The sequence below is a fragment of the Pseudomonas sp. CJQ_9 genome (assembly GCF_043106615.1).
Classification (GTDB): domain Bacteria; phylum Pseudomonadota; class Gammaproteobacteria; order Pseudomonadales; family Pseudomonadaceae; genus Aquipseudomonas; species Aquipseudomonas juntendi.
In genome coordinates this window covers 1-57,671 of record NZ_JBICMS010000082.1, presented here as the reverse complement: position 1 = coordinate 57,671, position 57,671 = coordinate 1, and the positions used below count along the sequence as shown (strand labels likewise).

Sequence of the window (57,671 nt, the reverse complement as noted above, 5' to 3'; positions counted from 1 at the left end):
GTCGATGGACCAGGACCGGTTGGTCCGCATCAGGATGCCGTGCTCGATGCCTGCGATCAGTTGTTCGAGGGAGTGCTCGCCCGGCTCGATGTTGAGGTTGGCCATGCGGTCGATCGGCGCACGGTTCCAGCCACAGGCGCGGCTGTTGGCCACACCGTCCAGGCCGGAACGGAACTGCGACAAAGCGCCACCCAGTGGGCGCAGCAGCAGGCCGTCGCGGATAAGGAACTGCTTGCTGGCCGGAGTGCCGTCATCATCGAAGCTGTAGCTGGCCAGCTCTTCGCCGATGGTCGGGTCGAAGGTCACATTCAGCAGGCTGGAACCGTACTGCAGGTAGCCGAAGTCACTGGCTTTGACGAAGCTGGTGCCCGCGTAGTTACGCTCGTCGCCGAGGATGCGGTCCATCTCCAGCGGGTGGCCGATCGATTCGTGAATCTGCAGCATCATCTGGTCGGGCATCAACAGCAGGTCGCGCGGGCCACTGGGCGTATTAGGGGCCAGCAGCAACTGCAGGGCCTCGTCGGCGACCTGGCTGGCGGCACCCACCAGGCCACAACGCTCAACGATCTCGTAACCGCCTTGCTGGCCGAAATTGTCGCGGCCCAGGCTGCGGCTCTGGCTGTCCTGGCCGTTGCTGGCAGTTACCCCCAGCCCCGGGAACAGAAAGCGCTGGGCATGGCGCAGCTCGGCGCCGGCTGAGTTCAGGTAGGTCTGCTCGACCAGGCTCAGGCCGAGACTGGCCTGCCAGTCCACCAGGCGGCTGTCCTTGGGTACGCTGGCTGATTCCGCGGCGAGCAGGCCAAGGCAGTCGGCCAGGCTGGGCACGGGCTGGTCGAGGTTGGGCGAGATGTGGTCGTGGCGGGCGCTGGTCACCGGTTGCCCGCGCAGGTCCAGCAGGCTATGCCGGGCGATCTGCCGGGCCAGGGCTTCGGCCTGCTCCAGGGCGCGCTGCAGGCCGGCCGGCGACAGATCGGCGGTGGCCGCATAGGCCTCCACGCCATTGACCCGTACGGTAAGCATCGCGCCCTCGTCCTGGCTGAACGAGGGTGGCTCGGCCACATTGCGGCGAACCGAAAGCGCCTGGTGCGACTGTTTCACATGGCGCAGGGAAAACAACTCGGCCTTGCTGCGCAGCGCGGCAAAGCGCTGGCGCAGCAGGGCGCTGGAATCGAACATGTGCAAGCCTCCGTGTACACGGTGGCTCCCCCTAGAACCACTCGTCCTGCATCGCGAGGCAAGTGTTGTCGCGCGCCTCGAGCAATGCCAGCTCATTATGGCAGCCTGGTACTTCCCAGGTCAGGAAATAACGGGCGGCCTGCAGCTTGCCGAGGTAAAAGTCGCGCTCGCCAGCGTCGGCCTTGAGCAGCCCGAGTTCGGCGTGGACTGCCTGTTCCAGCCACCGCCAGCCGATTACACAGTGGCCGAATGCTTTCAGGTACAAGGCCGAGTTGGCCAGGGCGCCGGCGACTTTACCCTGGGCCAGGTCAGCGAGCAGGGTCAGGGTGACCCCTTGCAGGCGGTTGACCAGTTGCTCCAGTGGCTGGCGCAGCGGGTCGAGGTTGGGGTGATGGCTGGCGCGCTCACCGGTGGCGGCGATTCGGCGAAGCAGTTGCTTGAGGCCGGCGCCATTGTTCTGCGCCAGCTTGCGGCCGAGCAAGTCGAGCGACTGGATGCCCTCGGTGCCTTCGTGGATCGGGTTCAGGCGGTTGTCGCGGTAGTACTGCTCCACCGGGTATTCGCGGGTATAGCCGTGGCCGCCGAGAATCTGGATCGCCAGTTCGTTGGCCTTGAGGCAGAACGCCGAGGGCCAGGACTTTACGATCGGGGTCAGCAGATCGAGCAGTTCCTGCGCCTGCTTGCGGGCGCTTTCATCGCTGGCGGTATGGGTGTCGTCGAACAGGCGCGCGGCATACAGGCCCAGGTCGAAGGCGCCTTCTACGTAGGCTTTCTGCGCCAGCAGCATGCGTTTCACATCAGTGTGCTGAATGATCGGCACGGCGCTGCTGTGCGGGTCCTTGTTGTCCGGCAGCCGGCCCTGCGGGCGCTGGCGGGCGTATTCCAGCGAATACAGGTAACCGGCATAACCCAGCATCACCGCACCCATGCCGACGCCGATACGCGCTTCGTTCATCATCTGGAACATGCAGGCCAGGCCTTGATGCGGCTGGCCGACCAGATAGCCGACGCACTGGCCGTTGTCACCGAAGTTGAGCGCCGTGGAGGTGGTGCCGCGCCAGCCCATCTTGTGGAACAGCCCGGCCAGCAGCACATCGTTGCGCGGACCGCAGCTGCCGTCGGGGTTGACGTGGTACTTGGGCACGATGAACAGCGAGATACCTTTCACCCCAGGCGGGGCGTCCGGCAGCTTGGCCAAAACCATGTGCACGATGTTTTCCGACAGCTCGTGGTCGCCGCCGGAGATGAAGATTTTGTTGCCCTTGAGCCGATAGCTGCCGTCGCCGGCAGGTTCAGCGCGGGTGCGGATGTCGGCCAGCGACGAGCCGGCGTGGGGTTCGGTCAGGGCCATGGTGCCGAAGAAGCGCCCGTCGATCATCGGCTGCAGGAACAGGCGCTTCTGCTCTTGCGTGCCGAAGCTTTCGATCAGGTTGGCCGCGCCCATTGTCAGAAACGGGTAGGCCGTGGTGCCGGCGTTGGCGGCCTGGAAGTGGGCGAAGCAGGCCTGTGAGACCAGGCTGGGCAACTGCATGCCGCCGACGTCGAAGTCGCGGTTGGCGTTGAGGAAGCCCGCTTCGAGGAAGGCATCGACGGCGGGTTTCACCTCGGGGATCAGCTCGGCGCGGCCGTCGACGTAGCGCGGCTCGTTTTCATCGGCTTTGCGGTTGTGCGGGGCGAAGAACTTCTCGGCGATGGTGCGCGCGGTGGTCAGCGCGGCGTCGAAGGTTTCGCGGCTGTGCTCGGCGAAGCGGGGGCGCTGGGTGAGGGCTTCGGCGTCGAGGACTTCGTAGAGCTCGAAGGCGAGGTTGCGGGGGCTGAGCAGGGTCTCGGGCATGGGGGCGGTCCTTGAGCGGGCTTTAGGCGAGTCTAGGATTGGCCGAATAAGGCTGGCTACCATGATCGATTCAGATGATGTTCAGTCACAGATCCTCGCATTTGGAGCGTCTGATGTTGATTGACGGGGGAAGGGGCGGGGTTGAGTGAGCGTCAACGGAACCAGATGTTCGCAGCAAGCATTCCAGCACCTGTGAGATCAAAAGGCATGCAGCTATCAGTCTTGGCGCCTTTGAAGTTCTGCTATTCCTTCGACGGCATGAACAATTTGAGGCGCTAGATGTTTCTTCGGAGAAGGCGACAGGAGAATCCCTACGTGCGTCGCAGAAATTTCCTACGTCCGAAGTGATGAAAAATGAGGTAGGTATTCAGTCTTCACTATGGAGGAATCTGGAATCTATGGACAGGATTTGTGAGTGGCGCGACGTTTGGAAAGAAGATTTAGAGAGGGTTGAAGACCCTTTTTTTGCTTGTTCGATAGTTCAGAGAGCTTTGCTGCAAAATACGATTCTGCGTGGGTTGTGTGACTTCCAGAAAGCATGTGGTTTGCCTCAAGGGCGGCCTGTGTTGCAGGATGATATTGGGCGGGCTTTGAAACTGGTGGAAGACGGCAGGTGGTTCCTTATTCGGGAGCAGCCAATTTCTCCGACTGATGTAGCGCGTTACCCTCGCTTGAGATGGGCGGAATCAAAGCTAGTTTCGCCAGGCTGTCGGTTATACATCGATATGGGGATGTACGACGGATAACGCAAAATTATGTACAGGCTGATGATGCATGGGCGATCACCGGGGTCCTGGCACTGGCGTCCTGTTGTGCCTAACGAGGAGTATGAATATAAAAGAGGTGCCTATTGATGGTGTTAAATACTAATAAGCTGCGCGCTATACATTTGCTTTGGGCGATTATGGATGCGTTTTATATTATTTTGTACATCTTGCGTAATGTCGCCCGAGGAGCAATACCTTTTTGGTCGGATTTGAATAGTGGTCTTGAAGTGGTGCGGAGTTGGGGTGGCTCAGGTCTTGTGATCTGGATCGGGCTGTTTTTACAGCTTTCAGTTATTGTTACATGCATGGGGTTTTTCAGGTGTCAAAAATTCGTGATGTTTTTGGCGCTGGTGCAGATGCCATTCAGATTTTTTTTCATTGTTCCATCAGTTTCGGTGGTTTTGCTCTTGCCCATGGTCGTTGCTGGTATCAATAACTGGATATGGGTTGGGTTGTTGCTTGCTTCAGAAGCGTTTAAGGGATGGAGTATCTGGTGGCTTTGGCGTCACTCTGAGTCGCGCATCTTGGAAAGATAGTGTGGCACCTGCTCGGTCACGGATGCCCGCTTTTGTGGCTTGACGACATTTCCCTGTCGCCGCGGCTGCCGCCCCGCATTCTTTCGGTCATGCGCCGGTGAGGCCGAGCGCCGATGTGTTCGCCTCGACACATTCAGCGCCTGTAAAACCGAGCGCCGCCCGCGCGGCGCTTCGCGGGTAAACCCGCTCCTACGTTTGTTTCCGGCCAGTATTGCCTGTGCCGGACGCGCGCGACCGCCTTGTTTGTACGACGCGATATCGTGGCGTGCGCCAATGCGTTCGCGCGCAAATCCCACAGGAATGATTGGCCCGAAACAAACGTAGGAGCGGGTTTACCCGCGAAGCGCCGCGCGGGCGGCGCTCGGTCTCACAGGCGCAGAAAATGTTGTGTCGGTCACCTGTCAGCCCACCCCCAATCTCAAGGCGGACACCCATAAAAAAGGAGAGCCAAAGCTCTCCCTTTCCCTCAACAACCCTCAGCCTCAGCCAATAGTCATCAAGCTGGCGTTACCACCGGCTGCCGCAGTATTCACACTCACCGCCCGCTCAATCACCAGTCGCTCCAGCGCAATCTGGTGATCCCCGCTGGACAACCCGTGCACACCCACGATCGCCCCGGCACGCTTGGCCACCTGCTGGCAAACGCCACGCAGCTGGTCCGAGTCGCCATGGTGGATCACGGCGTCGAACGCCACTTCATCCTTGTTCCAGTCTGCCACCAGCTTCACCTTGGCCTGCAGCTCACGCGGCAGGCGCGCGCGCAAAGCCTTGCCCGGTTCGCTGTCAGCCCACACCGCCGAGCTGCCAACAGCCAGCACCGCGGCGAGCTGCGCCAGCAGGTCGGTTTCATTGTCGGCCAGGCACAGCACATGCTCGCGCGGCAGGATGGTGTAGCTGTTGCGCTCACCGGTCGGGCCTGGCAGCAGGCGGGCGATGCCGCTCTGCGACTGGCCAGCGAATTGTTCGCACAGCGCTGCCAGGTCGGCCAGCTGATTGCTCTCGGCCCAGGCCTTGAGACCGTGCAGCGGCTTTACCAGTTGCTCATGCAGAGTACGGTCCGGCTTGCCTTCGCCATCCTGTTGCTGGAAGTGGCGGCCAATCGCGTCGGCCGGGCGGGTCGACAGCAGGCGATACAGGTACAGCGGGCCGCCGGCTTTCGGGCCGGTACCAGACAGGCCTTCACCACCGAAGGGCTGCACGCCTACCACGGCGCCAACGATATTGCGGTTGACGTACATGTTGCCGGCATTGGCGGTTTCCACCACCTTGGCAATGGTCTCGTCGATGCGGGTGTGCACGCCGAGGGTCAAGCCATAGCCGGAGTTGTTGATCTGCTCGATCAGTTGGTCGAGGTTGCGGCGGTTGTAGCGCACCACATGCAGTACCGGGCCGAAGATTTCACGCTTCAGCTCGTCGAAGCTGTCCAGCTCGATCAGGGTCGGCATGACGAAGGTGCCGCGCTTGATTTCGGCGGCATCGGCAATCGCGACCTGGTAGACCGAGCGGCCTTTCTCACGCATGCCCTGGATGTGCTTCTCGATACCGGCCTTGGCTTCGGCGTCGATCACCGGGCCAATGTCCACTGCCAGGCGGTCCGGGCAGCCCAGGCGGCTTTCAGCCATGGCCCCCTTGAGCATTTCGATCACGCGGTCGGCGGAGTCTTCCTGCAGGCATAGCACGCGCAGGGCCGAGCAACGCTGGCCGGCACTGTCGAAGGCCGACGATACCACGTCGATCACCACTTGCTCGGTGAGCGCAGAAGAGTCGACGATCATGGCGTTCTGGCCACCGGTTTCGGCGATCAGCGGGATCGGCCGCCCCTGGTTGTCCAGGCGGCCGGCGACGTTGCGCTGCAGCAGGCGGGCGACTTCGGTGGAGCCGGTGAACATCACGCCTTTGACCCGCTCGTCACTGACCAGGCCGGCACCCACGGTTTCACCGCGCCCTGGCAGCAACTGCAGTACACCTTCCGGAATGCCGGCTTCCAGTAACAGGCGCACGGCCTGCGCGGCGATCAGTGGGGTCTGTTCGGCAGGCTTGGCCAGTACCGGGTTGCCGGCAGCCAGGGCTGCGGCTACCTGGCCGGTGAAAATCGCCAGCGGGAAGTTCCAGGGGCTGATGCAGACCACCGGCCCCAGCGGGCGGTGCGCGTCATTGCTGAAGTCGTTGCGGGCCTGCACCGCGTAATAGCGCAGGAAGTCCACCGCCTCGCGTACTTCGGCGATGGCGTTGGCAAAGGTCTTGCCGGCTTCGCGAATCAGCAGCCCCATCAGCGGCTGGATTTCTGCCTCCATCAGGTCGGCGGTACGCTCCAGAATCGCGGCGCGCTCTGCCGGCGGGGTGGCCTGCCAGATCGGCGCCGCGTTGATGGCGCACTGGATGGCATTGTCCACGTCGGCGACCGTGGCTTCCTGCACATGGCCTACCACATCGCGGTGGTCTGCCGGGTTCAGCACCGCTACCGCAGCTGTCTCACTGGCGGCGCAGGCCAGCAGCGGGGCGGCTTTCCAGTCATTGTGAGCGGTGGCCAGCATGGCGCAGGACAGCGAAGCCAGGCGGTGCTCGTTGGCCATGTCGATACCGGCCGAGTTGGCCCGTTCGCTGCCATACAGGTCACGCGGCAATGGGATGCGCGGGTGCGGCAGGCCGATGCTGCCCTCTTGGGTGCCCATGCGTTCGATGCTGGCGACCGGGTCGGCGACCAGTTCCTGGATCGAGATCGAGTGGTCGGCAATGCGGTTGACGAACGAGGTGTTGGCGCCGTTTTCCAGCAACCGGCGCACCAGGTAGGCCAGTAGTGTTTCGTGGGTGCCCACCGGTGCATAGACGCGGCAGGGGCGGTTCAGCTTGCCATCGGCCAGCTTGCCGACCACCTGCTCGTACAGGGGCTCGCCCATGCCGTGCAGGCACTGGAACTCGTACTGGCCCGGGTAGTAGTTCTGCCCGGCAATGTGGTAGATGGCCGACAGGGTGTGGGCATTGTGGGTGGCGAATTGCGGGTAGATGGCCTCGGGCACGGCCAGCAACTTGCGTGCGCAGGCAACGTAGGACACGTCGGTGTACACCTTGCGCGTGTAAACGGGGTAGCCCTCCAGCCCCTCGACCTGGGCGCGCTTGATTTCGCTGTCCCAGTAGGCACCTTTGACCAGGCGGATCATCAGGCGGTGGCGGCTGCGCTTGGCCAGGTCGACAACGTAGTCGATCACGTACGGGCAGCGTTTCTGGTAGGCCTGGATGACGAAGCCGATGCCGTTCCAGCCAGCCAGCGCCGGCTCGAAGCACAGGCGCTCGAGCAGGTCCAGCGACAGCTCCAGGCGATCGGCTTCCTCGGCATCGATGTTCAGGCCGATGTCGTACTGCTTGGCCAGCAAGGTCAGCGACAGCAGGCGCGGGTACAGCTCTTCCATCACCCGCTCGTACTGGGCGCGGCTGTAGCGCGGGTGCAGCGCCGACAGCTTGATCGAGATGCCCGGGCCTTCATAGATGCCGCGGCCATGCGAAGCCTTGCCGATCGAGTGGATGGCCTGCTCGTAGGACGCCAGGTATTTCTGCGCGTCGTGCTCGGTGAGGGCGGCCTCGCCGAGCATGTCGTAGGAATAACGGAAGCCCTTGGCCTCGAAACGGCTGGCATTGGCCAGGGCTTCGGCAATGGTTTCGCCCGTGACGAACTGCTCGCCCATCAGGCGCATGGCCATGTCGACACCCTTGCGGATCATCGGCTCACCGCTCTTGCCGATGATGCGGGTGAGCGAGGAAGTGAGGCCGGATTCGTTGTGCGTGCTGACCAGCTTGCCGGTCAGCAGCAGGCCCCAGGTGGCGGCGTTGACGAACAGCGACGGGCTGTTGCCCAGGTGCGGCTGCCAGTTGCCGGTGCTGATCTTGTCGCGGATCAGTGCGTCGCGGGTGCCCTTGTCGGGGATGCGCAGCAGGGCTTCGGCCAGGCACATCAGGGCCACGCCTTCCTGCGAGGACAGCGAGAACTCCTGCAACAGGCCCTGAACGATGCCAGCGCGGCCGCCCGCGCTTTTCTGGTTGCGCAGTTTTTCGGCGATGCCGGCGGCCAGCTTGTTGGTCGCCTCGGCCAGCGGTGCGCTGAGGCGCGCCTGTTCCAGCAACATCGGTACCACTTCCTGCTCGGGGCGGCGGTAGGCGGCGGTAATGGCCGAGCGCAGTACCGACTGGGGCAGGATGCTCTCGGCGAATTCCAGGAAGCACTGATGATTGTGGTCAGGCTGGACCTCGCCGGCGTCATCGGCCAGGCTGCCGGAATCGCCGTTGAGGTCGTTCAGGGTCGCGCCACCCTCGAGCTTCTCCAGGTAGTTGAAGATCGCTTGCTTGATCAACCAGTGCGGCGTGCGGTCTATCGACTGCGCTGCTGCCTTGAGTCGCTCACGGGTAGGGTCATCGAGTTTGACCCCAAGGGTGGTCGTCGCCATTTCTTATCCTCGTTATTGCCACGGCTGTGGCCTAAGCTGGCGCCAAGATTAGCTGTAGGACAATTCGGGTGCAACCAGGTGCAACCTGAATTTTTCGAGTAAAAGGTGCAACTCGTCCGACAGCAACCTGCGCGCTCGAGGATGGGGCGTTTTTGATGCGGTTTACTATTAAAAACACCGGCAATGCTCCAAAAGGGAGCAAAAAATCGGCTTTATCGGAAAATGCGCGTTGGGTGCAACTTGTCTATGAAAAATGGTTGCACCCGCTTCGCTTTGTTGCATAGCATTCGCCGCCTGGGTGCAACCGCAATCACTGTGGTTGTGCATGAGATAAAAACAAACGCCAGGGCACACACACATGGGCAACCCACTAACGATCACCTTCGTGATCTACATCGCGGCAATGGTGCTGATCGGCCTCGCCGCCTATCGCTCCACCAACAACCTTTCCGACTACATTCTGGGCGGGCGCAGCCTGGGCAGCGTGGTAACCGCACTGTCTGCCGGGGCGTCCGACATGAGTGGCTGGCTGCTGATGGGCCTGCCGGGCGCCATCTACTTCGCCGGCCTGTCCGAGGCCTGGATCGCCATCGGCCTGACCGTGGGTGCCTACTTGAACTGGCTGTTCGTGGCTGGTCGCCTGCGCGTGCAAACCGAGCACAACGGTGACGCATTGACCCTGCCGGACTATTTCTCCAGCCGTTTCGATGACAACAGCGGCTTGCTGCGCATCATTTCCGCCATTGTCATCCTGGTGTTCTTCACCATCTACTGCGCTTCCGGCATCGTTGCCGGTGCCCGTCTGTTCGAAAGCACCTTCGGCATGTCCTACGAGACCGCCCTGTGGGCTGGTGCTGCAGCCACCATCGCCTACACCTTCATCGGTGGCTTCCTGGCGGTGAGCTGGACCGACACCGTGCAGGCTACGCTGATGATCTTCGCGCTGATCCTGACGCCCGTGATCGTGCTGATCTCCACAGGCGGCTTCGACACCACCTTCGCGGCGATCGAGGCGGTCAACCCGACCAACTTCGACATGTTCAAAGGCGCAACCTTCATTGGCATCATTTCGCTGATGGGTTGGGGCCTGGGCTACTTCGGCCAACCGCACATCCTGGCGCGCTTCATGGCGGCCGATTCGGTGAAGTCGATCGCCAAGGCGCGTCGCATCTCCATGACCTGGATGATCCTGTGCCTGGCGGGTACCTGTGCCGTTGGCTTCTTCGGAATTGCCTACTTCTCTGCACATCCGGACCTGGCGGGCCCGGTGACCGAGAATCACGAGCGTGTGTTCATCGAGCTGGCCAAGATCCTGTTCAATCCATGGATTGCCGGCGTGCTGCTGTCGGCGATTCTGGCGGCAGTGATGAGCACCCTGAGCTGCCAGCTGCTGGTGTGCTCCAGCGCCCTGACCGAGGACTTCTACAAAGCCTTCCTGCGCAAGCATGCGTCGCAGCGTGAGCTGGTGTGGGTCGGCCGCCTGATGGTGCTGGCCGTGGCCCTGATCGCCATCGCCATGGCGGCCAACCCGGAAAACCGTGTGTTGGGCCTGGTGGCGTATGCCTGGGCCGGCTTCGGTGCCGCCTTTGGGCCCGTGGTGCTGATCTCTGTGCTGTGGAAAGGCATGACCCGTAATGGCGCGCTGGCCGGTATCGTGGTGGGTGCTTTGACAGTGATCCTGTGGAAGAACTTCGACACCCTCGGGCTGTACGAAATCATCCCTGGCTTCCTGTTTGCCAGCATCGCCATCTTTGTGGTGAGCAAGCTGGGCAGCCCGTCGCAGGCCATGGTGCAGCGCTTCCAAGCCGCCGATGCTGCGTATCACGCTGACAAGTAACACCCGTTGAACCGGCGGCGCCTGCCAAGCGGGCGCCGCCGATCAGCAGCCAGGCCTGACTCCGCCTGCAAGGCAAGGTAAACTTGCCGCCTTCGCAGGAGTTGCCATGAACTATCGTCACGCCTTCCACGCCGGCAACCACGCCGACGTCCTCAAACACATCGTGCTGACCCGCCTCATCGCCCTGATGTCGCGCAAGGAGCAGCCATTCGCCTACATCGATACCCACGCAGGGCTTGGCCTCTACGACTTGCAGGGCGACCAGGCAAGCCGCACCGGCGAGTATCAGCAAGGCGTGGCCCGCCTGTGGCACCGCGATGACCTGCCGCCCATGGCCGCTGACTACCTGCGCGTGATCAAGCGTTTGAACGCCGACGGCGAGCTTCGCTACTACCCTGGTTCGCCTGAGCTGGCCCGGCGTTTGATGCGCCAGCAGGACCGTGCCCTGCTCAACGAGAAGCACCCGGAAGACGGGCCGCTGCTCAAGGAGAACATGAAGAAAGACCCGCGCGTTACCGTGCACCTAGGTGAAGGCTGGCACGTGCCGCGGGCTTTGCTGCCCGTGCAGGAAAAGCGCGCGATCATGCTGATCGACCCGCCGTTCGAGCAGGCCGATGAGCTCAAGCGCTGCACCACGGCCATGAAAGAGGCCATTGGGCGCATGCGCCAGACGGTTGCAGCCATCTGGTACCCGATCAAGGACCAGCGTTCGTTGACACGCTATTACCAGGACCTGACCAGCACCGGCGCGCCCAAACTGCTGCGGGTGGAGCTGTATGTGCACCATCAGGACAGCCCGCAGGGGCTCAATGGTTCGGGCCTGGCCATTGCCAACCCGCCGTGGGGGCTGGAAGACGAGCTCAAGGAGTTGCTGCCGTGGCTGGCCAAGGAGCTGGCGCAGACTGCCGGTAGCTACCGCATGGACTGGCTGATCGCCGAGTAGTCCTGGTTGGCTGTACCGGCCTCATCGCCGGCAAGCCAGCTCCCACAGGGACAGCGCAGGCCTCAAGGGCGATGCTCTACCTGTGGGAGCTGGCTTGCCGGCGATGAGGCCGGTACAGGTTGCCGCGTTGCGCACATGTTTGCGTTATAATCCCGCCTTTTAGTCGCCACCCGCCCAAGCGGCCGCTGGCGCATCTCTACCGAATGAAGAGGCTAATCCCTTGGCATTGACGATTCTTGGCCTGTCCGGCGCCCTTAGCCATGACCCTTCCGCGGCCCTGTACATTGATGGCAAGCTGATTGCCGCCGCCGAAGAAGAGCGCTTCGTGCGTGACAAGCATGCGAAGAACCGCATGCCCTACGAGTCGGCGAAGTTCTGCCTGGAGCAGGCAGGCATCAAGCCATCCGACGTCGACGTGGTTGCCATCCCGTTCGCGCCCATCAGCCTGTTCGGCAAGGCGCGCTGGCACTATGCCAAGCGCTACTGGTACGCCCCGGATCGCGCCCTCGATGCAATCCTGATGGGCAACCGCCGCTACAAGCGTTACCGCAAGAAGATCGTCTGGTGCCTGGAGCAACTGGGCTTCGACCCGAAAAAGATCAAGATCGAGCCGGTCGAGCACCACCTGGCCCATGCTTCCAGTGCCTATCACTGCTCGGGCTTCAAGGAAAAAACGGCCATCCTTGGCATTGACGGTAAAGGCGAGTACGCCACCACCTTCTTCGGCTACGGCGAAAACGGCAAGATCCACAAGATCAAGGAATTCTTCGACCCGGACTCGTTGGGTGGCCTGTACGGTGCCATTACCGAGTTCCTCGGTTTCGAGATGCTCGATGGCGAGTTCAAGGTCATGGGCATGGCGCCGTATGGCGATGCCAGCAAATACGACTTTTCGCGCCTGGCCAGCTTCGAGAACGGTGAACTGGTGATCAACACCGAATACGCCAACGTCATCGGCCTGCGCCGCCATAAAGAAAAGGGCAAGGGCTTCTACTTCTCGCCCAAGCTGATCGAATGGCTGGGGCCCAAGCGCGAAGGCGATATCGCCGACGAGCCGTACATCCATTACGCGGCCAGCATGCAGGCGTTGTTCGAGAAGATCGCCCTGCAGATGATCGACCACTACCTGGGCGACACCCTGCGCGAAACCGGCAAGCTGGCGTTTGCCGGCGGCTGCGCGCTGAACGTCAAGCTCAACCAGAAGATCATCGCCCGCCCGGATGTCAAAGAGCTGTTCGTGCAGCCGGCTTCCGGCGACGCCGGTACTGCGGTTGGCGCTGCGGCCTACGTGTCCCACTCCCGTGGCGTACCGGTCGAGAAGATGGAGCACGTCTACCTCGGCCCGTCCTATTCCAACGAAGACGTGATCGCTGCCTGCGCTCGGCACCCGAATGCACCGACGTGGCGCAAGCTCGACGACATGCCGCAGCGTATCGCCAAGATCATGGTCGATGGCAACCCAGTGGCCTGGTTCCAAGGCCGCATGGAGTTCGGCCCGCGCGCCCTGGGTGGCCGTTCGATCATTGGTTGCCCGAGCGTGCCTGGCGTCGCCAACCGTATCAACGAGCAGATCAAGTTCCGCGAGCGCTGGAGACCTTTCTGCCCGTCGATGCTCGACACCGTCGCCCCGCAGATGATCAAGGTCGATCACCCGGCGCCGTTCATGACTTTCACCTTCGAAGTGGCTGAAGAGTGGAAAACCCGTGTGCCGGAGGTGGTCCACGAGGACGGTACCTCGCGTGCCCAGGTGCTCAAGCGCGAGTACAACCCGCGCTACTACGACATGATGAAGGCGCTCGAAGACCTGACCGGCAACGGCGTGTCGCTGAACACCTCGCTGAACCGCCGTGGCGAGCCGATGATCTGCTCGCCAACCGACGCCCTGAACATGTTCTTCGGCTCGGACCTGCAATACCTGATCATGGAAGACATCCTGGTTGTGAAGGACGGCGCTGCCGCCTATGACCAGCCGCTCTGAACCGCGCATCCTGCAGTTCTGCCATGGCTATGACGGGCCGTTCCTGGACTGTGCCCGTCAGTACGCCAGCCTGTTTCAGGGGCGTGGCTACCGGGTCACCACGGTGTTCCTCACGGGAGCAGCCGACCCGCAAGTAGCGGCGGGTTGCGCCTCGGACGAGGTGCTGTTCCTGGGTTTCAGCTCCAAGGCCGTGCGTGGTCTCAAGCTCGGCGCGATCCGCGCCCTGCGGCGGATTGCGGCCGAGCGCAATTTTGCGTTCTGCATCGCCCACCGCTTCAAGCCGATCTATGTGGCGTTGCTGGCTACTGGTTTGCCGGTGATCGGCGTGCACCATGCCTTTGGTGACTACCAGCGCAAGGGGCGGCGCATTTTCGCCAACCTGTTCGGCAAGCGCCTGAGCCTGCTCGGGGTGTCGGACGCCGTACGCGACGACATGCGCCGTTGCTTGCCGCAGTGGCCGGCCGACCGCATCCAGACGCTGTACAACCGTATCGACATCGATGCCCTGCAGGCGGCCCAGGTGCCGCGCGCTGAGGCGCGGCATGCGCTGGGGCTGGATGCGCAGGCATGGATCGTCGGCAATGTCGGCCGGCTGCACCCGGACAAGGACCAGGCCACGCTGTTGCGCGGCTTTGCCCAGGCATTGCCTGGGCTGCCGGCCGGCGCCCGGCTGGCGATCCTTGGCAAGGGGCGCCTGGAAGGCAAGCTCAAGGCCCTGGCTGGCGAACTGGGCATTGCCGGGCAGGTCGACTTCCTTGGCCAGGTACCGGATGCACGGCGTTATTTCCGAGCCTTCGACGTGTTCGCCCTGAGCTCCGACCATGAGCCGTTCGGCATGGTCCTGCTCGAGGCCATGGTGGCCGGGGTGCCCGTGTTAGCCACCGCCTGTGGCGGTGCCCGCGAGGTGGTCGAGGGTGTTGGCGTGCTGTTCCCGCTGGGCGACCCCGGGCAGTTAGCCCAGGGCCTGGAACATATGGCCTTGCTCGACGGGCAGCAGCGCCAGGCCTGTGCCGAACACATGCTGCAACGCCTGCGTGAGCGCTTTTCCGACCAGGCCGTGCGCGGGGCTTTCTGGCAACTGCCGCAGGTGCGTGCGTTGGTGGGGCAGGCGTGATGCTCAATCGCATTCAGGCTTGGCGCGAACGCGGCTGGCAAGTGATCGACGCCCACGCCTATGCCCAGGCGTGGGCCCGCTTTGGCGGCAGCGTCGCGACTCACCCGCTGGTGGTCGAGCAACTGGCTGACCTGGCGCAGATACCCGTGCGCTACCTTGGCTGGCACCAGAATGGCGAGCTGAAAGCCGCCATTGCGACCTGGGGGCGCCACCTGGCGCTGTCCAAGGACGTGCTCAAACGCGCCGGCAAGAAAGCCCTGTTCGACCTCGGCAACGCCGAAATCATCCTGCCGGCCGCACCCGATGCCGGCGCACCGCTGCGTCACAGCGTGCGCTACCTGTCCGAACTGAACCAGGGCCGCTTCAGCGGGCTCAAGGTGCAGAAGGAGCAGCTGGCCATGGCCCGCGCGCACGAAGACCTGTCGAAGAAGTTCCGCTACAACCAGCGCCGCGAGCTGCGCCTGCTGGAAGAGGCGGGCGGGGTGGTGCGCCCGATCAGCGCGTTCAGCGCACAGGAAATCGCCAGCATGTACTGCGACCTGTTCCAGCGCCGCTGGGGCTTCCCGGCCACCGGTGCCGAGCGCATGGCCGATGTGCTGGAGCGTCTGCGTGAGCTGCTGATCGGCTCGGTACTGCTGCTGGACGGCAAGCCGATCGCGATCCAGTTGGTTTACCGCGTCGAGGCACCGCAGTGGGTCAGCGTGGAGTACATCAACGGCGGTGTCGACCCCGAAACCAAGGCCTTCAGCCCAGGTAGCGTGTTGAGCTTCCTCAACACCCAGGCGGCCTGGGACGACGCCCGAGCGCGCAACAAGCCGCTGCGGTTCTCGTTCGGTCGTGCCGACCGCGAGTACAAGGAGCGCTGGTGCAACCCTGTGCCGGTGTACCAGGCGTGAGTCGCAAGCAGCAGTTGCTCAAGCGCCACCGGCGCAACAAACGCCTGGCGCTGCTGGCAGGGCTGGCCGGGCTGTTCGCTTTGGGCCTGGCCACTTGGTGGTGGCTGCCGCTTTTGCTGTTGCCGCTGCTGTGGGCTGCGCATGAGGCGTGGTTTGCCGATCATCTGTTCTACACCCCGGGCGAAGATTACGCCTACGACTTCGGGGAGTACACCCAGCCCGTGGCCGCGCGCTTGCAGGCCGGTCTGCTCAAGGCCGACTGCGTGCTGCAGGGTGGGGAAACCCTGGTGCTCGAACTGCACATAAAAAGCAGTTGGCTGGGGCGTTTTCTCGATCCGCGGGTCGAACTGCTGGGGGGCGAGCAGGCCGACCAGCAAACCTTCGAGCGCGGTGCGGCCGGCTTGCGTTATCTGAACCTCACCGGCCTGGCCGCGCCCCTGCAGGCCGGCACACTGCGCTTGCGTGGCCGGCATTGCCGGCTGCTAGGCCAGCCGCGCTTGTGGATAACCCCGGCGTTCGAACTGCAACGGCGGCGGGTAATGGTGATTGCACCCCATGCCGATGACGCCGAGTTGGCCGCCTACGGGCTGTACAGCCAAGCGCAGGAAGCCTGGGTGGTCACGCTGACCGCCGGTGAAATCGAGGCCGAGCATTATCAGCAGATGGGTCTGGGCAAGGCCGAAGCCGCCCGCCTGAAAGGTCGCCTGCGCGCCTGGGACAGCATTGCCGTGCCGCGCTGGGCCGGGGTGCCGGAGTCTCGTTGTGTGCAGTTGGGCTACTTCTGCCTGCAATTGCCTGCCATGCAGGCGGCGCCCGATCGGCCTGCGGTGTCTCGTGAAGCCGACATGGCCGATATCCGCCCGTTCCGCCAGTTCAACCCGTTCCCGCTGCCCGCCGATCAGGACGGTGCCCCTACCTGGCGCAACCTGTTGGCCGACTTGCGGGCTGTAATCGAGTTGGCCAGGCCCGAAGTGCTGGTGCTGCCGCACCCTCAGCTGGACCCGCACCCCGATCACGTCTGCGCCCAGGCCGCCGTGCTCGAAGCCTTGCAGGGGCTGGCCTGGAAGCCACAGACCCTGCTCTGCTACGCCAACCACCTGCATGACAACGATCGCTGGCCAATGGGCGATAGCGGCGACGGCGTGGCGTTGCCGCCGCAGCTGAGCGCGGATCAGGCCTGGGCCCCCTGCAGCCTGGTGCTGGACCTGGCCAGCCAGCGTGACAAGGCGATGGCGCTGGGCATGATGCACGACCTGCAACCGCCAGCCCCTTTCAAGCGTCGCCTGCGCCGCTTGCTGCAACGTTGGCTGGCCGGCCGCCGCCCGTCGCCCTATGGGGAGAACGAGTTCTTCCGCAAGGCGGTGCGCCGGCATGAGCTGTTCTGGCGGCGTGAGCTGTAAAACTGACCGCGTTGGCGCAGAGCGCCCAAGGAACATGATGAAAGTCCTATTTCTGGTACAGAAGGAACAGCGCGCGATTCTGGATCGCCTGTACGACGGCGTCGCGGCCAACTGCGAATGCGACCTGCGCTGGTTGACCAGCGAAGACCAACGCAACCTGCGCCGCTACTTCAAACGCCACGTGCAGGTCGAGCGCTATGACCGCATTGTTTTCTTTCTGCGCTTCAAGCAGGAAATCCGCCAGGTCGCGTTCATTCGTACCGTGCCGAACCTGGTCATACTCGAACACGACGCCTACCAGAACTACATCCCGTGCAAGTACACCGGCAAGTTCAGCGCCCACTACCGGCAACTGCCCTGGGCGCGTGTGATCAGCTCTGGCTACATGGTCAGCGAGCGCCTGCGTCAGGAAGGCTTCGATGCGGTATTCGTGCCCAAGGGTTATGACGAGCAGTTGCTGGCTGACCAAGGGCGCGAGCGCGATATCGAACTGGCCTTCGTCGGCAGTGTCAACAGCGTGGCCTACAGCGGCCGCAAGGCGCTGCTGGACGAGCTGGGGCAGGTCGAGGACCTGCTGGTTACCCGCACCAAGTCGGGCGAGGACTATTGCAACACGCTCAACCGAATCCGTTTTTTCGTCAGCGCCGATGTAGGCATGGGCGAATACATGATCAAGAACTTCGAGGCCATGGCCTGCGGCTGTGTATTGCTGGCCTATGACCAGGGCGAGCAGGAAAACCGTGCGTTGGGTCTACAGGACATGCACAACGTGGTGTTGTATGACACCATCCCGACCCTTCAGGCCAAGCTGCGACGCTTGCGTGCCGAGCCCGAGCTGGCGCGGCAGATTGCCGAAAACGGTCGCCATCTGGCGGTTTCCCGTTTCAGCTTCGGCGCGGTAGGACGTAGCATCGTCGAGCACATGCGCCCAGCGCTCAGGCCCCGCCCGCCATTGTCTGCATGGCAGCGGCTGCGTCTGAAGCTGGGCTTCTAACATAAGAGCTTTTGCGCCCAGGAACGGGCGTTGAAAGCCGACAGTCGCAACGCGGGGGGAGTCCGGTGCGCTTTTCAAATGAGAGTGATGTCACGCTTGTCGTGACCAGTTGTGGGCGGTTCGACCTGCTCAAAGATACCCTTGAGAGTTTCGATCGCTACAACACGGCGCCCATACGCGAGGTATTCATCACCGAAGACTCAGGTGACGATGCCGTGCATGACGCTGTGCCAGAGCACTGGAAACCGCACTGCAAGGTGTTCGTCAACCGGCCCAAGCTAGGCCAGCTGGCGTCTATCGACCTGGCCTACAGCCATGTCAAGACGCCCTACATCTTCCACTGCGAGGACGATTGGCACTTCTATCGCCAAGGCTTCGTCGAGGACTCGCAGGCCATTCTGGCTGCCAGCCCCAACCTGCTGCAGGTGTGGCTGCGCAGCCATGCCCACGACCTGGCCGTGCACAGCCCGTACATTCACCTCGGGGATCGTCAGGTGATCGCCGGCGTGCCGTGCTACCCGCTGTTGTCGGACAAGGCTGAATGGCAGGCGTTTTCGTTGAACCCTGGCCTGCGGCGGTTGAGCGATTACCAGCGCTGTGCGCCATTTGCCGCCTATGCTGGAGAAAAGGCGCTTTCCCGGCGTTATGCCGAGTTAAATCTGACAGCGGTCACGTTGGAGGGTGATGCAGTATTGCACACTGGGTTTGGCAATCACGTGACCCTGCCCATCGAGGTGGAGCGCAAGGCCAAGCGCCGACAGCGTGACCGGATGAAGCTGGCATTGACGCTGGTGGCGGGCGCTTTGATCGGCATGGGCATCACCGTTTTTGTTCAATGAAGTCGCTGTCCCACCTGACATGACCGGGAGAGGGCCCATGAACATCGTCAATATGATGTGGGCGGGTGGCACGCCGTATGTGTCCATCCACAAGGTTCATCGGCAGGTGCTGTCGAACGCGGGTGCCGATGCCCGGATCAGTAACTGGCTGCTGTTGGGGAGTGGGCTGTGCTGTGGGCTGGGTTCTACACGCGAATGGCATATGCCCTCACGTGCACTCAAAGGGCGCCATGTGTGGCGCCTGCTGCGGCCATGGTTGCGCCTGCGCTTGCGCAGGGCGCTGACCGAGGCGGGGGCCGACATCGTGCTGCTGGACGGGATTGGGGTTGCGCGCTTGGTGCTGCCATTGTTGCAGGGCGTTCCGCAACTGCGGGCCAAGGTGTTGTTCCATGGCAAGACGCGGCTGAACAGTGGCGATATTCGCTTGTTGCGCGGGCTGCCGCCCGACCGGCTGAGTATCGCTGCGGTGTCGCAGACATTGGCCGAGTCGCTGCAGCGGGACCTGGGCAGACCGGTGCAAACCTTGCGCATGGCGCTCGACCCGCTGGCGTTCAGCGGCCCGCTGCGCAGTCGAGACCAGGCCAGGCAGGCGCTGCGTTTGCCGCACGATGCCGAGCTGATATTGGGTGCAGTCGGGCGGCTGGTGGAAAGCAAAGGCTTCGAGATGCTGATCGAGGCATTTGCCCAGGCCCGTGCCCGGCAGCCAGGCCTGCAACTGGCGATCATTGGTGAAGGCCCCTTGCAGGCAGTGTTGCAAGCGCGCATCGATGCCTTGGGCCTTGCAGGGTGTGTTCACCTGCGTGGTTACCGTGAAGACCTGCAGCAACTGTACCGGGCATTCGACTGGCTGCTGGTGCCTTCGCGTTCAGAGGGCCTGGGCCTGGTGGTGCAAGAGGCGGTGATGGCTGACGTGCCGGTGGTGTGCAGCGACCTGCAGGTGTTTCGCGAGCAACTGGGGGACACTGGCGGCTACCTGCCGGTTGCCGACCAGCGCGCTTGGGCACAGGCCATCGAAGACTGCCCGCTGCAAGATGCCGCGCAAATGGCTGCCCGGCAGCGCCAGGCGCTGGCCCCGGAACAGGCTTGGCAAGCCTTCTGCAACAGTTCGCAGAACCTGCTGCGCAATTGACCTCAACGCGCCAGCAGGGCGCTCTCGAGCGCCGCGAGGGGGAAACGGTCGCCCAGGTTTTCCCGCTCGATGTAGCGCACCATATGCTGCACATTGCGCCGAATCATGCGCGCCGAAAGCGGTGGGCGCAGGAAACGCATATCGGCCACGTCGATCAGGCCCAGGCGCTGCTCGGGGGTGACCACCACGTTGCCCAGGTGCAGGGAGCGGAAGTACACACCGCTGCGGTGCAATTGGCGGATCAGTTCGACCAGGCGTGGCAGGTATACGTCCCAGCTAAACCCTTCATCACGCGACATCTGCAGCAGGGTCCGCCCCGGCAAAGGGCGGTACAGCACCGCCGTGCGGCCGGGCAGGTCGAGCTTGTGCTGGCTGATGACCTCGAGTGTGGGAATGCCCAATTGCGCCAGGCGTGCAGCGTTGTCGACGAAGCGCTGCGAGTAGGGGCGCAGTAGTGCAGATGAAATCAGTCGTTTCCTACGAAAAACCTTGAGGAAATTTCCATCTGCGAGCAGGTAGACTTTGGCGCCATGGCTGTCTGCCTCAAGCACCTGGGCGCCGTGTGTCAGCTGGTCGAACTCGACCTGGTTGAGCCGGGAGCATTGCATGAATAGAGCCTTGTCGTCTGGCGAGCAAAATGACCGGCAATAATGCCGAAAATAATGCAGTAGCACCATGGATGGTGTCTGGATTCATCGGGGAGAAGCGATGTTGTATCAAAAAAACTGGGCGCGCGCCTGGCTGGGGTTCGGGCTGGTCTGGTTTCTCGCGGCGATAGCCCTGGCCCCTAGCAACAAGCTGTACCAGCAAGGCCTGGTGGTGTTCCTGTGGGTGCCAACCCTGGTATTGGTTTGGTCTGCCCGCGGCGTACTGCTGCACGCCTGGCAACGGCAACCGGCCTTGTGGGGCAGTGTGTTGCTGCTGATGGTCTGGTGCGCGCTCACGCTGGCCTGGTCGGCGGGTGAGGCGCCCGGGCGCGAGCTAAAACGCTTGCTCTACATCCTGGTGTTCCTGCTGGCCTTCCCGTTACTGGCCCAGCTGGGGCACGCCCGGCTGCGCTGGCTGGTGCGCGTGGGGAGTGCGCTGCTGGCAGTGGCTGCAGCGGTGTCGATCGTCCGGTTCTATGGCTTCGAAGGCTTCCCGTTGCTCGCCCGCCTGGCCGGTATCGGTGAAATTTCACATCCGATCCTTGGCGCCTACGTGATCGGCACCGCTGTGCTGTTGATGCTTTACGACTGGCCTGCCCATCGTGCCGCACAGCTGGGCTGGGCGGCTGCGCTGGCCTGCCTGGGCGCTTTCGTCATTCTCAGCCAGAGCCGGGGGGCGGTGTTGGCGCTGGTGTTCACCGTGGTGATTGCACCGCTCTGGTACCGCGACACGCACAGCAGGCTGCTGGCACTGCTGGCCTTGCTGGCCACAGGGCTGGCGTTCTTCGAAATGTACGGCGTGATCACGCAGCGCGGCGCTTCCTATCGTCCGGAGATTTTCGCCGCCGTGCTCCACATGATTTCGGAGCGGCCGTGGACCGGGCTGGGGATGGGCAGCCCCTACGTGGTACAGGCGGTAGGTTTGCAGTTCGATCATTCCCACAACATGTTCACCCACGTTGCGGTTGAGCTGGGGTTGCCCGGGATGCTGCTGTGGTGCGCCGTGTGGCTGTACACCCTGGCAGCCATCGTTCGCGCCCGCGGCACGCCATTGGGCAATGTGCTGCTGGGGCTGTGGGTATACTCGACCCTGGCGATGCAGTTCGATGCTGCGAGCCTCACCGGCACGCCGCGTGCCGAATGGTTCATCAGCTGGCTGCCGGTGGGCCTGGCCATGATGCTGCCATGGGGGCGTGCCGAAAATGACGCCTGTGGTAAAATTTCCGGTTCAACCTGAACAGCGAGCTTGATAATGGCCGAAACACCGCGACCGGCGGAGCACACATCCAGCCTGAAGATCTACTTCCGGCTGCTGGGCTATGTGAAACCCTACGTCGGCATTTTCCTGCTGAGCATCATCGGTTTCGTGATCTTCGCCTCGACCCAGCCGATGCTGGCCGGCATCCTCAAATACTTCGTCGATGGGCTGAGCAACCCCGAAGCGGTGTTGTTCCCCAACGTGCCGTACTTGCGCGACCTGCAATTGCTTCAGGCCGTGCCGCTGCTGATCATCCTGATCGCCGCCTGGCAAGGCCTGGGCTCGTTCCTTGGTAACTACTTCCTGGCCAAGGTCTCCTTGTGCCTGGTGCACGACTTGCGGGTGGAGTTGTTCAATAAGCTGCTGGTGTTGCCTAACCGCTACTTCGACAACCACAACTCCGGGCACCTGATTTCACGCATCACCTTCAACGTGACCATGGTCACCGGCGCTGCCACCGATGCCATCAAGGTTGTGATCCGCGAAGGCCTGACCGTGGTGTTCCTGTTCGCCTACCTGCTGTGGATGAACTGGCACCTGACCCTGGTGATGGTCGCCATCTTGCCGGTCATCGCGGTAATGGTCAGTGTCGCCAGCAAGAAATTCCGCAAGCAGAGCAAGAAGATCCAGGTCGCCATGGGCGACGTCACCCACGTTGCCTCGGAAACCATCCAGGGTTATCGCGTGGTCCGCAGCTTCGGTGGCGAGGCCTATGAGGAGCAGCGTTTCGGCAAGGCCAGCCTGAGCAACACCGACAAGCAGCTGCGCATGACCAAGACCGGCTCGCTGTACACGCCGGTGTTGCAACTGGTGATCTACACCGCCATGGCCGCATTGATGTTCCTGGTGCTGTTCCTGCGAGGCGAGTCCACCGCTGGCGACCTGGTCGCCTACATCACCGCTGCCGGCCTGTTGCCCAAGCCGATTCGCCAGTTGTCGGAAGTCAGCTCGACCATCCAGAAGGGCCTTGCAGGTGCAGAAAGCATCTTCGAGCAACTGGACGAAGCCCCTGAGCTGGACACCGGCACGGTCGAAAAGGAGCGCGTGGAAGGGCACTTGGAAGTGCGCAACCTCAGCTTTACCTACCCCGGTACCGACCGCGAGGTGCTGAGCGACATCAGCTTCACTGCCGAGCCCGGGCAGATGATCGCCCTGGTCGGCCGCTCGGGCAGTGGCAAGTCGACGCTGGCTGCGCTGATCCCGCGCTTCTATCACCACAGCAAAGGGCAGATCCTGCTCGATGGCGTGGAGATCGAGAACTACCGCCTGCGCAACCTGCGCCGCCATGTGTCGCAAGTGACCCAGCATGTCACCCTGTTCAACGACACCGTGGCCAACAACATCGCCTACGGCGACCTGGCCGGCGCCCCGCGCGCAGACATCGAAGCCGCTGCGGCCGATGCCTACGCCAAGGAGTTCGTCGACCGCCTGCCGAAGGGCTTCGATACCGAAGTCGGTGAAAACGGCGTGCTGCTGTCCGGCGGTCAGCGCCAGCGCCTGGCAATTGCCCGTGCATTGCTGAAAAACGCCCCACTGCTGATTCTCGACGAGGCCACCTCTGCCCTGGACACCGAGTCCGAGCGGCATATCCAGGCGGCGCTGGACCACGTGATGCAGGGGCGGACCACGTTGGTCATCGCCCATCGCCTATCCACCATCGAGAAGGCCGACCAGATCCTGGTCATGGATCAGGGCCGGTTGGTGGAGCGCGGTACCCATGCCGAGTTGCTTGCGGCCAATGGCCATTACGCCCGCCTGCATGCCATGGGCCTGGATGAGCCGGCCAAGGCCGACATCACCTGAAACCTCCTTGATCGGGGCCGCCATGGCCCCGATTGTCACGGGAATTTTCCATGGGCTATCTGGCCGTAAAGCCATTGACGACCCTGTGCTAATATCCTGCCCCTGTTCATTATTTCCATATGGGTTGCCCATGAAGTTGTCCATGCCGCGTTTCGATCAAGCCCCGGTACTGGTGGTCGGCGATGTCATGCTCGACCGCTACTGGCATGGCGGTACTTCGCGTATTTCGCCTGAGGCGCCAGTGCCGGTGGTCAAGGTCGATCAGATCGAGGATCGCCCCGGCGGTGCGGCCAACGTTGCCTTGAACATTGCCGCGCTGGGCGCACCTGCGTCGCTGATCGGCGTCACCGGCCAGGACGAGGCCGCCGACAGCCTGGCCAACAGCCTGCAGGCTGCCGGGGTGCGCTCGGTGTTCCAGCGCATTGCCCACCAGCCGACCATCGTCAAGCTCCGGGTCATGAGCCGACACCAGCAACTGCTGCGTATCGATTTCGAAGAGCCCTTCGCCACCGACCCGCTGTCGCTGGCCAGCGAGGTCGACAACCTGCTCGAGGGGGTCAAGGTGCTGGTCTTGTCCGATTACGGCAAGGGTGCGCTGAAAAATCACCAGGCCCTGATCCAGGCGGCCCGGGCCAAGGGTATTCCGGTGCTGGCCGACCCCAAGGGCAAGGATTTTTCCATTTACCGTGGCGCCAGCCTGATCACCCCCAACCTCAGCGAGTTCGAGACCATCGTGGGTCGATGCGTCGATGAGGCCGACTTGGTCGCCAAGGGTTTGCAGTTGCTTCAGGATCTGGACCTGGGCGCCTTGCTGGTCACCCGGGGCGAGCACGGCATGACCCTGCTGCGCGTTGGCCAGCCAGCGCTGCATTTGCCGGCACGGGCGCGCGAAGTGTTCGACGTTACCGGGGCTGGCGATACCGTCATCTCCACCCTGGCCGCCGCGATTGCCGCCGGTGAGGACTTGCCCCACGCAGTGGCCCTGGCCAACCTGGCGGCAGGTATCGTGGTCGGCAAGTTGGGTACCGCCGCCATCAGCGCCCCTGAACTGCGCCGTGCGATCCAGCGTGAGGAAGGCTCCGAGCGCGGTGTGCTGGGCCTGGAACAGCTGTTGCTGGCCATCGATGACGCGCGGGCGCACAAGGAGACGATCGTTTTCACCAACGGTTGCTTCGACATCCTGCATGCCGGGCACGTGACCTACCTGGAGCAGGCGCGGGCCCAGGGCGATCGCCTGATCGTGGCCGTCAACGACGATGCTTCGGTCAGCCGCCTGAAAGGGCCCGGCCGGCCGATCAACAGCGTCGACCGGCGCATGGCCGTGCTGGCCGGGCTGGGTGCGGTGGACTGGGTGATCAGCTTCTCCGAGGGCACCCCGGAAAACCTGCTGAGCCAGGTCAAGCCGGATGTGCTGGTCAAGGGGGGGGACTACGGTATCGACCAGGTGGTCGGCGCCGACATCGTCAAGGCCTACGGCGGCACCGTGAAGGTGCTGGGGCTGGTCGAGAACAGCTCGACCACGGCTATTGTCGAGAAAATTCGCAAGAACTGATCGAGCGCCACTCTTTCACTGGTCTGTGTAGGAGCGGCCTTGTGTCGCGATGGGCTGCGTAGCAGCCCCAGCTATCTGTGCATTTGCGCCGGAATCCTGGGGCTGCTGCGCAGCCCTTTCGCGACACAAGGCCGCTCCTACAGGGACCACGCAGGCTTCAGGATCTTATTTGTGAAGTGAGGTGCGCGCCCGCTGCAGCAACGCCCGCGCCTTGTCGCCAAAGCGTTGCAGGCGCGAGGCCCGCGCCGGCTTGCTTTCCACCAGGCCTTGCTGCTTGACCCAATCCCTCCAGCGCACCCGCTCGTCCGCCACTACCCAACCGTCCTGTTTGGCAAAGCTTTCGGCCAGGTACAGGCCGCGCGTACTTGCAGGCACCAATTCGTCCTTCTTCAACGTGTACAGCTCTGCCAGCGGTTGGCCGTCCTGCAACGGCATCAGGTACAGGTCAGGGCGCTTGCGGTTGAGCCTCGCCACCAGTTGGTCGCCTTCCAAACGCTCGTCCACGTGGAACAAGCTGAGTTTCTTGGCGTCCCGCGGTACCTGCAAACGCATGTCATAGATCAGCTGCAACGACGCAGTGGGCGAGTGCACATAGGCCCGCGGCCGCTCCAGCAGCATCAGTTTGCCGCAGTGGACGGGCCGGGCAGCGCCGGATTCCGGAGCCAGCAAGAAGTGCGGTGTTTCGCGATAGTGCAAGGCTGCGGCGTAGGGGGCGGGCAGCCAGGTATCGTTGAAACGCCCGCCCAGCCAGCCTTCCGGGGTTTCCAGCAGGCACTCCTCAGCCACTTCCTGTACAGCCGTGTGCAAAGGCAGGTTCAGCTCCTGCGCGGGAACATAGCCGGAAATCAGTTTCAGCACCACATCGCCCCGGTCTTGCCGGCGCTGCCGTACCAGTACCCAGTAATCGCGGTTCTGCCAATGCAGGGTAAGGCGCACCGACACACCCAAGTTGGCCAGCTCGACCACGAAACGCTGCGTGTCGGGCAACTGGATAGCCTTGCGCCGCTGCTGGGTCTGGGCAAAGTTCAGCGGCATGCCGATGCTCTGGTAGATCAGCCCTTCGGGTGTGGCTTCGACATGCAGTGGCAGTGTCTTGAAGTTGCTCGGGTTCTTGCGGATCAGCGTTCGCGCCACGAGGCTCCTCCTTGCGTCGGGTCATTCGCCTGGCTCTTGGGCCGGGGGCAACTCAGTGCTGGCCCAGGATACGGGCAACGGTGGCCACGTTATGGGCCAGGTGCAACGGGTTGATGGTGCCGACGATAGCACTGCTGACGCCCGGGTGGGCGAACAGCAGTTCGAAACTGGCCTTCACAGGGTCGACACCCGGCGCCAGGCAAAGGTGCCCGCTGGCCAGCGCCTTTTTCACCAGGATGGCCTTGCCGTGCTCGGCAGCGTAGTCCAGCACCGGCCGTTCTGCCTGCTCGCTGAGGTTGTAGGTGACCATGGCGCAATCGCCTTGCTCCAGGGCCTTCAGGCCGCCGGCGACGGTTTTGCCGGACAGGCCGTAGCCAAGGATCTTGCCCTCTTGTTTGAGCGCGGCCAGCGTCTGGTACACCTCTTGCTGCTCAAGAATGGCCAGGTCGTTACCGTCGGAATGCACTAGCACCAGGTCGATGCGGTCGGTTTCCAGGCGGCGCAGGCTGCGCTCCACCGAGCGGCGGGTGTGGGCGGCGGTAAAATCGAAATGTGACTGGCCACCGTCGAATTCTTCCCCGACCTTGCTCACGATCACCCACGCGTCGCGCTGGCCGCGCAGCAGCGGGCCCAGGCGTTCCTCGCTGCGGCCATAGGCGGGGGCGGTATCGATCAGGTTGATGCCCAGTTCGCGGGCCTGGGCCAACAGCAGGCGGGCTTCGTCGTCGCTGGGGATGGTGAACCCGTTGGGGTACTTCACGCCTTGGTCGCGGCCCAACTTGACCGTGCCCAGGCCCAGCGGTGAAACCTTGAAACCGGTGCTGCCCAACCGGCGGTGGAAGTCATGCAGGGTAGGCAGGCTCATGGCAGCAGTTGCTCCCAGGCCGGTACGCCAAGCGGCGGGCGGGGTAGGCCAGCCAGGTCCGGCTGGGCCTGTGGGCGTATACCGTCGCGCTCCAGGTGGCTGATGACCCGGTCGCTGAAGTCTGGCGCCAACGCCAGCTTCGTCGGCCAGCCGACCAGCAAGCGTTCCTGGTCGGCGAGAAATGCGTTATCCGGGCGCACCAGGCCGGATTGTGCTGGCTCTGCGCGGTCAACCCGCAGGGTGGCCCAGCGCACCTGGCTTTGGTCTACCCATGGCAGCAGGCTGGCGATTTCTTTTTGTGCTGCGGCAATCTGCGCGGCAGGCTCGCGGGCGACGCCATCGGCTTCGGCCAGGTCGCCACCCAGGTACCAGACCCATTGGCCATCGGCAGCCGGGTGGGTAGTGACGGTCACCCGCGGCTTGGGCCCGCCGCCCAGGCAGTGGGCATACAGTGGTTTCAGGTTGGCGCCCTTGGCCATGACCATGTGCAGCGGCCGCGTTTGCATGGCCGGCTGGTTCAGGCCCAGGGCGTGCAGCAGGTCCTCGGTGCCAGCGCCAGCGCTAAGCACGACGCGCTGGGCGCGGATGTCGCGGCCATCGACGCGCAGGCCGACCAGTTCGTCATTTTCGCGCAGCGGCTCGATGCGTTCCCCGGCCAGCAGGCTGTCACCGGCCAGTTCAGCCAGGTTGGCCAGCAAGGTGGGCACGTCGATGACCAGCTCGGCCAGGCGGTAAACCTTGCCCTTGAAGGCACGGTCTTGCAGGGCCGGCGGCAGTTGCTCGCCCTTTACCTGATCGACCCGGCCGCGCACGGCCTTGCTGGCAAAGAAGCTGGTGAGGTTGCCGGCCAGGGTGCCTGGCGACCACAAGTAGTGGGCGTCGGACAACAGCCGAGTGCGGGTCAGTTCCAGCTCGCCACTGCCGTTCAAGGCTTCGCGCCAGCGTCGTGGCATGTCGGCGATGGCCTCCGAGGCGCCAGTCAGCGCGCCGTGCAGGGCGTACTTGGTACCGCCATGGATGATGCCTTGCGACTTGATGGTCTGTTCGCCGCCAAGGCTGGCGCGTTCCACCATCACTGTCGAATACCCCATGCGGCGCAGGCGTGCATTGAGCCAGAGGCCTGCGACCCCGGCGCCGACGATCAGCACGTCAGTGGAAATGGCGGATGGCATGGCGGTACCTCGAAGACTGGGACAGCTGGCAAGTATACAGGGTATCCCCCAGCGGGCCCTACCGCCGGCAAACCAGGCCAGTGCTACCCCGTGGGCGCTGGCTTGCCGGCGATGGGGCTCGCATGGCGCAACTCAATGCCCGGCGGTCTTGGAGAACAGCTGAATCACCACGACCCCGCCAACAATCATCGCCATCCCCAGCATCGCCGGCACATCCAGTTTCTGCCCGTAGATCACCAGCGCCGCCACACTGATCAGCACAATGCCCAGCCCCGACCAGATGGCATAGGCAATACCCACCGGAATGCTGCGCACCACCAGGGTGAGCATCCAGAACGCAATGCCGTAGCCCACCACCATCAGCAGCAGCGGCAACGGCGTGCTCAAGCCTTTTACCGCTTTCATCGAAGCGGTGGCGATGACTTCGGCGCAGATGGCAATGGCAAGATAGGTGTAGGCATTCATGGTGGGATCCTCCGGTTCTGGCGGGCATTCTAGGCGCAACCTGGATGCGGTAAAGTCATTACCTATCAATTTTGGAGATAGGCCAATGGCCGAGCAGTGGAACCTGGAGCAACTGCGAACCTTTGTGCGCGTTGCAGAATTGCGCTCGTTCTCTGCCGTGGCCCGTGAACAGCGCAAGGCCCAGTCGGCGATCAGCAGCGCGGTCGCCCTGCTGGAAACCGACCTGGGCGTCACCCTGTTCGAGCGCAGCAGTGGCCGGCAGCCGAAATTGACGGAAAACGGCAGCGCGCTGCTGGAAGATGCCCGTGAACTGCTGCGCCAATGCGAACGCCTGGATGGCCGGGCGCTGGCGTTGATGCGCGGGCAGGAAGCCTTGCTGCGCGTGGCGCAGGACGAAGCCATGCCCTACCAGCCGGTGATTGACAGCCTCGATGAGTTGGCTAGCCACTTTCCGCTGCTGGAGGTGCAACTGGCCAGCGGGGCCCAAGGTGATGTGGCGCGTAAACTGGTCGAGCGGCGCGCCGACCTGGGGCTGTTCTTTCACCACGAGAGCATCCCGGCAACCCTGGAGCGGCGCGCCTTGGGCAGCGTGGAAATGGTCACGGTGTGTGCGGTCGACCACCCGCTGGCGGGTCGTTGCCGGGTCACCCGCCAACAGCTGGCCCGCCATCGTCAATTGCTGATCACCCCCCAGCAAAGCGGTTACCCCGGTGGCGAGGCCATCAGCCCGCAGGTGTGGCGTGCCGACAGCTTCTACGTCCTGGCCGAGCTGTTGATGCGCGGCCTGGGCTGGGCCTGGTTGCCACGGCATGTCGTGCAGTACCCCACGTACCAGGCGCACATGGTGGAGCTTGACAGTGAGTGGCGCCCACCGGCGTTGGTGGCGGAACTGGCCTGGCGCCGTGATGAACCCCTGGGCCCTGCTGCGCAATGGTTGGCCGAGCGCTTTGCAGTGCACTTGCGCGCGATCGGGTAAACTCCGCTGCCATGAACAGAACCCTCTATAGCTTGCTCTTTAACCTGGCCCTGCCGCTGGTCGCGCTGCGCCTGTACCTTCGCGCGCGTAAGGCGCCGGCCTATGGCCAGCGCATCGCCGAGCGGTTTGCCTTCAGGCTGCCGGCCATGCGCCAGGGCGGTATCTGGGTGCACGCGGTGTCGGTCGGCGAAAGCATTGCCGCGGCGCCGATGGTGCGCGCCTTGCTCAAGGCCTACCCGCAACTGCCGATCACGCTCACCTGCATGACCCCTACTGGTTCCGAGCGCATTCGCGCCATGTTCGCCGACGAACCGCGCGTGCAGCATTGCTACCTACCCTACGATCTGTCGTGGGCGGCCGGGCGCTTTCTCGACCATGTGCAGCCCAAACTGGGCATCATCATGGAGACCGAGTTGTGGCCCAATCACATCCACCAGTGTGCCAAGCGCGGTATTCCAGTGGTGCTGGCCAATGCGCGTTTGTCCGAGCGCTCGGCCCGTGGTTATGCGCGTTTTGCCAAGCTGACCCGGCCGATGCTGGCAGAGATGAGCCTGATTGCCGTGCAAACGCAAACCGAGGCGCAGCGCTTCCGTGATCTGGGGGCGCGTCCTGAGTGCGTTCAGGTCACCGGTTCGATCAAGTTCGACCTGAAGATCGATGAGCAACTGCGACCCCGTGCCAAGGCATTGCGTGCGCAGTGGGGGGCGCAGCAGCGCCCGGTGTGGATTGCTGCCAGCACCCATGAAGGTGAGGACGCGTTGGTCCTGCAGGCGCACCAGCAGTTGTTGCAGATGCATGGCGATGCCTTGCTGATCCTGGTGCCGCGCCACCCTGAGCGGTTCAATGCGGTACATGCGCTTTGCAGCGAACGGTTCAGCACCGTTCGCCGCTCCACTGGCGCGCCCGTCGACGCACAAACCCGGGTATTGCTGGGCGACACCATGGGCGAATTGCTGTTTCTGTATGCGCTGGCCGATATCGCTTTCGTGGGCGGCAGCCTGGTGCCGACCGGCGGGCACAACCCGCTGGAACCGGCAGCACTGGCCTTGCCGGTGATCATGGGGCCGCACGTGTTCAACTTCCTCGAAATCAGCGCAATGCTGGTAGCGGCGGGGGCGTTGCAGCAGGTGGACGATGCCGATGGGTTGGCCGAGGCCGTGCGGCGGTTGGTCGAGTTACCGCAGGATGCCCAGCGCATGGGTGCGGCGGGCAGGGCGGTGATGCAGGCCAACCAAGGTGCATTGCAGCGCTTGCTCGATGGGCTGGCTGCGCTAATGCGCTGAGATTCGCAGCGGTGCGATCACTGTAGGAGCGGCCTTGTGTCGCGAAAGGGGGGCGCAGCACCCCCGGGATTTTCGCACGACCGCAAGATTGTCGGGGCCGCTGTGCGGCCCTTTCGCGACACAAGGCCGCTCCTACACTGCCCGCGTGCTTCCTGAGTTCAAGGGCGGCGCTCGAAGTTCTTGGCTGCAGCCGCCGCCAGATCCGGTGGCAAGAAATCCTTGTCCGGGTTGTAGTCGGCCTTCAGGTAACGCCCCAGGTCCTGCAGGTCTTGCGGGCTCAGGGTGCCTGCGGCCTGCTTGAGGCTCAGGTTGTCGAGGATGTAGTCGTAGCGGCTGTTGTTGTAGTCGCGCACCGAAGTGTACAGCTGGCGCTGGGCATCGAGCACATCGACGATGTTGCGGGTGCCGACCTGGTAGCCGATTTCAGTCGCTTCCAGTGCGCTCTGGTTGGAAATGATCGACTGCTTGCGTGCCTGGACCTGTTCCACGTCGGTGTTCACCGCGCGGTGCAGGTTGCGGGTGTTCTCCACCACCTGGCGGCGCAGGCTCTCGCGCTGCTGTTCGCTCTGGCTCAGGCGCTGGTAAGCCTCGCGTACCTGCGAGCTGGTCAGGCCGCCGCTGTAGATCGGGATGTTCAGTTGCAGGCCGATACTGGTCTGCTCGACGTCGCCGCTGTAGCGAACGTTCTGTTGGGGTGCAGGGTTGGTGAAGCCGAGGCTGTCGTTGTCACCCTTCTGGTATTTGGCCACCGCATCCAGGGTGGGCGCATGGCCGGCCTTGCGCTGGCGCAGGGTTTCTTCGGCGGCAGACACCGCATAGTTGGTCGCCAGCAGGTTGAGGTTCTGGCGCCCGGCCGTTTCCACCCAGGCCTTGGCATCGTTCGGCGTAGGTACCTGCACTGGCAGGCTATGCACCACACCCTGGATCGAGCTGTACTCACGGTTGGTCAGCGTTACCAACGCTTCGAAGGCATCCTGCACCTGGCGTTCGGCGATGATGCGGTTGGCCCGGGCAGTGTCGTAGCCGGCCTGCGACTGCAGCACGTCGGTCTTGTCCGACAGGCCGACATCGAAGCGTTCGTTGGACTGGTCGAGCTGGCGCTTGAACGCGGCTTCCTCCGCCTTGGTCGCGGCCAGGTTGTCCTGGGCGCGCAGCACGGCAAAGTAGCTTTGGGCCGTTTGCAAGATGAGGTTCTGCTCAGTGGCCGACAGCTCCAGGGCAGCCTGTTCGTTGACCGCCTCGGCGGCCTGCAACTGGAACCAGCGGTCGGCGCGGAAAATGGGTTGGGCCAGGGTTGCACTCCAGGCATTGCCGCTGCGGTTGGAGGTGATCGACGGCTCGTCCAGCTTGGTGCGGGTGTTCATCATCTCGGCCCCGGCCGACAGGTTCGGCAGCAAGCCGGCGCGGGCCTGCGGTACCACCTCGCGGCGTGCGCCGTAATCGGCGCGCGCTGCTGCCAGGTCGGCGTTGTTGTCGACCGCTTCCTGGTACACGCTGACCAGGTCGGTCTTGACCGTCTGGGGCGCGTCCGCTGCCCAGGCCACTCCGTTGGACGCACAAGACACGGCTATTGCCAGTGAGAGTTTGCGCAGCATAGAGGCAATCCTTGTACGAAATTGAATTACTGAACCGTTGAGTATTTGGCGATGCGCCAGTTTAGTGCCATGTGCCCCCGGCAACAATCGCCGGGCGCGCCTTTCATCATCTGCGCAGAAACCCGCTTGGCTTTGCCGACCACAGCAGTCTAGACTGCGCAAGTTCTTGTCGGGGTGCCTTGAAGCAAAGGCTGAGATCGCAGAGGTGCGGATCCCGTTGAACCTGATCAGGTTAGCGCCTGCGTAGGGAACAAGATTGCTCGCCTTCCCGGGGAGCCTCTTGTGCCAGGTCCGGGATTGTCACAGCTGCATGCAGCTTCAAGGCACCCCCATATCCGGCACTGCATCCACTAATGGATGCGTCCGCGCCATTCAGGTTCACCCCGACATTCCACTGCTAGGAAGCCGTCTGGAGAGCCTGTGATGACCCAACAAGAAAAAACGATCAACCTCAGCGAATCGGCAAAAGTCGATCAGCAGTCCGTGCAGCCGTTCCCGCGTTCGCGCAAGGTCTATGTGCAGGGCTCGCGCCCGGATATCCGCGTACCCATGCGGGAAATCAGCCTGGCCGATACGCCGACCGATTTCGGTGGCGAGTCCAATGCCCCGGTGCTGGTCTACGACACCTCCGGCCCCTACACCGATCCCAGTGTGATCATCGACGTGCGCAAAGGCCTGGCCGACATGCGGTCGGCCTGGATCGACGCGCGTGGCGACACCGAGCGCCTGGTCGGGCTGAGCTCCGACTTCGGCCAGCAGCGCCTGAACGACGCCGAGCTGGCCAAGCTGCGTTTTGCCCACGTGCGCAACCCGCGCCGGGCCAAGGCCGGCGCCAATGTTTCGCAAATGCACTATGCCCGCCAGGGCATCGTTACCGCCGAGATGGAATACGTGGCCATCCGCGAGAACATGAAGCTGCAGGAGGCGCGCGCCGCAGGCCTGCTCGACGCGCAACATGCCGGGCATAGCTTCGGTGCCAATATTCCGAAAGAGATCACCCCCGAATTCGTGCGCCAGGAAATCGCCCGTGGCCGTGCGATCATCCCAGCCAATATCAACCACCCGGAGCTGGAGCCGATGATCATCGGCCGTAATTTCCTGGTGAAGATCAACGGCAATATCGGTAACAGCGCCCTGGGCTCGTCCATCGAGGAAGAGGTGGCCAAGCTGACCTGGGGCATCCGCTGGGGGTCGGACACGGTCATGGACCTGTCCACCGGCAAGCACATCCATGAGACCCGCGAGTGGATCATCCGCAACTCGCCGGTGCCGATTGGTACCGTGCCGATCTACCAGGCCCTGGAAAAAGTCAACGGGGTGGCCGAAGACCTGACCTGGGAGCTGTTCCGCGACACCCTGATCGAGCAGGCCGAGCAGGGTGTGGACTACTTCACCATCCATGCCGGGGTGTTGCTGCGCTACGTGCCGCTGACCGCCAAGCGGGTCACGGGCATCGTCAGCCGTGGCGGCTCGATCATGGCCAAGTGGTGCCTGGCCCATCACAAGGAAAACTTCCTCTACACCCACTTCGAGGAAATCTGCGAAATCATGAAGGCCTACGACGTCAGCTTCTCGCTGGGCGATGGCCTGCGTCCCGGCTCGATCGCCGATGCCAACGACGCTGCGCAGTTCGGTGAGCTGGAAACCCTTGGCGAGCTGACCAAGATTGCCTGGAAGCATGACGTGCAGTGCATGATCGAAGGCCCTGGCCACGTGCCCATGCAGTTGATCAAGGAGAACATGGACAAGCAGCTGGAATGCTGCGACGAGGCGCCGTTCTACACCCTCGGCCCGCTCACCACCGATATCGCCCCGGGTTACGACCACATCACCTCGGGCATTGGTGCGGCAATGATCGGCTGGTTCGGCTGCGCCATGCTCTGCTACGTGACCCCCAAGGAGCACCTGGGCCTGCCGAACAAGGATGACGTCAAGACCGGCATCATCACCTACAAGATCGCCGCGCATGCTGCCGACCTTGCCAAAGGCCACCCCGGCGCACAAATCCGCGACAACGCCCTGTCCAAGGCGCGCTTCGAGTTCCGCTGGGAAGACCAGTTCAACCTCGGCCTCGACCCTGACACTGCCCGCGCCTACCACGACGAGACGCTGCCCAAGGAGTCGGCCAAGGTCGCGCACTTCTGCTCGATGTGCGGGCCGAAGTTCTGCTCGATGAAGATCACCCAGGAAGTGCGGGAGTACGCCGCCAAGATCGACACCGTGGACGTCACGGTCGAGCAAGGCATGCGTGAGCAGGCCGAGCGGTTCCGCCAGGAAGGCAGCCAGCTGTACCACAAGGTCTAAGAACGCTGTGGGCGGCTCCCACAGGAACCGCGCCAGGCTCAAGGCCAGCGCGTTTTTTGTGGGAGCGGCCTTGCGTCGCGATACGAGGACGAAGTCCTCGCCAGGAACACCAACAACATTGCCGGCGAGCGCCAACCATGACATCACCCAGCCAGTTCTCCCCCGACCACCCGGTCCCCACCCACCAGCGCATCTTCGGTGCGCGTGACCTGTTCTCCCTCTGGTTTTCCCTGGGCATCGGGCTGATGGTGCTGCAAGTCGGCGCCATGCTCGCGCCGGGTCTGGGCCTTGCTGGCGCAGTACTGGCCATTGCCCTGGGCACCGGCGTGGGCGTGCTGTTGCTGGGCGCCGCCGGGGTCATCGGCAGTGACACCGGGCTGTCGGCCATGGGCACCCTGAAGCTCAGCCTGGGCAGCCATGGCACGCGCTTGCCGGCGGTGCTCAACTTGCTGCAACTGGTGGGCTGGGGGGCGTTCGAGATCATCGTCATGCGCGATGCCGCCAGCCTGCTGGGCGCACGTGCCTTCGGTGAGCACAGCGCCTGGAACAGCCCGATGCTGTGGACCCTGTGCTTTGGTGCCCTGGCGACCTTGCTGGCGGTGAGCGGGCCACTGGCGTTCGTGCGCAAGGTGCTGCGCGCCTGGGGTATCTGGTTATTGCTGGGCGCCTGCGTCTGGCTGACCTGGAACTTGTTCGCCAAGGCCGACCTGGCTGAGTTGTGGGGGCGCGCCGGGGATGGCTCGATGTCGCTGGCAGTAGGCTTCGACATCGTCATTGCCATGCCGCTGTCGTGGCTGCCGCTGATCGCCGACTATTCACGTTTCGCCCGTAATGGCAGGCACGTGTTCGGCGGTACCGTGCTGGGCTACTTCATCGGCAATACCTGGCTGATGAGCCTGGGCGTCGCCTACACCCTGGCCTTCGCCGCCAGTGGCGAAGTCAATGCGCTGTTGCTGGCCTTGGCTGGCGCCGGCATGGGGATTCCGTTGCTGCTGATTCTGCTCGACGAGTCGGAAAAGGCATTCGCCGACATCCACTCGGCGGCGGTCTCCACCGGGGTGCTGCTACCGTTGAAGGTGGAGCACCTGGCACTGGCCATCGGCGTGCTGTGCACCCTGATCGCCTTGCTGGCGCCATTGGCTCAGTACGAGAACTTCCTGTTGCTGATCGGTTCGGTGTTTGCGCCGCTGTTCGGCGTAGTGCTGGTAGACCATTACGTGGTGCGTCGCCGTGGCCTGCCAGTACAGGTCAAGGGTTTGCACTGGCAGGCGCTACTGGCCTGGTTCGCGGGGGTGGCGGCCTACCACCTGATTGCCGCCAATGCCCCCGAGCTGGGCGCCACCCTGCCAGCATTGCTGCTGGCAGGTGTGCTGCACGGGCTGTTGAGCTTCAGCCGCGGCCGGGGAACAGTTCCGGCTTGAGCACGCCGTTGAGGCGCGGGTAGGGGATTTTCAGTTCCACGTGGCCCATGGAATAGGGCGCGATGGCATAGACCTCGTATTTGACCACCAGCGCGCCGTACGTCAGGGCGATGTGCGGCGACTTCTTGAACGGCCAGGTCTTGACGAACTCGGCGTCCTTGTCCATGCCCACGCTCATCAGCCAGGCGCGGTGCGACTCTTCGACGGTTTTCCAGAAGGTCTCTTCCTGGCCAGGCACCAGCATGTCCTGCAGGGTCAGCACCTTGTCCAGCTTGCGGGAGTAGTTGATGAAACCACGCCCGGGCATGCCGTGCGCGCCACCGCTGTCCAGGTAGCTGGACAGCTCGATGATCACCAGGCCGTCATGCTGCTCGCGTACCTTGGCTTGCAGGTAGCTGCTGTTACGTTTATCGGCGCTGGCCAGGTATTGCTGTTCATAGGCCTGCAGGGTGGCCGGCGCGGTGCCATGCTGATTGTCTTCGGTCAGTTGCAGCAAGCGCTTTTCGACGATGCCGTCAAGCTTGGGCAGGGCCGGGAAGTGCACCATGTCGATGTTCACCAGCGGGCAATCGCTTTCGCTGCAACCGGGTTTTACATGCTCCCAGGCGTCGCGTTTGACCTCTAGCGGGGTCCGGTAGTTGGGCGTGAACAGGCTCTGGCAGGCGCCCAGAGCGAGTGCCAGCACGGCCACGGAAGTCAGTTTGACAATGGTCATGATGATCCTTGCAGAACAGGGAAAAGTCGGCCTTTGACCGTCTGCGCGGCCTTCGGTTCGCCACTAAGCTAACAGAGTGCGCGCGTGCTGTCCCGACTGTGCGAATGGTTGCTGGAAAGGGGTGAAACGCGCTGGCGTGCGGAGTAGGATGGCGCGATGCTGTGATTGAGGTAGCGAGGATTTCCATGTCAGACACGTTGAACTCAGTGCCCAGGGCGGTCGAGATCGTCAAGCGCGAAAACTGCTTCCAGGGCTTCTACAAGCTCGACAAGGTGCACTTGCGCCACGAGCTGTTCGCGGGCGGCATGGGGCGCGAGATCAGCCGTGAACTGTTCGTGCGTCACGATGCGGTGTGTGTCCTGCCCTACGACCCGCTGCGCGATGAAGTGGTGCTGATCGAACAGTTCCGCGTCGGTGCAATGGGCAAGGCCGAAAACCCCTGGCTGATCGAAATGGTGGCCGGGCTGATCGACAAGGACGAGCAACCCGAGGAAGTCGCCCACCGCGAAGCCGAGGAAGAAGCGGGCCTGACGTTCGCTGCCCTGTGGCCGATGACCCGCTACTTCCCGTCGCCTGGCGGCAGCGATGAGTACGTGCACTTGTTCCTTGGCCGCTGCAGCAGCAAAGGGGCAGGGGGGCTGCATGGCCTGGAGGCCGAGGGTGAAGACATTCGCGTGCGGGTATGGTCGTTCGAAGATGCCTTGCAGGCCGTGCGCGATGGGCGCATCTGCAACGCGGCGACCATCATCGGCTTGCAATGGCTGGCGCTGAACCGTGACGAAGTACGAGGAATGTGGAAGTGAACCTGCTGCGCGAGCGCTATCGAGTCGACCTGGCCGGGCTGCAGGCAGCCTGTGAGGCCAACTATGCCCGGCTGATGCGCTTGCTGCCGGACATGCGTACCACCCAGAGCTCGCGCCGCATCGGTATGACCCAGGGCGACCAGATGCTTGGCGTGCTGGTGCTCGACGTGGTGCTGGCCTGCCCGTACACCACTACCCTGCATATACGTCAGGAACACAGCTTGCCATGGCTGCCGGTGCCGCACCTGGAGGTGCAGGTGTATCACGATGCGCGCATGGCCGAGGTGATCAGCGCCGAACATGCCCGGCGCCTGCGCAGCATCTACCCCTACCCGAACGAGGCGATGCACCAGCCAGACGAAAAAGCCCAGCTCAACCTGTTCCTGGGTGAGTGGCTGAGCCACTGCCTGGCCTGTGGCCACGAGCTGGCCAGCGTTCGCTGAAGTTTGACGCAGGTCGTTCGCGGGTGTTTGCTCACGGCCTTCGCCCGGCCATAATTGCGGCTGAACCCGTTCGAGGAGATGGCCGTTGCCGCCGCCAGACCAACCGCGCCCCGTGCATGTGGTGCAACTGACCGATGCCCACCTGTTCGCCGCCCCGGGCGGTAGCATGCTGGGGCTCAATACCCGTGACAGCCTGCGCCATGTGGTGGCCCAGGTACAACGCGAGCAAGCTCAGGTGGATGTGCTGCTGTGCACCGGCGACTTGTCACAGGACGCCAGCGTTGCCTCGTATCAAGCGTTCCGCGAGCTGACTGCGCCGCTTGCCGTGCCCACCCGCTGGTTGCCGGGCAACCACGACGAAGCCCAGGTCATGGCGCAGGTTGCGCCGGAACTGGTGCAGGCGGTGACCGATGTGGGGGCCTGGCGCATCGTCATGCTCAACACCGCCGTGCAGGGCGCGACCCACGGTTTTTTGCAGGGTGACCAATTGGCCGTCCTGGGCGCCGCGTTGAAAGAAGCGAACGGTCGACATTGCCTGGTGTGCTTCCACCATCAACCGGTAGACATCGGCTGCGCCTGGATCGCCCCGATCGGCTTGCGCAATGCCCAGGCGCTGTTTGACATCATTGAAGGTTACCCACAGGTGAGGGCATTGCTGTGGGGGCACGTTCACCAGGAGTGGGATGAAGTGCGCGATGGCCGGCGCCTGCTGGCTACGCCTTCGACCTGCATTCAGTTCGCGGCCCGCAGCGAGGACTTCAAGGTGAGCGAAGAGCAGCCTGGGTACCGCTGGCTGCGCCTGCATGCCGACGGGCGGCTGGAGACCGGGGTGGAGCGGGCGTGGGACTTTGAAGTGAAGCTCGACTTCGATAGCCCAGGTTATTAGCGGGTTGCGCGTTCAACTGTAGGAGCGGCCTTGTGTCGCGAAAGGGCCGCAAAGCGGCCCTGGCAATATCTTCGGCGAAGCTGACATTCTGGGGGTTGCTTCGCACCCCCATCGCGACACAAGGCCGCTCCTACAGGGTGCCCTGTTGCAGCGGGCTATGGTGAAGAAATTGTTGCGAAACCCGTGACACTGCGTCAAAACCCGGCTAACGCGCTACACTGCGCGTCCCTGCGCCCGCATCATCAGGCGCGAAGCCACAGATTCCGGGGGCAGCATGTCGGGTTCCATCCTCTATATCCATGGCTTCAACAGCTCGCCGCTTTCCACCAAGGCGCGCCAGCTCGAAGCGGTCATGCAGCAGCTCGGCCTGGCCGACCAACTGCGGGTGCCCGCCTTGCACCATCACCCACGCCAGGCCATCGCCCAGCTTGAGGCGACCATCGCCGAACTGGGCGCGCCATTACTGGTGGGCAGTTCGCTCGGCGGCTACTATGCCACCTGTCTGGCGGAGCGCCATGGCCTCAAGGCCTTGCTGGTCAACCCGGCGGTTACCCCGCACAAGCACTTTGACGGCTACCTGGGTAGCCAGCGCAACCACTACACCGATGAAACCTGGGAGCTGACCCTGGACCACGTGCAGGCCCTGGCCGAACTCGAAGTGCCAGCGCCGGTCGATGCCAGCCGCTATCAAGTGTGGTTGCAAACCGCCGACGAAACCCTGGATTACCGCCATGCCGAGCGTTATTACCGTGCTTGCGCCCTGCGCATCCAGGCCGGTGGTGACCACAGTTTCCAGGGCTTTGCCGAGCGCCTGCCGGCCCTGCTGGCGTTTGCCGGTATTGCGCGTGGGCAGTATGCAGCGCTCGATTTTTCTGTATTTTGACTTTTTTGCACTCACCAGACTGACGACGAGACCCTATGGCCAATCCCAGCGCTAGCGCCTATAACGCAGACGCCATCGAAGTCCTCTCGGGCCTTGACCCGGTCCGCAAGCGGCCGGGCATGTACACCGACACCAGCCGCCCCAACCACCTGGCCCAGGAAGTGATCGACAACAGCGTCGACGAAGCCCTGGCCGGGCACGCCCGCTCCGTGCAGGTCATTCTGCATGCCGACCACTCGCTGGAAGTCAGCGACGACGGCCGTGGCATGCCGGTGGACATTCACCCCGAAGAGGGCGTGTCCGGGGTCGAGCTGATCCTGACCAAGCTGCACGCCGGCGGCAAGTTCTCCAACAAGAACTACCAGTTCTCCGGTGGCTTGCACGGCGTTGGCATCTCGGTGGTCAACGCCCTGTCGACCCAGGTGCGCGTGCGTGTCAAACGCGACGGCAATGAGTACCAGATGACCTTCGCCGACGGCTTCAAGGCCAGCGAGCTCGAAGTTGTCGGTTCGGTCGGCAAGCGCAACACCGGCACCAGCGTGTATTTCAGCCCCGACCCCAAGTATTTCGATTCGCCGAAATTCTCCATCAGCCGTCTCAAGCACGTGCTCAAGGCCAAGGCCGTGCTGTGCCCAGGCCTGCTGGTCAGCTTCGAGGACAAGGCCAGCGGCGAAAAGGTCGAATGGCACTACGAGGATGGCCTGCGTTCCTACCTGGTCGATTCGGTCAACGAGTTCCAGCGCCTGCCCGATGAGCCGTTCTGCGGCAGCCTGGCCGGTAACAAGGAAGCGGTAGACTGGGCCTTGTTGTGGCTCCCCGAAGGCGGCGACAGCATCCAGGAAAGCTACGTCAACCTGATCCCTACCGCCCAGGGTGGTACCCATGTCAATGGCCTGCGCCAGGGCCTGCTGGATGCCATGCGCGAGTTCTGCGAATTCCGCAACCTGCTGCCGCGCGGGGTCAAGCTGGCACCTGAAGACGTTTGGGAACGCATCACTTTCGTCCTTTCGATGAAGATGCAGGACCCGCAGTTCTCCGGGCAGACCAAAGAGCGGCTGTCTTCACGTGAGGCGGCGGCATTCGTCTCTGGCGTGGTCAAGGATGCCTTCAGCCTGTGGCTCAACGCCCACCCTGAACTGGGCATGCAACTGGCGGAGCTGGCCATCAGCAACGCCGGCCGCCGCCTCAAGGCCAGCAAGAAGGTCGAGCGCAAGCGCATCACCCAGGGCCCGGCATTGCCCGGCAAGCTGGCCGACTGCGCCGGCCAGGACCCGATGCGTGCCGAGCTGTTCCTGGTCGAGGGTGACTCGGCCGGTGGCTCGGCCAAGCAGGCCCGGGACAAGGAATTCCAGGCCATCCTGCCGCTGCGCGGCAAGATCCTCAACACCTGGGAAGTGGACGGCGGCGAAGTCCTGGCCAGCCAGGAAGTGCACAACATTGCCGTGGCCATCGGCGTCGATCCCGGTGCCACCGACCTGGCGCAACTGCGCTATGGCAAAATCTGCATCCTCGCCGACGCCGACTCCGACGGCCTGCACATTGCCACGCTGTTGTGCGCGCTGTTCGTGCAGCACTTCCGTGCACTGGTCGAGGCCGGGCACGTGTATGTGGCCATGCCGCCGCTGTACCGCATCGACCTGGGCAAGGAAATCTACTACGCCCTCGACGAAGCCGAGCGTGATGGCATTCTCGACCGCCTGGTGGCCGAGAAGAAACGCGGCAAACCCCAAGTCACCCGCTTCAAGGGTTTGGGCGAAATGAACCCGCCACAACTGCGTGAAACCACCATGGACCCGAATACCCGGCGCCTGGTGCAACTGACCCTGGACGACGTGCAGGCGACTTGCGAGCTGATGGACAAGCTGCTGGCCAAGAAGCGCGCCGGTGACCGCAAGAACTGGCTGGAAACCAAAGGTAACCTCGCCGAGGTCATGGTTTGATTCGTTTGCTTCTGGCGGCCTGGCTGGCGCTGGTTGCCCTGCCGGGCCTGGCGGGCGACTGGCCAGAGCTGAAGATGACTGCCGAGCACCCGATAGACGGTATGCGCGGTGGCAACCTGTCTGGTCTGGCAGTCTGCCGGGGGGCGTTATGGGGCGTGTCCGACCGCGACGATGACCGCATCTACCGCTTCGACCAGCAGAGCGCTACCTGGCGCGCGCAGGCGCTTGCCTTCACTGCACCGCCGGTGCCGGAAAGCGGCCTGCCGTGGGGCCTGAAGTCACGCAACTGGGCGGCGTCGTACATTCGCGGCGGCGCGCTGGACTTCGAAGGCATCACCTGCGACCAGGCAAACAACCTGTACCTGGTCAGCGAGGCCCACGCTGCGGTGCTGCAACTGCCGCCCGAAGGTGAGCCCGACTGGCTCAAGATCGACCCGGCCATGGTCCGTCAGGCGCGGGCCAGTGGCATGCTGCTGAACTTCAATGCGCTGTTTGAGGGGCTGGCAATCAACCCGGCGGGTGACCGCCTGTGGCTGGCGGCCGAGCGCGAGCGGCGTGGCCTGGTGGCCATCGAACGGCAGCAGTCGGTATGGACCTGCGGGCGCGGTTGCGTGCTGCTGAGCGAGGCCGGGGTCGAGATGCAGCCGCCGCAAATGCCAGAGGCCCGGGCCCTGTCGCGCGACTTTTCCGACCTCGCCTGGTTCGAGGGCAAGCTGTTCACCCTTGAGCGCAACGCCTACCGGATATGCCGGCGGGATGCCGACAGCGGCGAGGTCGAGCGCTGCTGGTCGTTCGCCGCCGAGGCGCTGGAGCCCATGCGCCGCTACGATCAGCCGTTCGGCCTGGCCGAGGCGCTGGTGATCGACGGCAAAGGCGCTTGGGTCGGGTTGGACAACAACAATGCTGACCGTGCCGATGGCGAGCGGCGCCCGATCGTGTGGCGCTTCGAGGCGCCTCAGGGCGGCTGGGGCGCCAAACCGTGAGCCAGGCACCGGGCAAGCGCGCAGGCCGGGTGCTGATGGTGCTTGCCTGGGCGGCTGCGCTGTTTCTGGCCACACGCTTTTTCGGCCAGTGGGAAGACAGCCAGCGCAACCCCAACCGCCAGGTGCAGTCGGAGCACGGCCAAGGTTTCATCGAGGTGCGCCTGCTGAGTAATGGCCAGGGGCATTTCGTGGTGGATGGCGCGATCAATGGCCAGGTGGTGCATTTCATGCTCGACACCGGGGCCACCGACGTCGCGATCCCCGAAGGGCTGGCCCGCGACTTGGGCCTGGCGCGTGGCAGCCCGGTGCTGCTGAGTACCGCCAATGGCCGCACCGAGGGCTACCGCACGCGGTTGGCCAGCTTGCAACTGGGCGACATACGCCTGCAGAACGTACGCGCCATCGTCGTGCCGGGCCTGGATGGCCCCACCGTGCTACTGGGCATGAGTGCCCTGCAACAACTTGAATTTACCCAGCGCGGTGGCACCATGCTGCTGCGCCAGAACCTGAAATAACGAGGCCCGCATGAGCGACTCACTGGAACTCAGCCTGGACGGCGTAGAACGCCGCTCGCTGGCTGACTTCACCGAACAGGCCTACCTCAACTACTCCATGTACGTGATCATGGACCGCGCCCTGCCGCATATCGGCGATGGCCTCAAGCCAGTGCAGCGGCGCATTGTCTACGCCATGAGCGAGTTGGGGCTCGATGCCGATGCCAAGCACAAGAAGTCGGCGCGTACCGTCGGTGACGTGCTCGGCAAGTTCCACCCCCATGGCGACTCGGCCTGCTATGAAGCCATGGTGCTGATGGCGCAGCCGTTCAGCTACCGCTACACACTGGTCGATGGCCAGGGCAACTGGGGTGCGCCGGACGATCCGAAGTCGTTCGCGGCCATGCGCTACACCGAGGCGCGGTTGTCCCGCTATGCCGAAGTGCTGCTCAGCGAAGTCGGCCAGGGCACCGTCGATTGGGTGCCCAACTTCGACGGCACCTTGCAGGAGCCCGCCGTGTTGCCGGCACGCCTGCCCAACATTCTGCTCAACGGCACCACCGGTATCGCCGTGGGCATGGCCACCGATGTGCCGCCGCACAACCTGCGTGAAGTGGCCAGCGCCTGCGTGCGCCTGCTCGACGAGCCCAAGGCCACCATCGAGCAGTTGTGCGAGCATATTCAAGGGCCGGACTACCCGACCGAGGCCGAAATCGTCACGCCGCGGGCCGAAATCCTCAAGATGTACGAAAGTGGCCGTGGCTCGATCCGCATGCGCGCCGTGTACCGCGTCGAGGACGGCGACATCGTTGTAACCGCGTTGCCCCACCAGGTGTCGGGGGCCAAGGTGCTGGAGCAGATCGCGGCGCAGATGCAGGCCAAGAAGCTGCCGATGGTGGCCGACCTGCGCGACGAGTCGGATCACGAAAACCCTTGCCGCATCGTCATCATCCCGCGGTCCAATCGTGTGGATGCCGACGAGCTGATGCAGCACCTGTTCGCCACAACCGACTTGGAAAGCAGCTACCGGGTCAACGTCAATATCATCGGCCTCGACGGCCGGCCGCAGCTGAAGAACCTGCGCACGATCCTGGTGGAATGGCTGGAGTTCCGCACCCATACCGTTCGTCGCCGGCTGCAGCACCGCCTGGACAAGGTCGAGAAGCGCCTGCACCTGCTGGACGGTTTGCTCACCGCGTTCCTCAACCTGGATGAAGTGATCCACATCATCCGCACCGAGGACCACCCCAAACAGGCGCTGATCGCGCGCTTCGGCCTGACCGAAATCCAGGCCGACTACATCCTCGAGACCCGCCTGCGGCAGTTGGCGCGTTTGGAAGAGATGAAAATCCGCGGCGAGCAGGACGAACTGCTAAAAGAGCAAGCCAAATTGCAGGCGCTGCTGGGCAGCGAAGCCAAACTGCGCAAGCTGGTGCGCAGCGAGCTGATCAAGGATGCCGAAACCTATGGCGACGACCGCCGCTCGCCTATCGTCGAGCGCGCCGAAGCCAAGGCGCTGTCGGAAAATGAGCTGATGCCGACCGAGCCGGTGACCGTGGTGCTGTCGGAAAAAGGCTGGATACGCTGTGCCAAGGGCCACGACATCGATGCGACCGGCTTGTCGTACAAGGCAGGCGACGGCTTCAAGGCCGCTGCTGCCGGCCGCTCCAACCAGTTTGCCGTGCTGATCGACTCGACCGGGCGCAGCTACTCGCTGGCCGCCCACAGCCTGCCTTCGGCGCGTGGTCAGGGTGAGCCGCTGACGGGGCGCCTGACGCCTCCGCCTGGGGCCACCTTCGATTGCGTGCTGCTGCCAGAGGACGATGCGCTGTACGTGGTCGCGTCCGACGCCGGCTACGGCTTCGTGGTCAAGGGTGAAGACCTGCAGGCCAAGAACAAGGCCGGCAAGGGTTTGCTCAGCCTGCCCAACGGCGCCAAGGTCATGACGCCGCGGCCGGTGGCCAACCGTGAGCAGGACTGGCTGGCGGCGGTGACCACCGAAGGCCGCCTGCTGGTGTTCAAGGTCAGCGACTTGCCACAGCTGGGTAAAGGCAAGGGCAACAAGATCATCGGTGTACCCGGCGACCGGGTCGCCAGCCGCGAAGAGTTCGTCACCGACCTGGCCGTGATCGCCGACGGGGCGACCCTTGTATTGCAGGCCGGCAAGCGTACCCTGTCTCTGAAGCCCGACGACCTTGAACACTACAAGGGCGAGCGTGGCCGGCGTGGCAGCAAGCTGCCGCGTGGGTTCCAGCGCGTCGATAGCTTGCAGGTGGAAGTGCCGGCGTAACCGGTGGAAATGTCTGGAACGGCAATTACAGCGCCGTTCCGGGCAGAAACACTGGAGTCGGACGGTTATTTCGCGGATGATATGGCCCTTGTGGCGCCGGCGTGGTCGTGTGCCCGTTTGAATTTATATGTATCACTGCGGTGTGCCTGTAGGCAGCCGCCTGGATGGGATGATGAAATTTCTGCGCCTTCCACTTGCGCTGTTGATGACTGGCCTGCTGGGGCTGGGCGGGTGCACCATGCACCAGCCTGTCGCCTTGTACCAGCTCGACAGTGGTGATCCTGGCCAGCCGTCGCAGAGTGCGGGCATGGCCGTTGTACTCGGGCCGGTATCGGTGGCCGATTACCTGCAGCGCGAGACGTTCCTGCAGCGCCAGGCCGATGGCAGCCTGAGCGCGGCGACCGACGGTCGTTGGGCGGGTAGCCTGTCGTCGGACATCGACCAGTTGCTGGTGCGCCAGCTGGCCTGGCGCCTGGACAGCCAGCGTGTGGTACTGGCCCCGGCAACGGCCGGTTTCACGCCGGATGTACAGGTGCTGCTGTCGATTACCCGCCTGGACTCGGGCAAGGACCAACCGGCCATCCTAGACGCCCAGTGGCGCCTGCTGGACCGCCGTGGCCGCGTGCGTGACAACCGTATCGTTCACCTGGAACAGCCACATGAGGGCAGCGAGTCGTCGCAGGTACAGGCCCAGGGCCAATTGCTGCAGAAGCTGGCCGAGCAGCTGAGCACGGCGGTGAAGCCGCTGGCCAACCAACCGGCAATTGCTGAAGACACGCCGAAAAAGCCGGCTGCACCGGTGCAGGTGAAGAAGGCGCCGGAGAAGTCCAAGATCCCGATGGCCTCGCCGATTCGCACCGATATGGAAGTCTATCGGTTCTGACCTAACCGCCAGGTGCAAAAAAGCCCGCGATGCTGCGGGCTTTTTCATGTCTGCGTCAAACCATTGCGGAGCTTGGCTGGGGCGCTGGACGCGCGGCCTTGCGTTGCTAAGGGGCTGCGCGGCAACCCCAGTGCCCAGCGCAGCCTGTCAGGCCCTACGCTCGTGCATGCGCGCCAGTTGCCGTTCCAGCATCGACGGGTACGGTTCCAGCAGGCGCTCCACGCAGCAGGCGCCCTCAGGGCTGGCAATCGGGCGAATGCGTGCGCGCTGGCGAATCAGTGCGTCATCGCTGATCTGCCGCTCCACCAGCAACAGGTTGCGGCTGTGCTGCGACAGCGCCAGGGCATCCTGGGCTTTTTCGGCGATCAACACGTCTACCAGCTCCAGCCCATGCAGATCGTTGCCCAGCACCAGGCCAAGCTGCAATTGCAAGGTGATGCCGCTGTCGGCCACTTCGATCTGCAGGGCATGGCCCAGGGCGCGCAACAGCTCGCCGCAGCAGATGGCGTTGGTCAGGTAGTCCTCGCCACATACGCGGCTGTGGAACAGCACCAGGGTGCTGCCATCGTTGAGTGTGTGCGTTTCGCCGTCGTACAGCGATGCGGCATGCTCCAGGCAGTCACGGTAACGCTCGGTCAGCTCGGTCAGGCGGGTGCGCGGCAGACGCCGCAGTTGCTCCTGGGAGCCCAGCTGCACGGCGAGGATGGCGCTGAAGTGCGGTTCGTCGGATTCGTCTACCACTGCGGTTCTTGGCCCAGTGTCGTCGTCGAGCAGGCTGGCGAATGCTTCGTCATCTTCCTCGTCTGGCACTGCGGCGACCTTGGCGCGCGGCGCGGCCTTGAGTGCCGGGCTGGCGTGCTGCGGGTCGTCGAACGGTTCATCGTCGTCTTCCTCAGGCTCTGGCTCCGGCTCTGGTGGCGGCGGTGGCGCCAGGCGCGCATGCAGCTGGCGGGCGATGTCGCCGATTTCATCCTGGCGGTCGGTGGCCGGGGTGTAGTACTGCGGGTCGCGCAGCCATACCCGCAACTGCAGCAACGGCAGGGTGATGTAGCGGCCCTGACGCAAGCTGAGCGCCAAGGCCAGCGCCAGCAGGATGGCCGCCAGAATGCCCATGCTTTGCAGGCTGATCAGCATGGGCTGCTGGAATTGGCTCATGTCCAGGCTGATGCGCAGCTGCCCGGCAGCCACGTCCTGGAAGCTGATCTTGGTCTGGTACACGCCTTCGGCCTCGCCCAGCAGGCTATTGCGCGGGCGTTGCCCGGCTTCGGCGAGGATGCGGTTGTCCACGCTGTAGATGGCCGCATGGGCCACCAGCGGGTTTTTCACCAGGTTGCCCAGCAGCACGTTGAGGCTGAGGATATCGTTGGCTACCAGCAGTTCGGTCGCCGAAGTGGCCGTTTGCGTGGTCAGGCTCTGGCCGAGGGCGTCGGCCTGCTCGTGCATGGCCTGCTTGAACTGCAGGCCCATCACACAGGCGTAGATCACCAGTGCCAGCGCCACCAGAAAGATGTTGGTGCAGGCGATGCGCAGTGCCAGCGGCACGCGACGTTGACTCAGGGCACGATAGATCATCAGGAAGAAGTTGTCTGGTTTGACGGGCGTGGGCCGGTTCACAGAGCTCGGCTCTTAATGGCAAGAAAGTGGGGGGAGTATAGCGAGCCGGGTTTTGTCGGCAAAGTATCGTTGGCGCCCGATGGTCATGGAAAGTCGGTAGAATGCGCATTTTTCATCGAAGTCGGAGCCAGGTTGTGCGCGAAATCGTCCTGATCAACATCACCGGTGAGGACCGTCCCGGTCTCACTGCGGCAATCACCGGCGTCCTGCTGCAGGGCGGTGTGAGTATCCTCGACATCGGCCTGGCGGTCATGCACGGCACCCTGTCGTTCGGCATCCTGGTCGATATCCCTGACAACGAAGTGGCAACTGCCCTGCTGCAGGGTGTGCAAGCCAAGGCCCACGAGCTGAACCTGCAGGCCCGTTATACGCCGATTTCCGAGGCGGACTACCAGCACTGGGCCGACGGCCACGGTGAGGCGCGCCATGTGGTGACCCTGCTCAGCCGCAAGATCACCCCCGAGCAACTGCAACGGGTCAGTGCGGTGATCAGCCAGTACGGCCTGACGATCGAACGCATCGAGCGGCTGTCGGCCCGGGTGGCGCTGGACGCCGACACCGGCAAGGGCAAGGCGGCGGTCGAGATATCCGTGCGTGGAGTGCCGAGCGATGCCCAGGCCCTGCGTGCCGATTTCTTCGCCCTGGCGCAGGCGCTGAGCGTCGACATTGCCTTCCAGAAAGACGACCTGTTCCGCCGCAACCGCCGCCTGGCGGTATTCGACATGGATTCGACGCTGATCGAGGCCGAGGTCATCGACGAACTGGCCAAGGCGGCTGGCGTGGGCGAGCAGGTGGCTGCCATCACCGAACGGGCCATGCGTGGCGAACTGGACTTCCGCGCCAGTTTCAAGGAGCGCATGGCCTTGCTCAAGGGCCTGGATGTGGGCGTGCTGGACGAAATCGGCGCCTCGCTGCGCCTGACCGAAGGCGCGGAAAACCTGTTCGCCGAGCTCAAGCGCCTGGGTTACAAGACTGCCATTCTGTCCGGTGGGTTTACCTATTTTGCCCGCCAGGTGCAGGCGCGCCTGGGTATCGACTATGTGTTCGCCAACGAGCTGGAAGTGGTGGATGGCAAGGTGACTGGTGTGGCGGTCGAGCCGATTGTCGATGCCCAGCGCAAGGCCGAACTGCTGCAGAAACTGGCCAGCGATGAGGGCTTGCAACTGGAACAGACCATTGCCGTGGGCGATGGCGCCAACGACCTGCCAATGCTGGCGCTGGCCGGCCTGGGCGTGGCATTTCGCGCCAAGCCGCTGGTGCGCCAGTCGGCCAAGCAGGCGATTTCTACCCTGGGCCTGGACGGCGTGTTGTACCTGTTGGGCTTGCGCGACCGCGACGCGCGCGGCTGATCGGGAAATCTGGGGCTGCTTTGCAGCCCTTCGCGGGCATGCCCGCGAAGGGCCGCGAAGCGGCCCAGCTTTTATCAGGCCATCAAGCCTGCACAGGCGCCGCCAGCTGCTGCCCCATGCGCACGGCAGACCCGGCACCCAGGCTCTCGGCCCACTTCACCTGCTGCGGCCCGAACAACACGATGGCCGTCGAACCCAGCTTGAAGCGCCCCAGCTCGGCACCTTTCTCCAGGTGGATCGGCGCACGGCTGGCGTCGTCGTATCGGAAGGTCTTGAGCTCACGCTTGGGCGGCGTCACCAGGCCAGCCCACACGGTCTCGATCGAAGCAACGATCATCGCACCCACCAGCACCACGGCCATCGGCCCGCGTTCGGTGTCGAACAGGCAGACCACCCGCTCGTTGCGGGCGAACAGCTCGGGCACGTTTTCAGCAGTGGTCTGGTTCACCGAGAACAGGCGGCCCGGCACGTAGACCATCTCGCGCAGGGTGCCGGCCAGCGGCATGTGCACGCGGTGGTAGTCCTTGGGCGACAAGTAGATGGTGGCAAACTCACCGCCCATGAACGGGGCGGCCAGCGCCGGGTCACCGCCCAGCAGCTCCTGCGCGCTGAAACCGTGGCCTTTGGCCTGGAAGATGCGGCCATGCTCGATCGGGCCAAGCTGGCTCACGGCGCCGTCGGCGGGGCACAGGATGGCGCCCGGGGTTTCATCCAGCGGGCGGGCGCCCGGCTTCAGGGCGCGGGTGAAGAATGCGTTGAAGTGCTCGTAGGCGCTCAGGTCTTCGACCAGCGCCTGGCTCATGTCGACCTGGTAGCGCTTGGCGAACCAGGCGGTGAAGGCGTTCTTGAACCAGCGCACGCGGCACTCGGCGACGCAGCCGGCCAGCCGCGACAGCAGGTGGTGCGGCAGCAGGTACTGGCTGATGATGAACAGACGGGATTTCATGCAGGTTCCTTAAACTTCTACAGGCGTGTCCGGGTGGTTGCCCCATTCGCTCCACGAGCCGGCATAAGCCTTGACGCGTGGGTAGCCGAGGGCCTTGGCCACCAAATAGGTGAAACCGGAACGGCGGTGGGACTGGCAATGGGTAACCACCTCCTTGTCGGAGGTGATGCCCAGGCTTTGCAGCACTTCGGCGATATCCTCGCGGATCCGCAGGTGGTCGTTGAGGTCCATGCCGGCGGTCCACTCGAAGTTGACCGCACCAGGGATGTGACCGCCCTTGGCCGACAACACTTTTTCGCCGTTGAATTCCTGTGGGGCGCGTGCGTCCCAGATCACCAGGTCATCGGCGCCCAGGCGGCTTTGCAGGTACTCGCGGGTGGCTGTAGGTGCAGTGTCGAGGTGCAGGTGCACCGGGGCGGTGCCGCTTGCGGGCACTTCGGTGGACAGCTTGTCGGCTGGCCAGGCCTGGATACCGCCATTGAGGTAGTGGTAGCGCGTATGGCCGATCACGTCGAGCAGCCAGATGAAACGCCCCGCCCAACCACCGCCTTCATCGTCATACACCACGTAGACGGCATCATCGCGGTGGCCGAGTTCGCTGAACAGTTTTTCCAGTTCGCCCAGGGGCGGCAGCAGACCAGGGGCCGGTGGCTGGCCAAGCTGGGTGCGCTTGCCCTCGACAAAGCGGGCGCCGGGGATATGCCCGCTGACATAGCAGTTGGCGCTGCTCAGGTCGACCAAGATCAACTGCGGTGAATCCAGGCGCGGCAGCAGGTCTGCAGCTTCGATCACCAGGGGCAGGCCGGAAAAGTCGGTCATCCACGGTCTCCAGAGTGGAAAGAGGAGCGATTGTAGCGCAAGGCTCAGGCTTTGCGGTTGGCGAACAGCGACAGTGCCCGCTCGATGCATTGCACGGTTTTGCCGAAGGCTTGCACGCTGATATCGGTCATGGGCCTGCAAGCCTGGTCGGCCACCAGCAGCATGAGCACCTGATCGTTCACCGCCAGCGAGCGCAGCAGCACATGCTCACTGCGGAACAGGGCGCGCAGCGGTGCTGGCAGCAGGGCGGCGAACTGGCTGTGGTTCTGCGGGGTGATGCGCAGCTGCCCGGCCTGGCTCATCAGTTTCTGCAGCAGTTTGTTCTGCGCCACCTGCAGGGCCAGGCCCGCGGCCTCCTTGGGCAAGCCGGCGGTCTGCTGCACGCGCAGGGTATCGGTGCTCTTGTCCAGGCTCAGCAGCATGATGCGTTGCATGCCGCAGGCCAGCAGGGCCTCTTGTGCCTGGGTGGCCAGGTGCACGGTATTGGTGAACGGGCTGGGTTGCGCCAGCAGGTGCTGGCACAGTGTGCGCCAGCGCGCCAGCTCTTCACTGCTGGGCGGTGGCGCCGCCAGCATGTCTGGGTGCGGGCGGCGCTGGTGCCACGGCCATATCAGGGCCTCGGCTGGATGGAACAGTGCATGCCGGGCATGGCGACGGGCGCTGGCGGCTGCCTGCTGGTGAACTTGTTGCTGCACGTCTTCCAGCGAAGTCTGCAGGTACAGGGCGGTCAGCAGCTGCCAGCGCAACAGGTGCGGGTTGTCCCAGCCGACCTGCGCCGCCAGGGCCAGGTTGTTGGCCAGCAATACGGTATTGGCCGGCTGGTTGAACCAGCGCCGCAGGCCGGGCTCTGCGTCCAGGCGGTGTTGCTGGCTGAGCAGGTCTTCGTCGCGGGCGATGCTCAGCACCTGGGCCAGTTGCTCGCGCTCTTCCAGCAGCAGGCGGTAACCCTGGGTCACCCACTGCGGCAGGCGCCAGTATTCGGCCATGGTCTGGCACAGCGCCATTATGCGCACGCCAAACAGTTCTTCCTCGACATGAGCGGCCTCTTCACCCTTGTGGATCACCCGCAGCTCCCAGGTGTCGAGCAGCTTCGGGTAGGCCAGCGCCAGCGGCCAGAGGGGCGACAGGAACAGCAGGCTGCCCCAGTGGATTTCCTGCCACAGCCGCGCCAGGCGGCTGGCGAACAGGCCGCTGGCCTGCTGCGCTGCGTGCTGGCTGATCATCTGGAACTGGCACAGAACCGGTGGGATTTCTTCAACAGGCACTGCTGGCAGGCGCTTGAGCAACAGCTCGCTGCGCTCCAGGCCGAGCCGGTTGAGGGCCACTTCAAGGCTTTCGGCCGGTTCGGCCATGCTGGCGTTGGTGGCGTGGTTGGCTTCACGCATCACCGACAACACCAGCGCCGGGCTATCTTGCATCAGTTCGGCGATGTCGCGCAGCGAGCGGCGGCTATCGTGGATGGCCGCCATGACCCGGTCGTAGCTGTGCTTCGGCACCGGGATGCGAACACTCTCGAGCAGCTTGACCCAGGCCTCTAGCGTTCGCGGAGCCTGAGCGGGCACCTTGGTTTCAATTGGCATTTTGACATCAGTCCGAACTGGCTTTTCGCATTGTGTGGCTATAGTCTGGCGCAGTTCTGCCGATAAGTAGAAGAAGAGTTTTACAGCTCTCGTCTCTTCCCCTGACCACGACAGCAAGTGCTTTGAACCTATGGCTAAAATTATCGGCATCATCGTCGTATTCGCGAGCGTGCTCGGCGGCTACGTGCTTTCCCACGGCAAGATCGCGGCGCTGATCCAGCCGTTCGAAGTACTGATCATCGGCGGTGCGGCCTTTGGTGCATTCCTGCAGGCCAACCCTGGCTACATGACCATGCACGTCATCAAGAAGTCGATGAAGATGTTCGGCTCGCGCTTCAGCCATGCGTTTTACCTTGAAGTGCTGGGGCTGGTGTACGAAATCCTCAACAAGAGCCGTCGCGAAGGCATGATGGCCATCGAGGCCGACATCGAAGACGCCGCCGCCAGCCCGATTTTCGCCAAGTACCCCACGGTACTGGCCGATGAGCGCATGACCGCGTTCGTCTGCGACTACCTGCGCATCATGTCTACCGGCAACATGGCCCCGCACGAGCTCGAGGGCCTGTTCGACATGGAGCTGCTGAGCATGAAGGAAGAGCTTGAGCACCCGTCCCATGCGGTGACCGGCATCGCCGATGGCATGCCCGGCTTCGGTATCGTAGCGGCGGTGCTGGGTATCGTGGTGACCATGGCCTCGCTGGGTGATGGGGACCAGGCGGCCATCGGCATGCACGTGGGGGCGGCGCTGGTCGGTACGTTCTTCGGTATTCTCGCGGCTTACGGCTTCTTCGGCCCGCTGGCCAAGTGCCTGGAGCACGACGCCAAGGAAGAGCTGAACCTGTACGAGTCGATCAAGGCATCGCTGGTGGCCTCGGCTTCGGGCATGCCGCCGTCGCTGGCGGTCGAGTTCGGGCGCAAGGTGCTGTACCCCAAGCACCGCCCAAGCTTCGCCGAGCTGGAACAAGCGGTTCGCGGTCGCTGATTCATGGAGAACAATCAGCCCATCATCGTCAAGCGCGTCAAGCGCTTTGGCGGCGGCCACCACGGCGGCGCCTGGAAAATCGCCTTTGCCGACTTCGCCACGGCGATGATGGCGTTCTTCCTGGTGCTGTGGCTGTTGTCCACGGCCACGCCTGAGCAGAAGATCGCCATTGCCGGTTACTTCCAGGACCCGATTGGGTTCTCCGAAAGTGGTACGCCCTACGTCATCGACCTGGGTGGTTCCCCCGAAATGGCGCCGGACAAAACCATCAACCCGGAAGTGAAAACCGAGCCCACGCAGCCGTCGCCCACCCAGCTGGACAAGGACCAGGTGGAGACCATGGCCGAGCAGGTCGAGCGCGAGCGCCTTGAATTGCTGTTGCAGGAGCTGCAGAACAAGGTCGAAGAGAACCCGCAACTGCAGAAGTTCAAAGACCAGATCCTGTTCGAGATCACCCAGGATGGCCTGCGTATCCAGATCATGGACGCCGAGAACCGTCCGATGTTCGATATCGGCAGTGCGCGCCTGCAGCCGTACTTCGAAGATATTCTGTTGGCCATGGCCGACACCATCAAGGCAGTGCCCAACAAGATCAGCATCAGCGGCCACACCGATGCCAAACCGTATGCCGGCACTGGCGAGTTCGGCAACTGGGAGCTGTCGGCCAACCGCGCCAATGCCGCACGCCGGGCATTGGTAGCAGGTGGGTACCCGGACGGCCAGGTGGCTCGGGTGGTGGGGTATGCATCGTCATCGCTGTTCGACCGCAAAAACCCGTTCAACCCGGTAAACCGCCGCATCGACATCATCGTGCTGACCAAGAAAGCCCAGCGCAACATCGAGGGTGAGCAGGGCGAGCAGGGTGCACCGCAAGCACCGGCAGCCCCGCCTGCGGCCCCACCGGCCAGTGGCGCGGCGCCCGGTGCCGGGGCCGGTCAGGCGCCGATGCAACCACGTGAACTGCGCCAGAAGCTGAACATCTTCGAGGATGGCACGCTGAAGATGGACGAGAGCAAGGAGCAGTAGGCCCCGCGAAACCTTGCACGGCGCTTTGCAGGGCCGTGCGGGCGGGCCTCGCAGCGTAAAAAGGCTTACCGCCCGGTCAGTAGCTGTCTTCCGTCAGGCTGGCGATGATCGAGCGGTAGCTGTTCATGCGTTGCTGCGAGATCCGGCCATCGTCCAGCGCCTTGAGCAACGCGCAGCCGGGCTCGCGGTCATGTTTGCAATCGCGGAAGCGGCAGGTGCCGAACAGGTCGCGGAACTCGATGAAGCCATCCTCCACATCGCTGCGGCTGACGTGGCCAAGGCCGAATTCGCGGATGCCCGGCGAGTCGATAAGGTCGCCGCCATTAGGGAAATGGTACAGCCGCGCGGTGGTGGTGGTGTGGGTACCCTGGCCCGACCATTCCGACAGGTCGCCGACGCGGGTGCCGGCCTCTGGCAGCAGGCTGTTGACCAGCGAAGACTTGCCCACACCCGACTGGCCGACGAACACGCTGATGTGCCCGTCAAGTTGCTGCTGCAGGCGTTGCATGCCATCACCGTGGTGGGCAGATACCTCCAGCAGCGGGTAGCCCAGCTCGCGGTAGACCTCGAGCAGCGCCCGCAGGCCGGGGCCGTTCTCGGCGTTGATCAGGTCGGCCTTGTTCAACAGCAGCAGCGGGCGCAGGCCTGCATGCTCGGCAGCGACCAGGTAACGGTCGATCAGGTTCGGGTGCGGTTCCGGGGCCGGGGCAAACACGATCACGATGAGGTCGACGTTGGCGGCGACCGGTTTCAACTGGCCATGGTTGTTCGGCCGGCAAAGTTCGGTGCTGCGTGGCATCTGCGCCACGATCACGCCTATGCCCTGGTTGCCTGCACGCCATACCACGCGGTCGCCAGTGACCAGTGCTGGCAGGTTGGCGCGCAAGTGGCAGCGGAACACCTGGCCTGCAACGTCGCCATCTTGGGCCTCTACCTCGACCTGCACGCCAAAGTGGGCAATCACCAGGCCCAGTTGTTCCGGCCCCAGGTCGCCACCTTCCAGTTCCTGCAGCACATGCTGCTCGCGTTTGGCCGCGCGAGCAGCTCGCTCGCCCTGGATTTTTTCGATGCGCCAGTTCTGGCGGCGATTGAGCTGGCGTTTGGCCATGAACATTCCGTGAGAAGGGCCCGGGTCAGGGCATTGAAAACGGCAGGCAGTTTAGCACGCCAGGCGGTGCACCATTGTGCTTGTGTGACCGGCATGCGGTGAATGGGCGTGGCTGGGCCACTAGGCTAATATGACGGGCTATATGAGGAGCTTCTGCATGCAAAACCCACAGAACCTGATCTGGATCGACCTGGAAATGACCGGCCTCGATCCGGACAGCGACGTCATCATCGAAATGGCCACCATTGTCACCGACAGCGAGCTGAACACCCTGGCCGAAGGCCCGGTGATCGCCATCCACCACAGCGATGAAGTACTGGCCCGCATGGACGAGTGGAACACCCGCACCCATGGAGCGTCTGGTCTGACCCAGCGTGTGCGCGACAGCAAGGTCGGCATGGCCGAGGCCGAGGCCCAGACCATTGCTTTCCTCGAGCAGTGGGTGCCCAAAGGCAAATCGCCGATCTGCGGCAACAGCATCTGCCAGGACCGTCGCTTCCTCTACCGGCACATGCGCAACCTGGAAAACTACTTCCACTACCGCAACCTGGATGTCTCGACCCTGAAAGAACTGGCAGCGCGCTGGGCGCCGGACGTGCGTGACAGCTTCAAGAAAGGCAATACGCACCTGGCGCTGGACGACATTCGCGAATCGATTGCCGAGCTGCGCCACTACCGGGAGCATTTCATCAAGGTGTGAACCGTTACGGCGCAGATATTCTGGCTGCGCCCCCTTTTGGTGCCTTGGGCAACTGGTTAGACTGCGCGCCTTTCCCGCACGGACCCGCACCATGTTGCTGATGCTCTACCTCATTGCCATCACTGCCGAAGCCATGACCGGTGCGTTGTCTGCCGGGCGTCGCGGCATGGACTGGTTCGGCGTGGTGCTGATCGCCTGTGTTACCGCCCTGGGTGGCGGGTCGGTGCGCGATGTGTTGCTCGGGCACTACCCGCTGACCTGGGTGAAACACCCCGAGTACTTGGTGTTGACCAGCTTTGCTGCCCTGTTGACCATTTTCATCGCGCCGATGATGCGCCGCCTGCGCTCGCTGTTCCTGGTGCTCGACGCACTGGGGCTGGTGGCGTTTACCCTGATTGGCTGCATGACGGCGCTGGAAATGGGGCAGGGCATGCTGGTGGCCTCGATCAGCGGAGTGATTACCGGTGTGTTCGGCGGGATCTTGCGCGATATTTTCTGCAACGACATCCCACTGGTGTTCCGCCGCGAGCTGTACGCCAGCGTGTCGTTCGCCGCGGCGTGGTTCTACCTGGGCTGCGTGTATTTCAAGGTGCCGGCGGAGCAGGCGATGCTGCTGACCCTCTTTGGCGGGTTTCTGGTGCGCTTGCTGGCGATTCGTTTCCATTGGGAAATGCCCAAGTTCCACTACAACGACCAGCAGTAAACCTGCCCCAGGCCCGGCGCGGTCCCTGTAGGAGCGGGCATGCCCGCGAACACCGGCGCAGCCGGTGCCAGCCACCGAGTTGCCTGCTTCGCGGGCGCGCCCGCTCTCACAACGACCAGCAGTAAACCTGCCCCAGGCCCGGAGCGGTCCCTGTAGGAGCGGGCATGCCC

Annotated in this window: 46 protein-coding genes and 1 riboswitch (1 of these 47 running past the window's edge); of the genes, 31 read left to right on the top strand and 15 right to left on the bottom strand. The window is 63.6% G+C overall.

All coding sequences use genetic code 11. The features are described from left to right. Both ACF8SD_RS16035 and ACF8SD_RS16030 read right to left on the bottom strand, forming a co-directional pair. Positions 1-1,176 carry the 5' portion of a TldD/PmbA family protein gene (locus tag ACF8SD_RS16035; protein ID WP_392484575.1) on the bottom strand. The gene continues 267 nt to the left of window position 1, outside the view, so the window shows 1,176 of its 1,443 coding nt (coding positions 1-1,176); the start codon lies at positions 1,174-1,176; the stop codon falls past the left edge of the window. Between the two features lie 31 nt (positions 1,177-1,207). Continuing rightward, the gene (locus tag ACF8SD_RS16030; protein WP_392484574.1) at positions 1,208-3,010 is read right to left on the bottom strand and encodes an acyl-CoA dehydrogenase; all 1,803 of its coding nucleotides are present in this window, start codon (positions 3,008-3,010) and stop codon (positions 1,208-1,210) included. A gap of 853 nt (positions 3,011-3,863) precedes the next feature. Here ACF8SD_RS16030 and ACF8SD_RS16025 point away from each other — a divergent pair. Continuing rightward, positions 3,864-4,313 (top strand): hypothetical protein, encoded by a 450-nt coding sequence (locus tag ACF8SD_RS16025; RefSeq protein WP_249414374.1) that lies wholly within the window; start codon positions 3,864-3,866, stop codon positions 4,311-4,313. A 482-nt stretch (positions 4,314-4,795) separates the two neighbouring features. Here ACF8SD_RS16025 and putA read toward each other — a convergent pair whose 3' ends face one another. Then, positions 4,796-8,749, bottom strand: coding sequence for a trifunctional transcriptional regulator/proline dehydrogenase/L-glutamate gamma-semialdehyde dehydrogenase (gene putA, locus ACF8SD_RS16020; RefSeq protein WP_392484573.1), 3,954 nt, complete (start codon positions 8,747-8,749; stop codon positions 4,796-4,798). Between the two features lie 358 nt (positions 8,750-9,107). On the opposite strand from putA, the gene putP reads away from it, so the two are divergent. The 9 genes from putP to ACF8SD_RS15975 all read left to right on the top strand — a co-directional run bounded on the left by putP (position 9,108) and on the right by ACF8SD_RS15975 (position 19,879). Next, a complete protein-coding gene (gene putP / locus ACF8SD_RS16015) occupies positions 9,108-10,586 on the top strand; it encodes a sodium/proline symporter PutP (protein ID WP_173891307.1) in 1,479 nt (492 codons plus the stop codon). 106 nt (positions 10,587-10,692) lie between these two features. After that, a complete protein-coding gene (locus tag ACF8SD_RS16010; RefSeq protein ID WP_173891306.1) occupies positions 10,693-11,529 on the top strand; it encodes a 23S rRNA (adenine(2030)-N(6))-methyltransferase RlmJ in 837 nt (278 codons plus the stop codon). A gap of 220 nt (positions 11,530-11,749) precedes the next feature. Beyond that, positions 11,750-13,507 carry a carbamoyltransferase gene (locus ACF8SD_RS16005; protein ID WP_173891305.1) on the top strand — a complete coding sequence of 586 codons (1,758 nt, stop codon included), beginning with the start codon at positions 11,750-11,752 and terminating at the stop codon, positions 13,505-13,507. Continuing rightward, positions 13,491-14,621: a glycosyltransferase gene (locus tag ACF8SD_RS16000; RefSeq protein ID WP_173891304.1), complete on the top strand. Its 1,131-nt coding sequence runs from the start codon at positions 13,491-13,493 to the stop codon at positions 14,619-14,621. Before ACF8SD_RS16005 ends, ACF8SD_RS16000 begins: the two co-directional genes overlap by 17 nt. After that, the gene (locus tag ACF8SD_RS15995) at positions 14,621-15,517 is read left to right on the top strand and encodes an antimicrobial resistance protein Mig-14 (RefSeq protein WP_009681351.1); all 897 of its coding nucleotides are present in this window, start codon (positions 14,621-14,623) and stop codon (positions 15,515-15,517) included. Before ACF8SD_RS16000 ends, ACF8SD_RS15995 begins: the two co-directional genes overlap by 1 nt. Further along, the gene (locus tag ACF8SD_RS15990; RefSeq protein WP_392484572.1) at positions 15,514-16,917 is read left to right on the top strand and encodes a PIG-L deacetylase family protein; all 1,404 of its coding nucleotides are present in this window, start codon (positions 15,514-15,516) and stop codon (positions 16,915-16,917) included. The genes ACF8SD_RS15995 and ACF8SD_RS15990 overlap by 4 nt, the downstream gene beginning before the upstream one ends. Before the next feature lie 37 nt (positions 16,918-16,954). Continuing rightward, positions 16,955-17,911: a glycosyltransferase gene (locus tag ACF8SD_RS15985; RefSeq protein ID WP_029887216.1), complete on the top strand. Its 957-nt coding sequence runs from the start codon at positions 16,955-16,957 to the stop codon at positions 17,909-17,911. A gap of 65 nt (positions 17,912-17,976) precedes the next feature. Continuing rightward, positions 17,977-18,750, top strand: a complete 774-nt coding sequence (locus ACF8SD_RS15980; protein WP_173891301.1) for a glycosyltransferase family 2 protein — start codon at positions 17,977-17,979, stop codon at positions 18,748-18,750. Positions 18,751-18,787: 37 nt separating this feature from the next. Beyond that, positions 18,788-19,879 (top strand): glycosyltransferase, encoded by a 1,092-nt coding sequence (locus ACF8SD_RS15975; protein ID WP_173891300.1) that lies wholly within the window; start codon positions 18,788-18,790, stop codon positions 19,877-19,879. Between the two features lie 2 nt (positions 19,880-19,881). On the opposite strand, the gene ACF8SD_RS15970 is transcribed toward ACF8SD_RS15975, so the two are convergent. Beyond that, positions 19,882-20,487 carry a toluene tolerance protein gene (locus ACF8SD_RS15970; protein WP_392484571.1) on the bottom strand — a complete coding sequence of 202 codons (606 nt, stop codon included), beginning with the start codon at positions 20,485-20,487 and terminating at the stop codon, positions 19,882-19,884. A 100-nt stretch (positions 20,488-20,587) separates the two neighbouring features. On the opposite strand from ACF8SD_RS15970, the gene ACF8SD_RS15965 reads away from it, so the two are divergent. The 3 genes from ACF8SD_RS15965 to hldE all read left to right on the top strand — a co-directional run bounded on the left by ACF8SD_RS15965 (position 20,588) and on the right by hldE (position 25,139). Continuing rightward, a complete protein-coding gene (locus tag ACF8SD_RS15965; RefSeq protein WP_392484570.1) occupies positions 20,588-21,763 on the top strand; it encodes an O-antigen ligase family protein in 1,176 nt (391 codons plus the stop codon). Between the two features lie 15 nt (positions 21,764-21,778). Beyond that, the gene (gene msbA, locus ACF8SD_RS15960) at positions 21,779-23,587 is read left to right on the top strand and encodes a lipid A export permease/ATP-binding protein MsbA (protein WP_009681345.1); all 1,809 of its coding nucleotides are present in this window, start codon (positions 21,779-21,781) and stop codon (positions 23,585-23,587) included. Between the two features lie 130 nt (positions 23,588-23,717). Next, positions 23,718-25,139 (top strand): bifunctional D-glycero-beta-D-manno-heptose-7-phosphate kinase/D-glycero-beta-D-manno-heptose 1-phosphate adenylyltransferase HldE, encoded by a 1,422-nt coding sequence (hldE, locus tag ACF8SD_RS15955; protein WP_173891297.1) that lies wholly within the window; start codon positions 23,718-23,720, stop codon positions 25,137-25,139. Positions 25,140-25,304: 165 nt separating this feature from the next. Here hldE and ACF8SD_RS15950 read toward each other — a convergent pair whose 3' ends face one another. The 4 genes from ACF8SD_RS15950 to ACF8SD_RS15935 all read right to left on the bottom strand — a co-directional run bounded on the left by ACF8SD_RS15950 (position 25,305) and on the right by ACF8SD_RS15935 (position 28,775). Then, on the bottom strand, positions 25,305-26,273 hold the full coding sequence (locus tag ACF8SD_RS15950) for a metal ABC transporter ATPase (RefSeq protein WP_173891296.1): 969 nt from the start codon (positions 26,271-26,273) through the stop codon (positions 25,305-25,307). 52 nt (positions 26,274-26,325) lie between these two features. Next, a complete protein-coding gene (locus ACF8SD_RS15945; RefSeq protein ID WP_173891295.1) occupies positions 26,326-27,138 on the bottom strand; it encodes an aldo/keto reductase in 813 nt (270 codons plus the stop codon). Beyond that, positions 27,135-28,310: an FAD-binding oxidoreductase gene (locus ACF8SD_RS15940; protein WP_173891294.1), complete on the bottom strand. Its 1,176-nt coding sequence runs from the start codon at positions 28,308-28,310 to the stop codon at positions 27,135-27,137. Before ACF8SD_RS15940 ends, ACF8SD_RS15945 begins: the two co-directional genes overlap by 4 nt. Before the next feature lie 132 nt (positions 28,311-28,442). Next, a complete protein-coding gene (locus ACF8SD_RS15935; protein ID WP_008095055.1) occupies positions 28,443-28,775 on the bottom strand; it encodes a multidrug efflux SMR transporter in 333 nt (110 codons plus the stop codon). An 85-nt stretch (positions 28,776-28,860) separates the two neighbouring features. Between ACF8SD_RS15935 and ACF8SD_RS15930 the strand changes: the two genes are divergently transcribed. Both ACF8SD_RS15930 and waaA read left to right on the top strand, forming a co-directional pair. Beyond that, complete coding sequence (locus ACF8SD_RS15930) at positions 28,861-29,751, top strand: LysR family transcriptional regulator (protein ID WP_173891293.1); 891 nt, start codon at positions 28,861-28,863, stop codon at positions 29,749-29,751. A gap of 11 nt (positions 29,752-29,762) precedes the next feature. Next, positions 29,763-31,034: a lipid IV(A) 3-deoxy-D-manno-octulosonic acid transferase gene (gene waaA / locus ACF8SD_RS15925; RefSeq protein ID WP_392484569.1), complete on the top strand. Its 1,272-nt coding sequence runs from the start codon at positions 29,763-29,765 to the stop codon at positions 31,032-31,034. Between the two features lie 158 nt (positions 31,035-31,192). Here waaA and ACF8SD_RS15920 read toward each other — a convergent pair whose 3' ends face one another. Next, complete coding sequence (locus ACF8SD_RS15920; RefSeq protein ID WP_125854904.1) at positions 31,193-32,629, bottom strand: TolC family outer membrane protein; 1,437 nt, start codon at positions 32,627-32,629, stop codon at positions 31,193-31,195. 160 nt (positions 32,630-32,789) lie between these two features. Then, positions 32,790-32,896, top strand: a riboswitch (TPP riboswitch). A gap of 156 nt (positions 32,897-33,052) precedes the next feature. Between ACF8SD_RS15920 and thiC the strand changes: the two genes are divergently transcribed. After that, positions 33,053-34,933, top strand: coding sequence for a phosphomethylpyrimidine synthase ThiC (gene thiC / locus ACF8SD_RS15915; protein WP_173891291.1), 1,881 nt, complete (start codon positions 33,053-33,055; stop codon positions 34,931-34,933). 137 nt (positions 34,934-35,070) lie between these two features. Then, entirely contained in the window at positions 35,071-36,354 is a 1,284-nt protein-coding gene (gene cytX, locus ACF8SD_RS15910) for a putative hydroxymethylpyrimidine transporter CytX (RefSeq protein ID WP_392484568.1), read from the top strand. On the opposite strand, the gene ACF8SD_RS15905 is transcribed toward cytX, so the two are convergent. Beyond that, positions 36,323-37,069: an RsiV family protein gene (locus tag ACF8SD_RS15905; protein WP_173891289.1), complete on the bottom strand. Its 747-nt coding sequence runs from the start codon at positions 37,067-37,069 to the stop codon at positions 36,323-36,325. The two genes, cytX and ACF8SD_RS15905, sit on opposite strands and share 32 nt — an antisense overlap. Before the next feature lie 185 nt (positions 37,070-37,254). Between ACF8SD_RS15905 and ACF8SD_RS15900 the strand changes: the two genes are divergently transcribed. From ACF8SD_RS15900 to ACF8SD_RS15860, 9 genes are all read left to right on the top strand, one after another. Next, the gene (locus tag ACF8SD_RS15900; protein WP_392484567.1) at positions 37,255-37,872 is read left to right on the top strand and encodes an NUDIX domain-containing protein; all 618 of its coding nucleotides are present in this window, start codon (positions 37,255-37,257) and stop codon (positions 37,870-37,872) included. Next, a complete protein-coding gene (locus ACF8SD_RS15895; RefSeq protein ID WP_009681331.1) occupies positions 37,863-38,315 on the top strand; it encodes a DUF1249 domain-containing protein in 453 nt (150 codons plus the stop codon). Before ACF8SD_RS15900 ends, ACF8SD_RS15895 begins: the two co-directional genes overlap by 10 nt. Positions 38,316-38,400: 85 nt before the next feature. Then, positions 38,401-39,201, top strand: a complete 801-nt coding sequence (cpdA, locus tag ACF8SD_RS15890) for a 3',5'-cyclic-AMP phosphodiesterase (protein WP_392484566.1) — start codon at positions 38,401-38,403, stop codon at positions 39,199-39,201. Positions 39,202-39,475: 274 nt separating this feature from the next. Beyond that, a complete protein-coding gene (locus ACF8SD_RS15885) occupies positions 39,476-40,084 on the top strand; it encodes a YqiA/YcfP family alpha/beta fold hydrolase (protein ID WP_392484565.1) in 609 nt (202 codons plus the stop codon). A gap of 35 nt (positions 40,085-40,119) precedes the next feature. Further along, on the top strand, positions 40,120-42,024 hold the full coding sequence (gene parE, locus ACF8SD_RS15880) for a DNA topoisomerase IV subunit B (RefSeq protein ID WP_009681328.1): 1,905 nt from the start codon (positions 40,120-40,122) through the stop codon (positions 42,022-42,024). Further along, the gene (locus tag ACF8SD_RS15875; protein ID WP_392484564.1) at positions 42,021-43,007 is read left to right on the top strand and encodes an esterase-like activity of phytase family protein; all 987 of its coding nucleotides are present in this window, start codon (positions 42,021-42,023) and stop codon (positions 43,005-43,007) included. Before parE ends, ACF8SD_RS15875 begins: the two co-directional genes overlap by 4 nt. Continuing rightward, positions 43,004-43,522, top strand: a complete 519-nt coding sequence (locus tag ACF8SD_RS15870) for a TIGR02281 family clan AA aspartic protease (protein WP_173891284.1) — start codon at positions 43,004-43,006, stop codon at positions 43,520-43,522. The genes ACF8SD_RS15875 and ACF8SD_RS15870 overlap by 4 nt, the downstream gene beginning before the upstream one ends. 10 nt (positions 43,523-43,532) lie before the next feature. Continuing rightward, complete coding sequence (gene parC, locus ACF8SD_RS15865) at positions 43,533-45,791, top strand: DNA topoisomerase IV subunit A (protein ID WP_110676621.1); 2,259 nt, start codon at positions 43,533-43,535, stop codon at positions 45,789-45,791. Between the two features lie 172 nt (positions 45,792-45,963). Beyond that, positions 45,964-46,674, top strand: a complete 711-nt coding sequence (locus ACF8SD_RS15860; protein WP_173891283.1) for a membrane integrity-associated transporter subunit PqiC — start codon at positions 45,964-45,966, stop codon at positions 46,672-46,674. Positions 46,675-46,821: 147 nt separating this feature from the next. Here ACF8SD_RS15860 and ACF8SD_RS15855 read toward each other — a convergent pair whose 3' ends face one another. Next, on the bottom strand, positions 46,822-48,288 hold the full coding sequence (locus tag ACF8SD_RS15855) for a histidine kinase (RefSeq protein WP_392484563.1): 1,467 nt from the start codon (positions 48,286-48,288) through the stop codon (positions 46,822-46,824). Positions 48,289-48,422: 134 nt separating this feature from the next. On the opposite strand from ACF8SD_RS15855, the gene serB reads away from it, so the two are divergent. Continuing rightward, positions 48,423-49,637 carry a phosphoserine phosphatase SerB gene (serB, locus tag ACF8SD_RS15850; RefSeq protein WP_173891281.1) on the top strand — a complete coding sequence of 405 codons (1,215 nt, stop codon included), beginning with the start codon at positions 48,423-48,425 and terminating at the stop codon, positions 49,635-49,637. 82 nt (positions 49,638-49,719) lie between these two features. Here serB and asd read toward each other — a convergent pair whose 3' ends face one another. Genes asd through ACF8SD_RS15835 form a run of 3 tightly spaced genes read right to left on the bottom strand, consistent with a single transcriptional unit; the run spans position 49,720 to position 52,982 of the window. Further along, positions 49,720-50,583, bottom strand: a complete 864-nt coding sequence (asd, locus tag ACF8SD_RS15845; RefSeq protein ID WP_029887865.1) for an archaetidylserine decarboxylase — start codon at positions 50,581-50,583, stop codon at positions 49,720-49,722. 9 nt (positions 50,584-50,592) lie between these two features. Beyond that, positions 50,593-51,402, bottom strand: a complete 810-nt coding sequence (locus ACF8SD_RS15840) for a rhodanese-like domain-containing protein (RefSeq protein WP_392484562.1) — start codon at positions 51,400-51,402, stop codon at positions 50,593-50,595. Between the two features lie 44 nt (positions 51,403-51,446). After that, entirely contained in the window at positions 51,447-52,982 is a 1,536-nt protein-coding gene (locus ACF8SD_RS15835) for an HDOD domain-containing protein (protein ID WP_173891279.1), read from the bottom strand. A 130-nt stretch (positions 52,983-53,112) separates the two neighbouring features. Between ACF8SD_RS15835 and motA the strand changes: the two genes are divergently transcribed. Together motA and motB are read left to right on the top strand one after the other, a co-directional pair. After that, a complete protein-coding gene (motA, locus tag ACF8SD_RS15830) occupies positions 53,113-53,964 on the top strand; it encodes a flagellar motor stator protein MotA (RefSeq protein WP_009681315.1) in 852 nt (283 codons plus the stop codon). A gap of 3 nt (positions 53,965-53,967) precedes the next feature. Continuing rightward, positions 53,968-54,990, top strand: a complete 1,023-nt coding sequence (gene motB, locus ACF8SD_RS15825; protein ID WP_173891278.1) for a flagellar motor protein MotB — start codon at positions 53,968-53,970, stop codon at positions 54,988-54,990. A gap of 76 nt (positions 54,991-55,066) precedes the next feature. Here motB and rsgA read toward each other — a convergent pair whose 3' ends face one another. Next, on the bottom strand, positions 55,067-56,098 hold the full coding sequence (gene rsgA, locus ACF8SD_RS15820; protein WP_173891277.1) for a small ribosomal subunit biogenesis GTPase RsgA: 1,032 nt from the start codon (positions 56,096-56,098) through the stop codon (positions 55,067-55,069). A 157-nt stretch (positions 56,099-56,255) separates the two neighbouring features. On the opposite strand from rsgA, the gene orn reads away from it, so the two are divergent. Both orn and ACF8SD_RS15810 read left to right on the top strand, forming a co-directional pair. Continuing rightward, a complete protein-coding gene (gene orn / locus ACF8SD_RS15815) occupies positions 56,256-56,798 on the top strand; it encodes an oligoribonuclease (protein WP_009681312.1) in 543 nt (180 codons plus the stop codon). A 91-nt stretch (positions 56,799-56,889) separates the two neighbouring features. After that, positions 56,890-57,501: a trimeric intracellular cation channel family protein gene (locus ACF8SD_RS15810; protein WP_003249516.1), complete on the top strand. Its 612-nt coding sequence runs from the start codon at positions 56,890-56,892 to the stop codon at positions 57,499-57,501. Positions 57,502-57,671: the final 170 nt, after the last annotated feature.

Excerpts from the sequence above, each read along its gene's own strand:
- putP (WP_173891307.1), top strand. The coding sequence starts at position 9,108 with ATGGGCAACCCACTAACGATCACCTTCGTGATCTACATCGCGGCAATG.
- ACF8SD_RS16025 (WP_249414374.1), top strand. The coding sequence starts at position 3,864 with ATGGTGTTAAATACTAATAAGCTGCGCGCTATACATTTGCTTTGGGCG.
- ACF8SD_RS15985 (WP_029887216.1), top strand. The coding sequence starts at position 16,955 with ATGAAAGTCCTATTTCTGGTACAGAAGGAACAGCGCGCGATTCTGGAT.
- ACF8SD_RS16000 (WP_173891304.1), top strand. The coding sequence starts at position 13,491 with ATGACCAGCCGCTCTGAACCGCGCATCCTGCAGTTCTGCCATGGCTAT.
- putA (WP_392484573.1), bottom strand. The coding sequence starts at position 8,749 with ATGGCGACGACCACCCTTGGGGTCAAACTCGATGACCCTACCCGTGAG.
- orn (WP_009681312.1), top strand. The coding sequence starts at position 56,256 with ATGCAAAACCCACAGAACCTGATCTGGATCGACCTGGAAATGACCGGC.
- motA (WP_009681315.1), top strand. The coding sequence starts at position 53,113 with ATGGCTAAAATTATCGGCATCATCGTCGTATTCGCGAGCGTGCTCGGC.
- motB (WP_173891278.1), top strand. The coding sequence starts at position 53,968 with ATGGAGAACAATCAGCCCATCATCGTCAAGCGCGTCAAGCGCTTTGGC.
- ACF8SD_RS15920 (WP_125854904.1), bottom strand. The coding sequence starts at position 32,629 with ATGCTGCGCAAACTCTCACTGGCAATAGCCGTGTCTTGTGCGTCCAAC.
- msbA (WP_009681345.1), top strand. The coding sequence starts at position 21,779 with ATGGCCGAAACACCGCGACCGGCGGAGCACACATCCAGCCTGAAGATC.
- ACF8SD_RS15975 (WP_173891300.1), top strand. The coding sequence starts at position 18,788 with ATGAACATCGTCAATATGATGTGGGCGGGTGGCACGCCGTATGTGTCC.
- ACF8SD_RS15900 (WP_392484567.1), top strand. The coding sequence starts at position 37,255 with ATGTCAGACACGTTGAACTCAGTGCCCAGGGCGGTCGAGATCGTCAAG.
- ACF8SD_RS15840 (WP_392484562.1), bottom strand. The coding sequence starts at position 51,402 with ATGACCGACTTTTCCGGCCTGCCCCTGGTGATCGAAGCTGCAGACCTG.
- cytX (WP_392484568.1), top strand. The coding sequence starts at position 35,071 with ATGACATCACCCAGCCAGTTCTCCCCCGACCACCCGGTCCCCACCCAC.
- ACF8SD_RS15945 (WP_173891295.1), bottom strand. The coding sequence starts at position 27,138 with ATGAGCCTGCCTACCCTGCATGACTTCCACCGCCGGTTGGGCAGCACC.
- ACF8SD_RS15970 (WP_392484571.1), bottom strand. The coding sequence starts at position 20,487 with ATGCAATGCTCCCGGCTCAACCAGGTCGAGTTCGACCAGCTGACACAC.
- parE (WP_009681328.1), top strand. The coding sequence starts at position 40,120 with ATGGCCAATCCCAGCGCTAGCGCCTATAACGCAGACGCCATCGAAGTC.
- ACF8SD_RS15935 (WP_008095055.1), bottom strand. The coding sequence starts at position 28,775 with ATGAATGCCTACACCTATCTTGCCATTGCCATCTGCGCCGAAGTCATC.
- ACF8SD_RS15885 (WP_392484565.1), top strand. The coding sequence starts at position 39,476 with ATGTCGGGTTCCATCCTCTATATCCATGGCTTCAACAGCTCGCCGCTT.
- ACF8SD_RS16010 (WP_173891306.1), top strand. The coding sequence starts at position 10,693 with ATGAACTATCGTCACGCCTTCCACGCCGGCAACCACGCCGACGTCCTC.
- ACF8SD_RS15995 (WP_009681351.1), top strand. The coding sequence starts at position 14,621 with ATGCTCAATCGCATTCAGGCTTGGCGCGAACGCGGCTGGCAAGTGATC.
- asd (WP_029887865.1), bottom strand. The coding sequence starts at position 50,583 with ATGAAATCCCGTCTGTTCATCATCAGCCAGTACCTGCTGCCGCACCAC.
- ACF8SD_RS15905 (WP_173891289.1), bottom strand. The coding sequence starts at position 37,069 with ATGACCATTGTCAAACTGACTTCCGTGGCCGTGCTGGCACTCGCTCTG.
- ACF8SD_RS15940 (WP_173891294.1), bottom strand. The coding sequence starts at position 28,310 with ATGCCATCCGCCATTTCCACTGACGTGCTGATCGTCGGCGCCGGGGTC.
- ACF8SD_RS15835 (WP_173891279.1), bottom strand. The coding sequence starts at position 52,982 with ATGCCAATTGAAACCAAGGTGCCCGCTCAGGCTCCGCGAACGCTAGAG.
- waaA (WP_392484569.1), top strand. The coding sequence starts at position 29,763 with ATGAACAGAACCCTCTATAGCTTGCTCTTTAACCTGGCCCTGCCGCTG.
- ACF8SD_RS15965 (WP_392484570.1), top strand. The coding sequence starts at position 20,588 with ATGTTGTATCAAAAAAACTGGGCGCGCGCCTGGCTGGGGTTCGGGCTG.
- rsgA (WP_173891277.1), bottom strand. The coding sequence starts at position 56,098 with ATGGCCAAACGCCAGCTCAATCGCCGCCAGAACTGGCGCATCGAAAAA.
- ACF8SD_RS15860 (WP_173891283.1), top strand. The coding sequence starts at position 45,964 with ATGAAATTTCTGCGCCTTCCACTTGCGCTGTTGATGACTGGCCTGCTG.
- ACF8SD_RS15930 (WP_173891293.1), top strand. The coding sequence starts at position 28,861 with ATGGCCGAGCAGTGGAACCTGGAGCAACTGCGAACCTTTGTGCGCGTT.
- ACF8SD_RS15810 (WP_003249516.1), top strand. The coding sequence starts at position 56,890 with ATGTTGCTGATGCTCTACCTCATTGCCATCACTGCCGAAGCCATGACC.
- parC (WP_110676621.1), top strand. The coding sequence starts at position 43,533 with ATGAGCGACTCACTGGAACTCAGCCTGGACGGCGTAGAACGCCGCTCG.
- ACF8SD_RS16030 (WP_392484574.1), bottom strand. The coding sequence starts at position 3,010 with ATGCCCGAGACCCTGCTCAGCCCCCGCAACCTCGCCTTCGAGCTCTAC.
- hldE (WP_173891297.1), top strand. The coding sequence starts at position 23,718 with ATGAAGTTGTCCATGCCGCGTTTCGATCAAGCCCCGGTACTGGTGGTC.
- thiC (WP_173891291.1), top strand. The coding sequence starts at position 33,053 with ATGACCCAACAAGAAAAAACGATCAACCTCAGCGAATCGGCAAAAGTC.